General features: G+C 38.5%; 51 protein-coding genes, 2 pseudogenes, 1 riboswitch and 1 other annotated feature (2 of these 55 running past the window's edge). Of the genes and pseudogenes, 38 read left to right on the forward strand and 15 right to left on the reverse strand.

The window, feature by feature from the left end; all coding sequences use genetic code 11:
- From CEF18_RS01000 to CEF18_RS01010, 3 genes are all read left to right on the forward strand, one after another.
- On the forward strand, positions 1-304 hold the end of the coding sequence (locus tag CEF18_RS01000; protein ID WP_110934747.1) for an alpha-N-arabinofuranosidase. Its footprint begins 1187 nt before the window's first position; only the last 304 of its 1491 coding nucleotides appear in the window; its start codon lies beyond the left edge, outside the window; the stop codon is at positions 302-304.
- Between the two features lie 11 nt (positions 305-315).
- Positions 316-564: a hypothetical protein gene (locus CEF18_RS01005; protein ID WP_110934748.1), complete on the forward strand. Its 249-nt coding sequence runs from the start codon at positions 316-318 to the stop codon at positions 562-564.
- Positions 565-826: 262 nt separating this feature from the next.
- On the forward strand, positions 827-1192 hold the full coding sequence (locus CEF18_RS01010; protein WP_110934749.1) for a hypothetical protein: 366 nt from the start codon (positions 827-829) through the stop codon (positions 1190-1192).
- 184 nt (positions 1193-1376) lie between these two features.
- Here the strand turns inward: CEF18_RS01010 and CEF18_RS01015 are convergent.
- From CEF18_RS01015 to CEF18_RS01025, 3 genes and pseudogenes are all read right to left on the reverse strand, one after another.
- Positions 1377-1642: pseudogene (locus CEF18_RS01015) on the reverse strand (family 4 glycosyl hydrolase); the annotation flags it as partial.
- A 137-nt stretch (positions 1643-1779) separates the two neighbouring features.
- On the reverse strand, positions 1780-2685 hold the full coding sequence (locus tag CEF18_RS01020; protein WP_110934750.1) for an ROK family protein: 906 nt from the start codon (positions 2683-2685) through the stop codon (positions 1780-1782).
- 24 nt (positions 2686-2709) lie between these two features.
- Positions 2710-4173 carry a glycoside hydrolase family 1 protein gene (locus CEF18_RS01025; protein WP_110934751.1) on the reverse strand — a complete coding sequence of 488 codons (1464 nt, stop codon included), beginning with the start codon at positions 4171-4173 and terminating at the stop codon, positions 2710-2712.
- Positions 4174-4434: 261 nt separating this feature from the next.
- Between CEF18_RS01025 and CEF18_RS01030 the strand changes: the two genes are divergently transcribed.
- The 9 genes from CEF18_RS01030 (at position 4435) to CEF18_RS01070 (ending at position 16850) form a co-directional block, all read left to right on the forward strand.
- Complete coding sequence (locus CEF18_RS01030; protein ID WP_110934752.1) at positions 4435-5457, forward strand: LacI family DNA-binding transcriptional regulator; 1023 nt, start codon at positions 4435-4437, stop codon at positions 5455-5457.
- 651 nt (positions 5458-6108) lie between these two features.
- A complete protein-coding gene (locus CEF18_RS01035; protein ID WP_110934753.1) occupies positions 6109-7458 on the forward strand; it encodes an ABC transporter substrate-binding protein in 1350 nt (449 codons plus the stop codon).
- Positions 7459-7539: 81 nt separating this feature from the next.
- Positions 7540-8487: a carbohydrate ABC transporter permease gene (locus CEF18_RS01040; RefSeq protein ID WP_110934754.1), complete on the forward strand. Its 948-nt coding sequence runs from the start codon at positions 7540-7542 to the stop codon at positions 8485-8487.
- Positions 8484-9341, forward strand: a complete 858-nt coding sequence (locus tag CEF18_RS01045; RefSeq protein WP_110934755.1) for a carbohydrate ABC transporter permease — start codon at positions 8484-8486, stop codon at positions 9339-9341. Before CEF18_RS01040 ends, CEF18_RS01045 begins: the two co-directional genes overlap by 4 nt.
- 343 nt (positions 9342-9684) lie before the next feature.
- Positions 9685-11370 (forward strand): PucR family transcriptional regulator, encoded by a 1686-nt coding sequence (locus tag CEF18_RS01050; RefSeq protein ID WP_110934756.1) that lies wholly within the window; start codon positions 9685-9687, stop codon positions 11368-11370.
- 428 nt (positions 11371-11798) lie between these two features.
- Positions 11799-13010 carry a M24 family metallopeptidase gene (locus CEF18_RS01055; RefSeq protein ID WP_110934757.1) on the forward strand — a complete coding sequence of 404 codons (1212 nt, stop codon included), beginning with the start codon at positions 11799-11801 and terminating at the stop codon, positions 13008-13010.
- 22 nt (positions 13011-13032) lie between these two features.
- Positions 13033-14232: a cystathionine gamma-synthase family protein gene (locus tag CEF18_RS01060; protein ID WP_110934758.1), complete on the forward strand. Its 1200-nt coding sequence runs from the start codon at positions 13033-13035 to the stop codon at positions 14230-14232.
- Positions 14233-14257: 25 nt separating this feature from the next.
- Positions 14258-15310 (forward strand): homoserine dehydrogenase, encoded by a 1053-nt coding sequence (locus CEF18_RS01065; RefSeq protein ID WP_110934759.1) that lies wholly within the window; start codon positions 14258-14260, stop codon positions 15308-15310.
- 88 nt (positions 15311-15398) lie between these two features.
- On the forward strand, positions 15399-16850 hold the full coding sequence (locus CEF18_RS01070; RefSeq protein ID WP_110934760.1) for an aldehyde dehydrogenase family protein: 1452 nt from the start codon (positions 15399-15401) through the stop codon (positions 16848-16850).
- On the opposite strand, the gene CEF18_RS01075 is transcribed toward CEF18_RS01070, so the two are convergent.
- A complete protein-coding gene (locus CEF18_RS01075) occupies positions 16827-17726 on the reverse strand; it encodes a DMT family transporter (RefSeq protein WP_110934761.1) in 900 nt (299 codons plus the stop codon). The genes CEF18_RS01070 and CEF18_RS01075 overlap by 24 nt on opposite strands.
- 273 nt (positions 17727-17999) lie before the next feature.
- A complete protein-coding gene (locus tag CEF18_RS01080) occupies positions 18000-18857 on the reverse strand; it encodes a DegV family protein (protein WP_110934762.1) in 858 nt (285 codons plus the stop codon).
- Positions 18858-19203: 346 nt separating this feature from the next.
- Here CEF18_RS01080 and CEF18_RS01085 point away from each other — a divergent pair, with 346 nt between their 5' ends.
- From CEF18_RS01085 to CEF18_RS01115, 7 genes and pseudogenes are all read left to right on the forward strand, one after another.
- Positions 19204-19794: a Mur ligase family protein gene (locus tag CEF18_RS01085; protein WP_110934763.1), complete on the forward strand. Its 591-nt coding sequence runs from the start codon at positions 19204-19206 to the stop codon at positions 19792-19794.
- 121 nt (positions 19795-19915) lie between these two features.
- A pseudogene (locus tag CEF18_RS01090) lies at positions 19916-20212 on the forward strand (D-alanine--D-alanine ligase); the annotation flags it as partial.
- A 177-nt stretch (positions 20213-20389) separates the two neighbouring features.
- Positions 20390-21601: a PQQ-dependent sugar dehydrogenase gene (locus tag CEF18_RS01095; protein WP_110934764.1), complete on the forward strand. Its 1212-nt coding sequence runs from the start codon at positions 20390-20392 to the stop codon at positions 21599-21601.
- A gap of 330 nt (positions 21602-21931) precedes the next feature.
- A complete protein-coding gene (locus CEF18_RS01100) occupies positions 21932-22534 on the forward strand; it encodes a DedA family protein (RefSeq protein WP_110934765.1) in 603 nt (200 codons plus the stop codon).
- Positions 22535-22882: 348 nt separating this feature from the next.
- Positions 22883-23668: a DeoR/GlpR family DNA-binding transcription regulator gene (locus tag CEF18_RS01105; RefSeq protein WP_110934766.1), complete on the forward strand. Its 786-nt coding sequence runs from the start codon at positions 22883-22885 to the stop codon at positions 23666-23668.
- On the forward strand, positions 23646-24566 hold the full coding sequence (gene pfkB / locus CEF18_RS01110) for a 1-phosphofructokinase (protein ID WP_110934767.1): 921 nt from the start codon (positions 23646-23648) through the stop codon (positions 24564-24566). The genes CEF18_RS01105 and pfkB overlap by 23 nt, the downstream gene beginning before the upstream one ends.
- A gap of 5 nt (positions 24567-24571) precedes the next feature.
- Positions 24572-26443, forward strand: coding sequence for a PTS fructose transporter subunit IIABC (locus tag CEF18_RS01115; RefSeq protein ID WP_110934768.1), 1872 nt, complete (start codon positions 24572-24574; stop codon positions 26441-26443).
- Positions 26444-26662: 219 nt separating this feature from the next.
- Here CEF18_RS01115 and CEF18_RS01120 read toward each other — a convergent pair whose 3' ends face one another.
- Positions 26663-27442: an HAD family hydrolase gene (locus CEF18_RS01120; protein ID WP_110934769.1), complete on the reverse strand. Its 780-nt coding sequence runs from the start codon at positions 27440-27442 to the stop codon at positions 26663-26665.
- Positions 27443-27587: 145 nt separating this feature from the next.
- On the opposite strand from CEF18_RS01120, the gene CEF18_RS01125 reads away from it, so the two are divergent.
- Positions 27588-29258: an O-acetylhomoserine aminocarboxypropyltransferase/cysteine synthase family protein gene (locus CEF18_RS01125; RefSeq protein ID WP_110934770.1), complete on the forward strand. Its 1671-nt coding sequence runs from the start codon at positions 27588-27590 to the stop codon at positions 29256-29258.
- A 164-nt stretch (positions 29259-29422) separates the two neighbouring features.
- Positions 29423-30061, forward strand: coding sequence for a hypothetical protein (locus CEF18_RS01130; protein ID WP_110934771.1), 639 nt, complete (start codon positions 29423-29425; stop codon positions 30059-30061).
- Positions 30062-30160: 99 nt separating this feature from the next.
- Here CEF18_RS01130 and CEF18_RS01135 read toward each other — a convergent pair whose 3' ends face one another.
- Positions 30161-30940: a hypothetical protein gene (locus CEF18_RS01135; RefSeq protein ID WP_110934772.1), complete on the reverse strand. Its 780-nt coding sequence runs from the start codon at positions 30938-30940 to the stop codon at positions 30161-30163.
- Positions 30941-31387: 447 nt separating this feature from the next.
- Here CEF18_RS01135 and CEF18_RS01140 point away from each other — a divergent pair, with 447 nt between their 5' ends.
- The 5 genes from CEF18_RS01140 (at position 31388) to ytkD (ending at position 35609) form a co-directional block, all read left to right on the forward strand.
- The gene (locus CEF18_RS01140) at positions 31388-32719 is read left to right on the forward strand and encodes an arsenic transporter (protein WP_110934773.1); all 1332 of its coding nucleotides are present in this window, start codon (positions 31388-31390) and stop codon (positions 32717-32719) included.
- A gap of 127 nt (positions 32720-32846) precedes the next feature.
- Positions 32847-33638 carry a formate dehydrogenase accessory protein FdhE gene (locus CEF18_RS01145; protein ID WP_110934774.1) on the forward strand — a complete coding sequence of 264 codons (792 nt, stop codon included), beginning with the start codon at positions 32847-32849 and terminating at the stop codon, positions 33636-33638.
- A 24-nt stretch (positions 33639-33662) separates the two neighbouring features.
- Positions 33663-34271 (forward strand): molybdenum cofactor guanylyltransferase, encoded by a 609-nt coding sequence (gene mobA / locus CEF18_RS01150; protein ID WP_183041094.1) that lies wholly within the window; start codon positions 33663-33665, stop codon positions 34269-34271.
- A 221-nt stretch (positions 34272-34492) separates the two neighbouring features.
- Positions 34493-34702: a twin-arginine translocase TatA/TatE family subunit gene (locus CEF18_RS01155; RefSeq protein WP_110934776.1), complete on the forward strand. Its 210-nt coding sequence runs from the start codon at positions 34493-34495 to the stop codon at positions 34700-34702.
- A gap of 400 nt (positions 34703-35102) precedes the next feature.
- Entirely contained in the window at positions 35103-35609 is a 507-nt protein-coding gene (gene ytkD / locus CEF18_RS01160) for an RNA deprotection pyrophosphohydrolase (protein ID WP_110934777.1), read from the forward strand.
- A gap of 20 nt (positions 35610-35629) precedes the next feature.
- On the opposite strand, the gene CEF18_RS01165 is transcribed toward ytkD, so the two are convergent.
- The 3 genes from CEF18_RS01165 to CEF18_RS01175 are packed head-to-tail and all read right to left on the reverse strand — an operon-like array spanning position 35630 to position 38204.
- Positions 35630-36409, reverse strand: coding sequence for an ABC transporter permease (locus tag CEF18_RS01165; protein WP_110937547.1), 780 nt, complete (start codon positions 36407-36409; stop codon positions 35630-35632).
- A gap of 4 nt (positions 36410-36413) precedes the next feature.
- Positions 36414-37187 (reverse strand): ABC transporter ATP-binding protein, encoded by a 774-nt coding sequence (locus CEF18_RS01170; protein ID WP_110934778.1) that lies wholly within the window; start codon positions 37185-37187, stop codon positions 36414-36416.
- Between the two features lie 24 nt (positions 37188-37211).
- Positions 37212-38204 carry an ABC transporter substrate-binding protein gene (locus CEF18_RS01175; protein WP_110934779.1) on the reverse strand — a complete coding sequence of 331 codons (993 nt, stop codon included), beginning with the start codon at positions 38202-38204 and terminating at the stop codon, positions 37212-37214.
- A gap of 202 nt (positions 38205-38406) precedes the next feature.
- On the opposite strand from CEF18_RS01175, the gene CEF18_RS01180 reads away from it, so the two are divergent.
- Both CEF18_RS01180 and metK read left to right on the forward strand, forming a co-directional pair.
- Entirely contained in the window at positions 38407-38547 is a 141-nt protein-coding gene (locus CEF18_RS01180; protein ID WP_183041093.1) for a YrzI family small protein, read from the forward strand.
- A gap of 274 nt (positions 38548-38821) precedes the next feature.
- Positions 38822-38941, forward strand: a riboswitch (SAM riboswitch).
- 160 nt (positions 38942-39101) lie between these two features.
- Complete coding sequence (gene metK / locus CEF18_RS01185) at positions 39102-40313, forward strand: methionine adenosyltransferase (RefSeq protein WP_110937548.1); 1212 nt, start codon at positions 39102-39104, stop codon at positions 40311-40313.
- Positions 40314-40545: 232 nt separating this feature from the next.
- On the opposite strand, the gene CEF18_RS01190 is transcribed toward metK, so the two are convergent.
- Entirely contained in the window at positions 40546-41067 is a 522-nt protein-coding gene (locus tag CEF18_RS01190; RefSeq protein WP_223292204.1) for a gamma carbonic anhydrase, read from the reverse strand.
- 167 nt (positions 41068-41234) lie between these two features.
- On the opposite strand from CEF18_RS01190, the gene CEF18_RS01195 reads away from it, so the two are divergent.
- Together CEF18_RS01195 and CEF18_RS01200 are read left to right on the forward strand one after the other, a co-directional pair.
- Positions 41235-42026, forward strand: a complete 792-nt coding sequence (locus CEF18_RS01195; protein ID WP_110934781.1) for an alpha/beta hydrolase — start codon at positions 41235-41237, stop codon at positions 42024-42026.
- A 155-nt stretch (positions 42027-42181) separates the two neighbouring features.
- Positions 42182-43246, forward strand: a complete 1065-nt coding sequence (locus CEF18_RS01200) for a tetraprenyl-beta-curcumene synthase family protein (protein ID WP_110937550.1) — start codon at positions 42182-42184, stop codon at positions 43244-43246.
- Positions 43247-43409: 163 nt separating this feature from the next.
- Here CEF18_RS01200 and CEF18_RS01205 read toward each other — a convergent pair whose 3' ends face one another.
- Together CEF18_RS01205 and ltaE are read right to left on the reverse strand one after the other, a co-directional pair.
- Positions 43410-43988 carry a tRNA 5-(aminomethyl)-2-thiouridylate-methyltransferase MnmM gene (locus CEF18_RS01205; protein WP_110937551.1) on the reverse strand — a complete coding sequence of 193 codons (579 nt, stop codon included), beginning with the start codon at positions 43986-43988 and terminating at the stop codon, positions 43410-43412.
- A 33-nt stretch (positions 43989-44021) separates the two neighbouring features.
- Entirely contained in the window at positions 44022-45041 is a 1020-nt protein-coding gene (gene ltaE / locus CEF18_RS01210) for a low-specificity L-threonine aldolase (RefSeq protein WP_110934782.1), read from the reverse strand.
- A 568-nt stretch (positions 45042-45609) separates the two neighbouring features.
- Positions 45610-45830, forward strand: a binding site (T-box leader).
- Between the two features lie 92 nt (positions 45831-45922).
- Here ltaE and leuS point away from each other — a divergent pair.
- On the forward strand, positions 45923-48340 hold the full coding sequence (leuS, locus tag CEF18_RS01215; protein WP_110934783.1) for a leucine--tRNA ligase: 2418 nt from the start codon (positions 45923-45925) through the stop codon (positions 48338-48340).
- Positions 48341-48497: 157 nt separating this feature from the next.
- Here leuS and CEF18_RS01220 read toward each other — a convergent pair whose 3' ends face one another.
- Positions 48498-49763: a BaiN/RdsA family NAD(P)/FAD-dependent oxidoreductase gene (locus CEF18_RS01220; protein WP_110934784.1), complete on the reverse strand. Its 1266-nt coding sequence runs from the start codon at positions 49761-49763 to the stop codon at positions 48498-48500.
- 502 nt (positions 49764-50265) lie between these two features.
- On the opposite strand from CEF18_RS01220, the gene CEF18_RS01225 reads away from it, so the two are divergent.
- The 4 genes from CEF18_RS01225 (at position 50266) to CEF18_RS01240 (ending at position 54145) form a co-directional block, all read left to right on the forward strand.
- Positions 50266-50958, forward strand: coding sequence for a hypothetical protein (locus tag CEF18_RS01225; protein WP_110934785.1), 693 nt, complete (start codon positions 50266-50268; stop codon positions 50956-50958).
- Between the two features lie 229 nt (positions 50959-51187).
- Positions 51188-51985: a pyrroline-5-carboxylate reductase gene (gene proC, locus CEF18_RS01230; RefSeq protein ID WP_110934786.1), complete on the forward strand. Its 798-nt coding sequence runs from the start codon at positions 51188-51190 to the stop codon at positions 51983-51985.
- Between the two features lie 45 nt (positions 51986-52030).
- On the forward strand, positions 52031-52432 hold the full coding sequence (locus CEF18_RS01235; RefSeq protein WP_183041092.1) for a secondary thiamine-phosphate synthase enzyme YjbQ: 402 nt from the start codon (positions 52031-52033) through the stop codon (positions 52430-52432).
- An 87-nt stretch (positions 52433-52519) separates the two neighbouring features.
- Entirely contained in the window at positions 52520-54145 is a 1626-nt protein-coding gene (locus tag CEF18_RS01240) for a putative polysaccharide biosynthesis protein (RefSeq protein WP_110934788.1), read from the forward strand.
- Positions 54146-54180: 35 nt separating this feature from the next.
- Here CEF18_RS01240 and CEF18_RS01245 read toward each other — a convergent pair whose 3' ends face one another.
- The gene (locus CEF18_RS01245) at positions 54181-54492 is read right to left on the reverse strand and encodes a winged helix-turn-helix transcriptional regulator (RefSeq protein WP_110934789.1); all 312 of its coding nucleotides are present in this window, start codon (positions 54490-54492) and stop codon (positions 54181-54183) included.
- Positions 54493-54713: 221 nt separating this feature from the next.
- Between CEF18_RS01245 and wrbA the strand changes: the two genes are divergently transcribed.
- From wrbA to rodA, 3 genes are all read left to right on the forward strand, one after another.
- Entirely contained in the window at positions 54714-55334 is a 621-nt protein-coding gene (gene wrbA / locus CEF18_RS01250) for an NAD(P)H:quinone oxidoreductase (RefSeq protein ID WP_110934790.1), read from the forward strand.
- A 318-nt stretch (positions 55335-55652) separates the two neighbouring features.
- Positions 55653-56858, forward strand: a complete 1206-nt coding sequence (gene ftsW, locus CEF18_RS01255) for a putative lipid II flippase FtsW (protein WP_110934791.1) — start codon at positions 55653-55655, stop codon at positions 56856-56858.
- Positions 56859-56884: 26 nt separating this feature from the next.
- Positions 56885-57671: the 5' portion of a rod shape-determining protein RodA gene (gene rodA, locus CEF18_RS01260; protein ID WP_110934792.1), read on the forward strand. 398 nt of this gene lie beyond the right edge of the window; 787 of the gene's 1185 nt are visible here — the first part of the coding sequence; the start codon lies at positions 56885-56887; its stop codon lies beyond the right edge, outside the window.

A 57671-nucleotide genomic window follows, 5' to 3' on the forward strand; every position in this document is an offset into this window, starting at 1 on the left:
GAAAGAACTTCCACAAGTAAGCGTTTCTGCTTCCAAAGCAGCCAACGGAGAAGTCAATATTAGCTTGTGTAATATTGATACTAAGAACGATGCTCCGCTGTCATTACAGCTTCGAGGTTTAACAGAAGGAGAACCTAAGGTAACTGGACGAGTTCTAACGGCAGATAAAACAAATTCTCATAACACGTTTGATCAGCCTGAAAATGTTTCTCCAAAAGAACTTAAAAATATAAATGTTTCAGAGGGTGCTCTTTCTGTCACATTACCGCCGATGTCAGTTTCTGTTATTACGCTAAGTAATTAAGAGGTGGACCGATGCTAATTGCAAATAACGCCACACGAGTGTGTAAAAGCTGTGATAGAGATGTCACAGCAGACATAGAAATAGATGTGTCGGACGAAGATTCTGTATCAGAAGAAACGTATCAAAAAAGGCTTGGAATCTGCATGGAATGTCCTTCTTTACAATATGGAACGACATGCCAGCATTCGGGCAGTATTGTGTATCATAGGGCTATGTTAAAAGATAAAAAATGCCCTAAACCATTGGATGCACAATGGTAAAATAGATAACCAAAAAGAAGACGAATGTTTTAGTAGTCTTCTTTTTGGTTTTTAGCAAAAACTCGGTCAAGATCTGATTCAAGATTATTAAAACGAGACTTATTATTATAAATTTAAGTATCCTTTTCTTGTATAAGAGCATTAAATTGTAGAAGCGATTGAAATTATAACGCCCATTAAAGGTAGCTATTCTTTTATGTTGTTTATATTCTCGTATGTAAGGGAACACAATAAGTAAATAACCGATGAAAGGGTGTTTACGTTGAGTCATAAAATTCAAGCTTATTTTAAGACAGAGAATGATGCAGAAGCAGCTTCCGCTAAGCTTCAAAAAGTAAACGTTTCCAATGTTCTTATTGATAAAATTCCTGAGGGTTCAAAAGGAGTCATGTTATTGCCGATTACGAATTTAGGAGTAGGTGGAAGCGGTATGGGTACTGCTGCAGGACCACCTGGGATGCTCGCTAGACTAACAAACCTAAAGGATGTCGGGAAATCGGACAGAGAAAAAAGTGATGCCTTTTCTCATCTATTAGATTTCGAAGTTACAGATGAAGATTTTGAAGAAGCATTAGATGTGTTAAGTGAATCTGATGCATATCTAGATGAAAGCGTTACTGGAAAATAAACGGTGAAACAAAAAGCAACCACTTGTGGTTGCTTTTTGAAATGATAAGAATGTATAAGTTGACAGCTATCTTTACGCCACGCGTGTCAAGGGAAAACCACCCTCCTTTCGAGTAGCACCTACACGAAATTACGTAGGTGCTACTCGGGGTGGCGAAAGATCACGCTATTTTTAATAAAAGACGCTACGCGTTTTTCTTATATGTTAAATTTTTTGAGAGAAGCGCCTGCGTGCTTTCTTTGAAAAATTGAGGTAAATGTTCTTTGTGTGCTTCAAGCATTTCATCCAGAATTTTTTTGCGACTGTATCAGGTGGAACTAATGGATTAATCGCCATTGCTAATAATGCTTTTTTATAATCACCGCTTACTGCTGCTTCTGAAGCGGTTCGTTCAAAAGACTTAATTTGTTGTACTAAACCTCGCATGGAAACTGGAAGATCGCCAATTGTTGCAACTTTAAGCCCTTTTTCGTTACTCATAGTGAAACCTCCTTTGTAATATAAGATGGATTTCGATAATCACAGCTTACGACATCATAGCGTCAACAAATTAGTAAAGAGGATAGAGTCTATTTGTGGTGTAAACGTTAGTTAGTCACGACACCTTGATATTTAGATAAATGTTGAGCTAGCGCCCCGACAAGTCCAGCATCGTTTTTAAAGTGACATGTGTCTATTCGAGTATTAAACACTTGATCAATATAATGTAAATGCTGTTCAAGTTCTTTGATGAAGGTTGGACGTTCCGTGATACCCCCGCCGATAAGTATTTTTTCAGGATTTAAAACGGAAGTAATATTGTATATACCAATAGCTAGACTTTGATAAAAAGTTTCCACTATTTGCGTGGCCACGGACTCTTGTGCATCATAGGCTTGAAAAACTATTTCACCCGTTACTTCCTTTAATGGTACGTTGAAATAATCTGCATATTTTTTTCGCAATCCAAGAACAGAAGCCGAAGTGCTTAAAGACCCCTGTACCGGTATCGTCGTTTGGACTCCTTGGGTAATCATATAGCCGAATTCACCGCCTCTAAATGAGTGACCACGGTAAAGTTGGTTATTTAATATGAGTGCACCACCAATTCCTGTTCCTACAGTTATACAAATAAAATCAGTTAGTTTTTTACCCTTTCCTAACCATTGTTCTGCGAGAGCAACACAGTTCACATCGTTTTCTATAGAGACGGGGAGGTCGAATTTTTCCTCAATATTTTTTTGAAGGTAGAAATCATCGAAGGCGAGAATAGCCCCTCCTTTTTCTAAATAACCTTTATCAGGATCAATGAAGCCAGGAGCACTTATTGCAATACCTTTAATAGAAGATTGCCATTCGGTAATTATTTCTTGTAATCCCTTTAGAATGGTTTCCCCATCCGCGTCGTCTGAGGAAAAGTGGTCTTTTTTAATAATTGTTCCTTCTTCATCTAGAATTCCCCACTTTACGTGAGTCCCCCCTATGTCAAAGGAAAGATACTTATTTTTTGTCATATGGCACCTCCCTTAAAATAATTTCTATTTTAGCGATACAGACTGGTGAAACCCGAGAGATTCTCCGTTTGAGTGAATAACTTCCTTATACCAATAAAAACTATTCTTCTTAATTCTCCGCAAGTCTTTTTCGCTGCTTTCATCGCGGTTTACATATACAAAACCATACCGTTTTTGATAACCATTCAGCCAGCTTAAAAGGTCAGTGAAGGACCATGTGCAATACCCAATAATATCGACACCATCTGTGATTGCTTCCTGAATAGCAGCCAAATGATCTTTAATATAGTCAATTCGATAAGAGTCATCAATTTTATCATTCGGATCAAGTGTATCGAATTCTCCTAAACCGTTTTCTGAAATTAGAATAGGGAGATCGTATCGATTTTTAATACGACGCATGCCAATTCTTAAACCATTGGGGTCAATCACCCAATCCCAATTAGTAGTTTTGAGGTGAGGATTTTTTATTGTTTTGAAAAGACCCGGAACCCCTGATTCTGACGATGTACCTTTTTTTCCACTAGTATTCATAGCACCTTCACCAATTCCATCCAACGGGTTCTTTTCAACAGTTGTCGTTTGATAGTAATTAACACCCATAAAATCAGGTTTTCCGGCTTTGAGGATTTCTAAATCACCTTCTTCAATGGTAGGAGCCAAACCTTCTTTTTTCAAATAGTTGAAAATCGCTTCTGGGTACTTCCCCCAAGCATAAACATCCATGTACCAGTGATTGTTCATTTCCTCTGCATTTTCAGCTGCAACTATATTTTCGGGATGACTATTAAGCGGATAGACTGGACCGTAAGCAAAACTAGGTCCTATTTTTCCGCCATTACCATGTTCTCGAAATGACTGAATCACTGTTGCATTTGCTAAATTTGCGATGTGATTTGCTTCATACATGCGTTTAACGTCTTTCACACCAGGTGGGTGAATCCCGGAGCGATAACCTAATCCGATGAATATATTTTGCTCATTAAGAGTTACCCAGTACTTCACGCGGTCGCTGTATCTTTTAAATAGCTCAACACAATAATTGTTAAAGTCAGCGATAATCTCACGTGACTCCCAACCACCATACTTATCCATTAAAGCTTGCGGCAGGTCCCAGTGGTAGACAGTAATAATTGGCTCGATGTTATGAGAGAGAAGCTTTTCTATTAAGCTGTCATAAAAGGCAAGACCTGCTTCATTTAATTCCCCATTTCCTTGTGGAAATATACGAGACCATGCAACAGAAAAGCGATATGTCTTTAAACCCATTTCAGCCATTAATTCAACATCTTCTTCGTATCGGTTATAATGATCCACCGCAATATCCCCATTAGTACCTTTATACGTTGTACCTTCTATTTTTGTATAGATATCCCATACTGATGGACCTTTACCATCCTGGTCCCACGCTCCCTCAATTTGGTACGCCGCTGACGCAGATCCCCAAAGAAAGTTTCGTGGAAAAGGTTTAAGTTGTCTATGATACATAACAAATTCCCTCCTATTTGTGCTAGATTAGTTTCCCTTTTTATATTTACTTTTTCTCAGTCAAGGAGTAAACTAGAGTAACGAAAGCGGTTTCGAAAAAACGGAATTTTTGTAAACGCTTTTTTATTAGTCTAACATATAAATCCTGATTAGGAATATTTTTTTATAGGATTAGAAAATAAATTTAAACTTATTAAAATATCATATCAAAAAAGGAAGAATAATCGATAATTATAACATGAGAGAGAAGGAGCTAGGAAAATGAAGATGACTATTAAAGAAATTGCTAAGTTAGCGGGTGTTTCGCAAGCAACAGTTTCAAAAATTATTAATAATTATAGTGATGTTGGTGAAAAAACGAAAAAAAAAGTTTTAAACATCATGGATGAGCATGGATATCGTCCATCCTACTCAGCACAGTCATTAGCGAAAAATGTGACAAATGTTATCGGAGTAATTTATGCTGGTAAGATTAATGCTCAATTTAACCACCCGTATTTTGTTGAAGTAGTTAGTTCATTTAAAAAAACAATTGGCTTAAATGGGTACGACCTTTTATTTTTTTCAAATGAAAGATTTCATAAAGGGGATGAAAACTATCTTGCCCGTTGCGCTCACTATAATGTGGATGGTTGCATTATTATTGGGGGAGATGATGTTGAACCGTCCATTTATGATCTCGATCGTAGTACTATTCCCTGCATGGGAGTAGATATCGAGCTCAAGGGAGAAAGGTCAAGCTATATAATGACGGATAACAATAAAGTATCGAGTTTGACAGTGGAGCATTTTTATATGCAAGGTCATCGAGAAATAGCATTTATTGGCGGTAATGAAGGGTCTATGGTGACAGAGCAACGATTGCATGCCTTTAAAAATGCTATGACATCTTATGGAATACCTATAAGAGAAGAATGGATTTTGACTGGTGATTATTTTGAAGAAAGTGGCTATAAAGCGATGAAAAAATTGTTGGCATTCGATAAAGTACCTAGTGCTATTTTTGCTATTTCGGATCTAATGGCGATAGGTGCTTTGCAGGCTGTGAAAGATGAAGGCTTAAATGTAGAGGATTTTTCTATTATTGGTTGTGATGACATTATTGCATCACAATATGTCGATCCGCCCTTAACAACTGTGAGACAAAACAAAGAAAAACTAGGAAAGATTGCAGCTCTCATGCTAACGGACATTATTAAGGATAAACTGCAACCTTCTTTTGTTAAAGTTGAGCCAGAATTAATTATTAGAAAATCATGTAAAGCTAAAAAAATAAGTACTTAATTGCTTTTAGAGGAAACGGTTAACCTTCTTGTTTAGAAGGTAGTTTTTAAAATTCTTAGAGAAATATTGAATAAAGTGCTCGAATCCACTCTAGGCGGATGCTTTCCGCGGGCAATGCAACAGACTCCTCGGGAAATTCGTCCCTGTGGGGTCTTCAGCTATTGCTTTTCCCGAAGGGAGTCGCCGCCTTCGCTGCAGGTTTTTATTATTGAATCCATAACTACAACACTTAATTGGTGGTTTTTACTGATACTGAGATATTACGAGAGTTATAGCTTGATGAAAATAAACTTGTTGAGAACGTTCTCTTTATCAGGTAATAAAAGTAAAATAAATGATTGACATTAAAATAAGTTGGATGTAAACTAACATCAAGAAGTAAACGAAACCGGTTTAGTGAGTATGAAAGAGAATGATTATATTTTTTTGCTGAATGTGTAAGCGCTTTATATTTTTTAAGTATAATAGTTTTAAAGACTTTTGTTTCTAAACTATATAGGAGTATCAATGTCTTATTTACGAAACCGGTTTCGTAATAATTGGATGTGTCTTTTGTTCAGACGATGATTGATTATTTTTAGGAGGTGGAAACTTCTTACTTCATGTTTTCGTGTTATGAAAATGATTAATTAAACTTAGGGGGTAAAATGGATGAAAAAGTTAGGTTATATTACGATGTTGTCCTTGTTCACATTTTTAGGTGCTTGTTCTGATAATAGTGAAAATTCATCTTCTGATGGAAATGGTGATTCTAACACTAATTCAGGCAATGAAGATGCCACTGTCAATGAAGAAAATGAAGGGGAAGAAACCGTTGTAGGTGGAGAAAGCGCTGAAGTGGAATTGTCATTTTGGTTATTTGGCGCAACAGGTTATCCAGAATTAGCGAAAGAGTATATGGAGGAAAATCCAGAAATTTCAATCACATTTCAGGAAATAGAGATGGAGGATCATCACAATAACTTATTCACAGCTCTTTCTGCTGGAAGTGGTGCACCTGATATGGCGGCAGTAGAGGTATCTGAGATGGGAAGATATCAAGATGCACAGGATCGCTTCCACAACCTTTATGACCTGGGAGCAAAGGAAATAAAAGGTGATTATCTAGAATGGGTTTGGGAAATTGGCGAAAATGTAGACGGAGACTTTTTGTTTGGTATTCCAACAGATATTGGGCCGACGGTAATGTTCTATCGTTCAGATGTTTTTGAAGAAGCGGGACTGCCATCAGAACCTGAAGACGTTGAAGCATTAATTCAAACCTGGGATGATTTTGAAGAAGCAGCAGCTACTATTCTTGAGGAAACAGGCGTCCCAATGGTGGATAACCCTGAATTAATGTTTAATGCTTTGAGAGATCAGCAACCACAACAATATTTTGACGAAAATGATGAGTTAATTATCGAATCAACTTCAGATACAAAAGAGTCTTTCATGAAAAATGCCGATTTTATTGAAAAAGGATATGTTGGCTCGATGGAATTATGGTCCCCTGAATGGGGTGCTGGTATGGCAGAAGGAAACTATGCAACGCTACTTGCGCCAGCATGGATGCAAGGTCAAATCAAAGACAATGCTCCAGATGCAACGGAATGGAGAATTGCAACGCTTCCAGAAGGTGCCGGTAACTGGGGTGGATCGTGGATCACGATACCTGCAGAATCAGAACATGCAGAAGAAGCGTATGATTTCTTAACATGGCTGTTATCTCCAGAAGGACAGCTAAAAGCGTTTGAGAATATGGGACTGTTCCCGTCTGCTCCAGAGGTGTATGAAATGGAGGAGTTTGTAAACTACACGGATGATTATTTCGGAGGGCAGCATACGGCAGAAATTTTTGCTGAGGCTGCTTTACAAGTAGAGCACGTATACAAAGGGGAACATTATCCGGCTGTAAATCAGGAAATTCAGGATGGACTATATAATGTCCAAGAAGGTGTTGATAAAGAGGAAGAGTGGGCAGATATTTTAGAACGGGTAGATCAAAGGATTTCACGATAACTTTAGTAACGAGGATAGGTACGGTGCGACGTCCGTGCTGTATCTGCCCTTCATGATTTAGTGAAAGGAGGAGGTATTCATATGTCGTTGGAGTTAGAAAAATCAGTACCCCAAACACCTAAAAAACGAACTTTTTCACAGAAGAAGAAAAATATTGTATCAGGTTACTTATTTATCTCTCCATTCTACTTACTGTTCCTGATTTTCGGACTATTTCCGATAGGTTTCAGCTTTTATTTAGCTTTTTTCAGTTGGAATGGACTCGGAGCAATGGATTTTGTCGGTTTGAATAACTTTGTAATCATCTTTAATGATCCTCTGTTTTGGAAATCTGTTTATAACACGATTGTCATTGGAGTAATGGGAACCGCGCCGCAACTTATTGTTGGGATATTACTAGCTTTTGCTTTAAACTCTGTATTAATTAAAAGCAAATCCTTGTTCCGGGTGGCAATATTTTTACCTTATGTTACGTCAATCGTGGCTGTGGCTATTGTATTCAGTGTATTATTCAGCAATCAGGAATTTGGACTTGTGAATTCTATATTAAGTATTTTTGGAATAGAACCTATTACTTGGACCCGCTCAGAATGGGGGACGAAAGTTGCGATTTCAGCAATGGTATTTTGGAGATGGCTAGGATATAACACGATTATTTATCTTGCAGGGATGCAAGCAATCCCAAATGATTTATATGAGGCGTCAAAAATAGATGGAGCTACGCTAAGGCAACAAATTTGGCATATTACGATTCCTCTATTAAAGCCTTTTATTTTATTTACAGTATTCACTTCGACCATTGGAGCACTTCAACTTTTTGCAGAACCACATATTTTCCAGGGGCGTGGTGGTAGACCAGAAGGAATAACTGTCGTTGTATATCTTTATAGAGAAGCTTTTGATAGTAATTTCTTTGGAACGGCATCCGCTACAGCAATTGCATTGTTTTTCTTAATCATTATAATTTCCGCGCTAAATATGTACTTTACTAATCGATTGGGTAATTCGAGTAAGGTGGGATCTAAATGAAACAAAATAAAAACGAAGAAATAGGTATCAAGAAATTCTCACTGTCAAAATTACTTGTTTACACTATGTTAATCGGAATCTCTCTTGTTTCTTTGTTTCCGTTTTACTGGATGTTTGTTATGGCTACGAATTCAAATAACATGATCAATAAAACTCCACCGGTTGTCATTCCCGGTCCTTTTTTTAAAGAAAACTTCGAAAAAGTGCTAGATAGCATCCCTTTTTTTGGATCAATGCTAAATTCGCTAATTGTAGCATCTTCTGTAACGTTAGGAGTTATCGTTCTTTGTTCACTTGCAGGATTTGCTTTTGCTAAATTAGAGTTTCCAGGCAGGAATATTCTATTTCTGTTTATTTTAGGGACAATGATGATTCCGCCTCAGTTAGGGTTGATTCCTCAGTATTTTATCATCACAGAGTTAGGATGGTTAAGCCAATTAAAGGCAGTAATCATACCAGGACTTATGAATGCATTCGGAATATTTTGGATGAGACAATACATTGCAAGTGGGGTTCATGATGAGATAATTGAAGCGGCAAGGATTGACGGTTGTTCTAACTTTAGAATCTATTGGAACATTGTTATACCAATGGTTTTACCTGCTTTTGCAACACTTGGTATCATCGTTTTTATGACAATATGGGGAGACTACATGTGGCCTTTAGTTGTATTGCAAGACCAATCGATGCATACCATTCAAGTAGCTCTGCGATCGTTAATGGATGACCGGGTAAGAGATTACGGGATGATTTTATCCGGAACATTCTGGGCAACCGTGCCTTTAATTATCGTATTCCTTTTATTTAATCGTTTGTTTATAAAAAGTATTACTGATGGTGCAGTTAAAAGTTAATTGGAAGTTGAATTATATTAGAAACGTAAATTCTACTAAATAATCTCACCGGCATCATTGCTGGTGGGATTATTTTTTTCACGATAAATTCCCTCAATAAGAGGACAACATCCAAATGAATCAGCATAAACAATAAGATTGTCAAAAGTATACATTCGTGAGAAAATAAACTTAACAGAAAATTTAATTAATTTTCTTGCGAAACTTTTGAAGAAGTGAAAGGCGACGAATGTAAGGAAAGTTTAGTTTTAGCCATTAGCAAAATCCGAGTAGTACCAACCTATTCTACTTAATCAACAATTTATAATAAAAAAGTATTAGTTTAACAGGATGAGGTGATGGGATGGGTTTAGCGGCAAAAAAAGTTGTTGCACTCTCGATATTAAATGATTCTGTCATAAAAGTAGGAGAAGAGTATATAGATCAAAAATCGGTCGAGTGGATCTCCGTGATCGAAATGCCAGTAGAAAATTTTGTTCGAGAAAATGAATTTGTTCTTACTACTGGAATAGGATGTCATGGGGATCCAAAGTTATTGGAACAATTTGTGAAAGACGTCATTCAATCAGGTGCCTCTATGTTAGGAATTGCAACAGGAAGGTATGTTTTCGATTTCCCTGATCAGTTAATTACTTTGGCAAAGAACCATCAATTTCCGATTATCGATATTCCTTGGGATATTCGTTTTGGTGATATCATGCAGATGGTGTTGGAAGAAATAAATAAAGATAAAAAAACAGAACGGCAGCAATCGGAGGAAGTGAGACAAGAACTTATTAACGATGTGTTGCAAAGCAAAGGATTGGAAGAGATTGCGGACGGTATTTTTAAACATATTAAATTGCCGATTATTATTAATGACTACGTTAAAAAGATTAGAACCTCTAAGCATGTTGAGAAAGATATTATCTCGATTTTCACCCACGAAGAAATGATTCCCACTCAAGACCCAAGTATGTTTGAAGGAACATACGTAGATCACCCCCTTTATCCACATATGGAGGAGTATAAAGTTGGGGAACAAAGATGGTACCAACTTTTAATTGCCACAAATCACCGAAAACAAGGGTACCTTTGGTTTCGTTTAGAGAAAAAAGAGAATTTGACTTGGTTTGTTATGAACGTTTTGGAGCATTCATTAACAGCATGTGCCCTTTATTTTTTAAAAGAGAATGCAATAGAAATGACTGAAATCCGATTAAAGGATAATTTTTTGCTACAGTTGTCCAAGGATAAAAAGCCTAATGAACAAGATCTTAAATCAAAAGCACAGCTTTTAGGCTATGACTTAGATTTGACTTATTTGTGTATAGTGGGTGAAATTAGTTGGAAAGAGGAATATGCGGACTTCCCAAAATTAAAGAAGGATAGTCCAACCACTTCGTCGTTACAAAGTATAAACTATTACATTCAGAAGGAAGTCACAAATGCTGCAAATTTACTCGATAGAAAAACCATGGCTACGTTTGATGAAAATGAGGTCATTATCTATTTAGAAACAGATCACCATTTGCATACGGAAACTGCGAATCAGTTTTTGGATACGATTGATCGCCGGTTAAATGAATTGCTGACAGAAGTAGAGATGTCTTGGGGGATTGCCGCGCGGAAAAATAATAACAGTGGTTTTCATGAAAGTTACTATGAAGCTAAAACGGCCTTAGAGATTGGGCAACAGCAATTTGGGTGCGGAGAACGTATCTTTTTTAAAGACACAAGAATTAATCGACTATTAATAACTGTTTCAAGCGATAGCACGGTGAATCAGATAGTTCAAGATACAATAAAGCCGTTAATTGAGTACGATAAAAAACGAAAGACTGATTTGATTCAAACGTTTATGGCTTACAACAAATATAAGGGCAATGTAAGTCAAACGGCTAGGGCGCTTAACTTGCACCGTCAATCTCTTCTTTATCGTTTAAGAAATATTGAGTCTTTAACGCAATTATCGTTGGTCAATTCTGATGATGTTTTCCTTTTGGAATTAAGTATTCGTTTATGGATGTTTCGAAAAATTGAATATTGAATGATGATAGTTGTGGGCAGCCTTTGGGTTGCCTTTTTTTAATGCGGGAAAGTAAGTTTGCGGATGAATGAGTGGATGGAGCATTGATATGAAAGGGTCGAGCGTTGAGATGAACGCGCAGTGTACTCAAATGAATGGGAAAGGAGCGGAAATGAGTGCGTAATCGGAAAATGAATACGTCGTGCGTTGAAATGAACGCGTCGTCCTCTCAAATAAACGTGTCAACCCCTTAAATGACCGGGAAATCAGTATAAAAATGAGAGGATGACAAACAAAGAAACAAAATAGCAGAAAATCTCTCCTAAAGTTGTATAAAAGGCGGTGATAAAACTTCATACACATTGTACATTACATAATGAAGTGTATTGGAATAGACTGAGAGTAAGAAAAGTCCTAATATTCAGACTTACAAAAGAGAGGTGAATGGAATGCTACCTTTTGATATTTTAGAATATCAAAAACGTATGAATGAAACAAAGGTAAAGATGGAGAGTCGGGGTATTGATGTGCTACTCATAACCGATCCGGCCAATATGAATTATTTAACAGGGTATGATGCATGGTCGTTTTATGTTCATCAAATGGTAGTGATTATTATTGATGAGCCTCAGCCTATTTGGTTAGGAAGATTTCAGGATGCTAATGGTGCCAAAGCGACAACATGGATTTATGATCAGAATATTATTGCTTACCCTGATTATTATGTTCAATCCGATACGCATCATCCGATGGAGTTCTTCGGAGAAATCATTGAGCAAATCGGACATGGAAATCGAAGAATTGGTGTAGAGATGGATAGCTACTATTTTACGGCAAAAGCTTTTCTTAAATTAAAAGCTTCGTTAGCGAATGCAACTTTTGTTGATGGAGATCTTCTTGTAAATGAAGTGCGTATTATTAAATCTAATCAAGAAATAGAATATATGAAACGGGCAGCGGTTATTGCTGATCAAGCAATGTATAAAGGCGTAGATAGAATTCGTGCTGGTATAAGAGAGTGTGATGCCGCAGCAACAATCTACTACAATATGATCTCTGGTACCGATGCTTTCGGCGGCGATTATCCGTCAATCGTTCCTTTGATGCCATCCGGTAAAAATACGGGCATTCCACATCTCACTTGGACAGATAGAAAGTTTGAAGAAGGGGATTCAGTGATCGTGGAATTAGCAGGTTGTTACAAACGATATCATGTGCCTTTAGCACGAACGATCAATATTGGGAAACCATCTTCCCAGTTAGACGGAATCATTCCGATTGTGCAGGAAGGGATTCATGAAGTTTTGACAAAAGCAAAACCTGGAGTGACGTGTGGGGAATTAGAAGAAGTATGGCGAAATAGTATTGGGCAGTACGGTATAAAAAAAGAAGCGAGACTTGGTTACTCGGTCGGATTAGGGTATCCACCAGATTGGGGCGAGCATACGGCAAGTATTCGAAAAGGTGATCGAACCGTTTTACAGCCAAATATGACCTTTCACTTAATACCGGCGTTGTGGTTTGATCGATGTGGAGTAGAAATGAGTGAAACGTTCAGAGTAACGGATGAAGGCTGTGAAACGTTTACGACTTTTCCAAGGGAGTTGGTCATCCAGCATCCTTTTATGATCAGCCAACAGCAAGGTGAGGAAATCAGCTAATAAAAAAAGGGGGATATTTAAGATGAAAAACATAAAAAATGGAACTAAATCAATTTGGGCAGGGGAAAAAGATTATCTGGCTTTTGGAGCGACACAAGTACCGGTCGTTCATAGTGTATCGTTTGGTTATGATGACATGGATGAATGGTACGATGTAGCGCTTGGTAAAAAAGAAGGGCATATTTATGGAAGAAACACGAATCCAACAGTTCAGGCTTTCGAGGATAAGATCCGAATTTTAGAAGGTGCAGAAGCGGCAACAAGCTTCTCCACTGGAATGGCAGCGATTAGCAACACACTTGCTACTTTCCTGACACCTGGTGATAGAATTGTTTCGATCAAAGATTCTTATGGTGGAACGAATAAAATATTTACAGAATTTTTGCCAAGACAAAAAGTTGACGTAACGCTATGCGATACAGGTGATCATGAGGGAATGGAAAGAGAAATTGCTAAGGGGTGCGATATTGTTTATTTGGAGACACCAACCAATCCAACCGTGAAAATAACAGATATTGAAAGAATGGCGAAAGCAGGAAAAGCAGTAGGTGCAATCGTCGTTGTTGATAATACGTTTGCTACGCCAATTAACCAGAATCCTTTAGCTTTAGGAGCAGACTTGGTTATTCACAGTGCAACAAAGTTTCTGGGTGGGCATGCCGATGCTCTTGGCGGTTCTTTATGCGGATCAAAGGAATTAGTGGAACAAGTGTATCATTTCCGTGAAATTAATGGAGCAACTCTCGATCCTATGTCCGCTTATTTCTTGTTAAGAGGAATGAAGACACTTCAACTGAGAATCGCTCGTCAAAATGAAAATGCTATGAAAGTAGCAACCTATTTAAAAACGATCGATATTGTAGAGGATGTTTTTTATCCGGGACTTGAAGACCATCCGGGACATGACATCGCGAAGAAACAAATGAACGGATTTGGCGGGATGCTTAGTTTTGCAGTGAAAGGCGGAGTGGATACTGTTCGACATCTGCTACCTAAACTGACCTACGCAAATCGAGCAGCAAATTTAGGTTCGGTGGAAACAATTGTTGGGCCAGCCCGCACGACAAGTCATGTTGAATGCACGCCTGAAGAAAGAGCGGCAGTTGGGATTGCTGAAGGACTTATACGATATTCAGCAGGTATTGAAGACAGTGAGGATTTGCTTGCAGATTTAGAACAGGCTTTTCAAGCTCTTCCTAAACACATTCATGTTCAAGTCTAACGATTGAAGTGAAGGGGGATTTAAAATGACAGTAAATTTAGCGTTTATCGGTTTTGGAGGCGTTGGTCAGGCATTAGTGAAAATTCTTATGGAAAAGCGTGGCTCACTTATTTCGGAGCATGATTTGGATACTCGAATTGTAGCTGTGTCTGATGTCATGAAAGGTTCTGTCTACGATCCAAATGGGCTCGATCCCCAAGTGCTCCTGGATACTGTTGAAACTTGGAACCATGTTGAAAAATACCCGGAAAGTCCTACTACAATTAAAGGATGGGACAGTTTTAAGACAATAAAGGAATCAAATGCTGATGTGATTGTGGAGGTGGCATTTACAAATGTCACCACCGGTCAGCCGGCAATTGATCATTGTCGGACAGCTTTTGAATACGGAAAAAGCGTGGTGACGACAAACAAAGGTCCTGTAGCCTTAGCATACAAAGAACTAGCTGCTTTAGCTAAAGATAAACAACGGTTTTGGGGATTTGAAGGAACTGTGATGAGTGGTACCCCTGCATTACGCCTTCCATTTACCACTCTTGCCGGTAATGAAATTTCTGAGATTAAAGGAATTTTAAACGGAACTACTAACTTTATGTTGACGGAAATGGAAAAAGGACTTGAATATGAGGAGGCGTTAAAACTAGCGCAAACAAAAGGATATGCGGAAGCTGATCCGACAAGTGACGTAGAAGGTTATGATGCTCGATATAAAACAGTGATCCTGGCGAATGTTGTCTTAGATTATCCGCTTACCTCGGAAGACGTTGTTTGTTCGGGAATGACAAGTATTACCCGGGAAATGTTGCTTGAAGCGATCAAGCAGAAGAAAAGATGGCGACTAGTGTCTAGACTGAAGTCGAACAACGGAACAGTCGATGCAAGTGTTGGACTTGAATTGCTGGATGAGAATGACCCTTTAGCGACAGTAAGTGGTGCTCTTAATGCGATTGTTTACGAATGTGATTTGTCTGGTTCTATTTTATTAACGGGTGCAGGAGCTGGTTTAAAAGAAACAGGATTTTCATTACTCATTGACCTTATTCATTATCAAAAAGAGAGAAAATTACTGAATATTTGATAAATAGACGATGTTATCGATTAGTGCTGATTATAGTAAAATCAGTAAGCTTTAACATACCCAATAAATAAAAGGTGGTGTAATAAGAATGCAAACAAAAATAATGTCAGAAAAAATGTTTATAGCAGGAAAGTGGCAAGCCGGAAAAGAGACATTTGACGTAGTTAACCCGCAAAATAACGAAGTGATTGCGAAGGTGCCTTTAGCGAGTAAGGATGACATGATCTCTGCAATAGAGCAGGCTGATGTAGCGTTTCAACATCTCGCTTCCTGGCCCGTACATGAACGGATTAGAGTATTAACAAGTGCAGCAAATTACTTGCAGGAGCACCACGAATTGTTTGCAGAAACGATTTCACTTGAAGGAAGTAAAACAATAACGGAATCTCGCGGAGAAGTTTCACGGGCAATTCAAACGATAAGGATAAGTGCTGAGGAAGCAAGAAGATTAAAAGGGGAAACCATCAATTTTGATCAAAAGGAAGGCAGTGAAAATCGAGTAGGGTATTACTACCGCTTCCCGATTGGAGTTATTGGAGCAATCACGCCGTTCAATGATCCTTTAAATTTAGTCGCTCATAAAATAGGTCCGGCAATTGCTGCAGGAAATCCAATTGTTTTAAAACCGGCATCTGTGACACCATTAAGTGCGATTATGCTAGCAAAAGCATTTGATCAGGCAGGCATTCCAAAAGGATTTCTTTCGGTAATTACAGGAGCAGGCAGAGAAATAGGGGAAGTGTTGGTGACGCATCCGGCTGTAAAAATGGTTTCGTTTACGGGAGGACTAGAAGCAGGCAAGCATATTGCTCACCAAGCCGGTTTGAAAAAAATAAGTATGGAATTGGGATCAAACTCCCCGGTGATCATTTTAAATGATGCGTGCTTAACTGAAGCAGTTGCTTCAACAGTATCAGGAGCATTTTCTGCCGTAGGGCAAAATTGTATCGGTGTTCAACGAATTTATGTGGAAGAAGCCATTTATGATACATTTCTGCAAAAATTTATTGAGAGGACAAAAGAGCTTCAAGTGGGAGACAAAATGTCTGAGTGGACGGATATGGGTCCGCTTATTCAGGAAAAAGAGGCAATTCGAGTCGAGGAGTGGGTGCAAGAAGCATTGATGGAAGGCGCTACACTTGAAACTGGAGGCACAAGAGATGGTGCTTTTTATGACCCAACTGTACTAACAAATGTGTCTCATGATTCTAAAGTTTATTATGAAGAGATATTTGGTCCAGTTGTCATCATTGAATCGATTCAAAACATTCAAGAAGCTGTAAAGCGTGCGAATGAAGTTGAGTATGGCTTACAAGCAGGGATATTCACGAAAAATTTAGATGATGCCTTCTATACGGTTCAAAAACTTCATGTTGGCGGTGTCATGGTCAATGATAGCAGTGACTATCGGATCGACGAGATGCCTTTTGGTGGAGTAAAAGGTTCTGGATTAGGTCGAGAAGGTGTGAAATTCTCTATGGAGGAAATGACAGAGCCAAAGGTTGTTTGTTTTAAGTTAGGTAACACGTGGGGGATGTGATCCCTTGCGTGTTTTTACTGTTAGTAAGACAGAAACCAGTACAAGAACAACACCTAATGTTTGCCATAGACTGAGAATATCCCGGAATACAGCTACGCCAATAAAAATGGCAACTACAGGTTCAACGGTTGATAGAATCGCAGCACGGCTTGATTCCACATAAGTGAGACCAAAAGTGTACAATGCATAAGCACCGACTGTGGCAAAAATAGCTAACCCAATACCATTAAAGATTACTGCCGGTTCTGAAAAGAGCTGGGTCTTATTCCACAACTGACGTGTAGGAAGTAAGAATAAAGCTCCAAAAAACATCGAGTAAGCAGTAATGGTCAACGTGTTATATCTCCCACTAACGTACTTGCCAAAGATACTGTAAAGGGCATAGAAAAAACCGGAGGCAATCCCAAATAAAATTGTCGATATTCCTACAGATGATTGACCGAAAGGGAAAAGTCCAACGGCTAAACTGCAACCTGCGAGCATGACGATTAATGCAGATATTTTATTTAATGAAAAAGGTTCGCCGAAAGTAAACCGTGAAATCAGCGTCACAAACACTGGTCCGGTATATAAAAGCACAACAGCTAATGATAAATTTGCTTCATCCATAACTGTAAAAAAGAAAAAGTTAAAAAATGCAATACTTATGATTCCTGTTCCAACGAAGAATGGAAGATCGCGAAATTGTATGTACAGAAGAGAACGTTTCGTGAAAAATAAAAAGAAAAAGATAATTATTGCCGAGAAGATGAGGCGAATGCCGACGACTTCCCATGGTGTAAATTCAAATGTATATAAGTTTTGGACAAATAATCCAGTAACCCCCCAAAGTGCTGCACCGAGAATGACCATTAAATATGCGAGTCGCGGACTCATAAGTTTCCCTCCTTACAACAGTTAGTTTACTAGATCAAAACTTAGCTTAACAGATAAATTCAAAAAAAGCATGAATAGACTTATTAGTCTGTCCATGCTATAAATAATAGCTTTGTTATCATAAAATTTTCGTCTTTTTGTAGAAGAAACCTGAAAAAAAAGGTGGGCGACTCCCACGGAAAAAGTAATGGCTGAGGAGTTGGCCGCGGAAATCGTCACACCTAGAGCGAATTCGAGTACGGCCCTGTTCAAACTAAGAACCCATACTTTATTTTATTTCTCCTCGTTAGACCAAATTAAAACAGTCGTTCCTTCTCCGGCATGAACAGCGATGGAAGAGCTGATTTCTCCAACAAAGGTATCCAATTTTGGAAATTGAATATTAATCATTTCCTTTATTTCGTTTGCCCGGTGAAGATCGTTACCGTGCATAATCTGAACTTGTTCAATACGATTTTTTTCTAAAGCTTGTTGGAGTAATTCTAGCATTCGGTTCGTTGCCTTTTTCTCAGAACGAACCTTTTGAAATAATTCAAATTCACCGTTTTTAGTAATACGAATGATCGGCTTGATTTTTAGAATGTTGCCGATTAGGAACTGAGTCCCGGACATGCGGCCACCTTTATAAAATTGATCGAGACTTCCTAGTAGAATATAGTTTTCAGATCGCTTTGATTCTGCTTGAAGTGTTTCTCTTATTTCCTTTGCAGACTGTTCTTTTTCAGCTAGTTTCATTCCCTTATAAATAAGAGTTGTAATCGCGTAAGACATCGAAAAAGAGTCTACTATTTGTACGTCAAATCCAGCCATGTCTCTACCAGAAGCAGAACTATCAAGAGTTCCACTTAATTTACTTGAAATATGAATGGCGACAGCAGATTCGTATTCCTCGCTTAATTTTTCATATAATTCAGCAAATCTGCCGGCAGCAGGCTGAGAGGTTTTTGGAATTTCCTTATTTGTACGAATACGCTCATATAATTCATCAGTTGATAAATCGATTCCATCATCAAATGCTTCTCCATCGAATATAATGGCTAATGGCAAAACGTACACGTCAGGATGGTCGAGTAGATCCTTCGTTATATATGCAGTACTGTCGGTTACCCAAGCAATTTTCTTTTTAGTCATTACTATATCCTACTTTCTTATAATAGAGTCAGTATATAATGAGACGAAGAGTTTATTAATTAGGTTTTAAGGCTATTCAGCGTGAGTTCTTACAAAATGTTTAATTTCTTATATTATACTAGCTATTTTAATTAATACCAAGTACTAATTACAGGTCCTAATATATTCCTTTTTTGTTACTTTCGTAAACTCCGGTTTTCTATAGTAATGATCGATAAAGCGAAGGGTGTTGCCGATGGATCTGTCTATAGCTGATTCAAGCCAAGCATTTCAAACTAAAACAACAATCTATAAGAAAATACCCTTTATTAAATATAAAACAAGAAGATTGTTGTTTTATATTTAATTGGTCACATCTGAAAGCTATAATACAAAGCTTGGTGTAACGAGAACTATTAATGAGCAATTGAAGCCGTATCATGATATTTTTATTGCTGAAATGGGTGCGAAGCAAGAAGGCGACATTCAGGAAATCTGTGAACTTGTCAATCAGAAGAATGGTATTCTGACAGCAATTGGCGAGCAACATTTAGAAACATTTAAGACATTAGATACGATCAAGAAAACAAAGCATGAGATAGTAGAAACACTACCTGAAAAAGATGGTGTGGCAATATTGAATAAAGATGATGAAAACATCATGTCTCATAAGGCAAAAAACCCTTGTCGAAGGGTATATTACGAAGTGAACGAGGAAGATGTGGATCTTCGTGCTACCAATATTGCCTTCAGTCCGAAAGGTACTTCATTTACAGTACGACTTGTTAATGGGGAAGAGGAGCAGTTCAGGACAAGACTACTAGGAAAACATAATGTTTATAATATTTTAGCAGCTTTGGCAATTGGGTTAGAAATGGGTATGTCGTTAAAACAAATGATCCAGCCTGTTAAAAAAATTGAGCCTGTTAAACATCGATTGGAATACGATCATCGATGATCGTTTTAATTCTTTTGTACAGCAGTTTGCTTTAAAGATCGTTGTGGAAAAAATGGTTACGAATATGACAGAAATCAATTGTTCTGTACTTGGGGACTATGAGTAAGCGGAAGCTTCGGTTTGTGAGCAAGTATTAGGAAGCGATGAGTTTTTATCTTACGAGGATAAGTATACCGGAAGCGGCAGTTCTAAAGATGGAGACGCAAGCAAGGGGATGCAGTCTACGAATCGTATTATTCCAGCTGAAATCAGTGCTGATCAAACAAATGAGGTTCAGACTTTGGCTAAACAGGCGTTCCAATTGTTAGGATGTAGCGGAGTTTCCCGGATTGATCTTATTATTGATAAGGATGAAGACCGTGTCTATATTAATGAGATCAATACAATACCTGGTTTTCCCTTGACACGCATGGCGTAAAGATAGCTGTCAACTTATAAATTCTTAACTTTAAATATAGGGGATTGGAAAAGTTATGATAACTTTTTCAGTCTTTTTTTAGGTCAGAAAGTATAGATTCGGACCATGTTTTCTTCATTCGTTTTAATGGTTACTTTATATGGGTATTGGAAAGTACAAAGGGAGGCGGTTGTTCTTATGATGTTTTATTTAAAAAAAGATCAGAACGTTATTGATGTATTTCGATTTTTGCTGCCATGTATATCAATACTAGTTTTGGCTGGGTGTAACACGGAAGATCCCGATGATGAAGTGAAGGCACCTACTCTTAATGAGGAAACATCTAGTGAATCAAGCAATGTGCAAACGAACGGAGAAAATAATGAAGGTACTAACTCAGAAAAAGAAGATCAAATAAAGAGTTCTCTAAGGGAAGCTGGTACAGATGATTGGGAGGTTGAAACACTTGCTGAAGATCTAGAAGTACCTTGGGCAATGGAGATTCACGAAGGAACAATTTATATGACAGACCGTGAAGGACATATTTTAGAATGGAAAGATGGATTAATCGAAGAATTTGAACTTCAAACTTCATCAGAAATTGCTAGTGAAGGAGAAGGGGGTTTACTTGGTTTTGTGCTAACAGCAGACTTTGAGGATTCTTCTGAAGGCTATGCTTATTACACATTTGAAGGAGAGAGTGGGACCTTACAAAATCGTGTTATATCGATAACAAAAGAGAATGATGAATGGGTGGAGACAGATATTTTATTAGATGATATCCCCGGATCAGTCATTCATAATGGTGGAAGGATTGCAGTAGGTCCTGATGATTTATTATACGTGACAACAGGAGATTCAGATGAACCGAGTCTTGCGCAAGATGAAAATAGTTTAGCTGGTAAAATCTTAAGAATGACTTTCGATGGGGATGTTCCTGAAGATAATCCAATTGATAATTCCTATGTATATAGCTTTGGTCATCGAAATCCACAAGGATTGTCGTGGAACGATGAGGGGGAACTATACAGTTCAGAACATGGATCAACTGCGAAAGATGAAATTAACCTTATTAAACCCATGACTAATTATGGATGGCCAGTAATAAAGGGAGAAAATTCTGAAGAGGGACTGCAAACTCCTTTGATTCACTCGGGAGAAGAAACATGGGCTCCATCTGGCATAGCTTTTTGGGAGGATAACTTACTAGTAGCTACGCTTCGCGGAGAAAGTCTTTATTTCTTTGATCAAACTGAGAATCAAATGAAGGTTGTTTTTGAAGGAGAGGGAAGATTAAGGGATGTTAAAGTCGAAGAGAAAAAGATATACCTCTTAACGAATAATACAGATGGAAGAGGAACACCGAGAAACAATGATGACCGGTTACTTCGTTTGACTTTAAAAGAATAAGGAAAGGTTTAGAGCGTGTGGCAAATGCTAATATAGCTGACACACGCTCTAGACCTTTCCATTTATAACCAGTTATAAATTAAGTTTAAAAGGATTAGTTTTCAAAAAAAAGGGAATTAAAAACGATATATTAAAATTTTAGCTCTTAAAGAGTTTGCTCAAAAAGGTATGCACAATGGCTACACACGCAGCTCGCCTGTTATAAGAATACCACTCAGATAAGGCCTAAGACAATGCAGCTGCTGCGCTCATTGCTTAGAGGATGTTTATAAAGGAAAAAAACTACCTTTTTGGACATCCTCTTAAAAACAAATATGAGGAGATTATAAAATGTTAAATTTTATTCTGGATGTTTTACGAGAATTGGGATGGATTGGACTTCTTATCGGTATTGCAATAGAAGCATTGTCATTCCCATTTCCAGCAGCTATCTTTGTACTTATTTATGGTTATTTATTAGACCCAGGGTGGGGAGAAATCCTCTTTTTCTCCATACTTACTTCTTTGTTTTATGTATTAGTTAGCTTTATTCCTTACTTTTTAAGTATCAGGTATGATAAATTTGTCCGGAGAAAGATTCCTCAGCAAAAGCTTTTGTTTGCTCAGAAATGGATTGATCGCTATGGAGATTGGATGATTGCGGTCGGTCGGTTTATAGGAATGGGTTATATTACGTATATTGCGGGACTTGGCAAGATGAGTAAGATCAAGTTTGCTGGGTTAACTTTTATCGGATTTTATCCACTATCAGTTCTTATGTTCTATCTAGGAACCCTGGGTAATGTTGTGGTAATGGTTGAACGTTTTCAACAAATGCAATGGTTCGTCTATTCCACTCTTGGAGCAATAATCTTACTGTATATTGTGTTTAGAATATATCGGAAAAAGAAGTATGATCAGTCCAATCAAACATCGGCTAAAATATCCTCATAGTGGAAGGGAATTTTCTTATATTTTTGTTTGTTTTCATTAGAATAGAGTTACTAGAAGCCCACTCCAGATGGACTCTTTTCACGAGCAATGGTTCAGCTAGAAATAGTATAATGATAAAAGGATTGAATAGAGTGTATTTGGAAGAAAATAGATACATGAATAATTAGCAAGGGCACTGAAAAAGTTGATTTTTTTTCAGTGTCTTTTAATTTGTTTGAAACTAAAGAGTGATAAACTTTTGAATGAGTTTGATTGTTTTTAAAAATTTTTTATTGATATTGAGTATTTGTGGTTGATTTTGATTGTTTATGCGTGTATTATAAAATTTATAAGAAGGTGTGATCAATAATGCTTACATTTGAACGATATGAGATAATCCTTCAGCTCTTAGAAGAAAAAAAAGTGGCAAAGCTCGCTGCCCTTGTCGAAGCAACAGGTGCATCAGAATCTACTATTCGAAGAGATTTGACTATACTTGAAAATGAACAAAAATTAAAGCGTATTCATGGGGGAGCTTCACTCAAAAAACGAAAAGTAGAAGAGCCTTCCATGACCGAAAAAGTTCAATATTTTGCAGAAGAAAAACGTGAAATCGGGAAAAAGGCGGCTAATTTCATTAAAAGTGGTGACTCTATCTATATCGATGCAGGTACATCAACACAAGCGATTCTTCCATACATTGAGACGAAAGAAATTGTTATCGTGACAAATGGTTTTAACATTATTGAAGAAGCCATTAAAAGAAATTTTAAAACATATGTCATTGGTGGTTATGTTAAATCTGGTACTCATGCATTTGTTGGTAAAGGTGCCGTAGAAACGATTCAGCAATTCCGTTTTGACAAGGCTTTTATAGGAACAAATGGAATTGATTTGGATTTCGGGTATTCTACCCCTGATCCTGAAGAGGCTCAAATAAAACAGCTTGCTATTGAACAATCTAACGAAGCTTTCGTACTAGCAGATCCCTCTAAATTTGGTGAAGTTAGTTTTGCAAAGTTCGCCAGGTTAGAACAAGCTTCAATCATTACTTCTGCCATTACTTCTGCGGATGAGAATGCCGAATATTTAGAACGACTCGCAAAAGAAACGACAGTGGAGGTGGTAAACAATGATCTACACCGTAACGATTAATCCTTCTGTGGATTATTTAGTTGAACTTAACGACCTGTCGATTGGTAAAACGAATCGAGCAGTAGCGCAACGGACCGTGCCAGGCGGCAAAGGGATTAACGTATCTAGAGTACTTAAAACATTTGATACCGAAACCAAGGCGTTAGGATTTATTGGCGGATTTACGGGAGAATTTATTCAGGACGAACTGAGAAAAGAAAAGGTTACTACTGATTTTATAGAAACTGTAGGTCAAACCAGAATAAATGTAAAACTTCAGATGGATGCGGAAACTGAAATTAATGGACAAGCGCCGGAAATAACAGAAAAGCATATAACAAAACTTTTAGAAAAATTAGATTCCTTAAAAGAGGGCGATATTCTTGTCCTTTCCGGAAGTGTTCCATCAGTTTTACCAAGTGATATTTATAAAAGAATGATTGCACGAGTTCAAGAGAAAAAGGTTGTTACTTTTCTAGATACTAGTGGAGCTCCTTTAAAAGAAGCTATTCAAGCATCACCTTTTTTAATCAAACCTAATCAAGCTGAATTGGAAGATTTGTATGGAGAAAAAATTACAAATTTAACCGATGCAATTAGATTAGCTAAAAGAGCTGTGGAAGAAGGCGTGCAAGCAGTTCTCGTTTCCTTGGCAGGTGAAGGCGCTGTTTTCGTAGGTAAGGACTTTATCTACACAGCAAATGTCCCTAAAGGTACGGTAAGAAATTCTGTAGGCGCAGGTGACTCTATGGTTGCTAGTTTTATCTATTATTATTTGCAAACTTCGTCTTTGAGAGAAGCTTTTAAATACAGTGTTGCTGGGGGAAGTGCTACAGCATTTTCAGAAGGATTTTGTACGTTAGATAAAATTGAGGAACTTGTGCTAGAAATAAGTGTTAGTACTAGAGAGGAAGGGTGAATAAAATGAAAATAACGGAATTGTTGAAAAAAGAAACGATGATTCTTAATCTTACAGCAACAACAAAAGATGCCGTCATTGAGGAATTAGCTGATAAACTTGATGGCGCCGGGAATCTTCGAGATAAGCAGGCGTTTATAAAGGAAATACATCACCGGGAAGAACAAAGTTCAACTGGGATTGGCGAGGGTGTTGCGATCCCTCATGCTAAAAGTAAAGAGGTAATTGAGCCCGCAATTGTATTTGGCAGATCTCAATCAGGGATTGATTATGATGCACTTGATGGTGAGAACAGTCACTTATTTTTCATGATTGCAGCAAGTGCAGGAGCTAACGACGTTCACCTTCAAGCGTTGTCCCGCCTCTCGACATTACTAATGGATGAAGATTTCCGCAGACTTTTGATGGAAGCGCGTTCAGAAAAAGATATTCTAGATGCCGTAGATTTAAAAGAAAAAGAGAAATTAGATTCTGAAGATGAAGAAGAATCAGCTCCAGCAACGACAAGTGGAGAAAGACCTTATATCGTTGGTGTTACTGGTTGTCCAACAGGGATTGCACATACGTATATGGCAGCAGATGGTTTGAAAGCGAAAGCGAAAGAGCTCGGTTTTGATATTAAAGTAGAAACAAACGGTTCTGACGGTGTAAGAAACGGCTTGACCGATGATGATATTAAACGTGCAACAGCTGTTATCATTGCAGCAGATACACATGTGGAGAAAGAAAGATTTGCAGGTAAAAGACTAATTGAGGCACCTGTTACAGCCGGTATTCGTCGTCCTGCCGAGTTGTTAAATGAAGCCGTAAGCGGAGATGTACCTGTTTATAAAGGAACAGGTAAAGGTGGCGAAAGCTCCTCAAGTGGAGGAGGAGGTCAGCGTTCAGCATTTTATCGTCATTTAATGAACGGTGTTTCCAATATGTTACCATTTGTAGTCGGTGGCGGTATCCTTATTGCTATTTCGTTTTTCTTTGAAGATCCAGTAGAAGGTACGATTACTCCTTTTGGAGAAATGCTTTCTTACATTGGTGGAGCTAATGCTTTCTTCTTAATGATTCCTGTTCTTGCAGGTTTTATTGCTAGGAGTATCGCTGACCGCCCAGGTTTTGCAGCGGGTATGGTCGGTGGTTTAATGGCGGCAAATGGCGATGCAGGATTCTTAGGCGGTATTATTGCAGGTTTCCTAGCTGGATATCTCGTCATCGGATTAAGACGTTTGTTCTCTTTTATTCCAAAATCATTAGAAGGAATTAAAACAATCTTACTATTACCATTATTCGGAATTACAATTACTGGAATTATTATGTTCTATGCAGTTACACCGTTGGCTGCCATTCAAAATGGCTTAGTCGACTGGCTTTCAGGTTTAGGCACAGGAAATATCGTATTACTTGGAATTTTATTAGGTGGAATGATGGCAGTCGATATGGGTGGACCAATTAACAAAGCAGCATTTACATTTGGTCTTGCTATGATTGACGCTGGAAACTTAGCTCCACATGCTGCAATCATGGCAGGTGGTATGGTTCCACCGATTGGAATTGCTTTAGCAACGACTTTCTTTAAGAATAAATTTACAGACCAAGAAAAAGATGCTGGGAAAACAAACTATGTGTTAGGGGCTTCTTTCATCACAGAAGGGGCAATACCATTCGCAGCGTCAGATCCATTCCGGGTTATTCCGGCTATCATAGCGGGTTCAGCATTAGCTGGTGGTTTAGCCATGTTATTCGGGGCAGAAACAGAAGCACCACACGGAGGGCTATTCGTTATTTTATTAGTTAACAATTGGCCGATGTATCTTCTCGCTATTATAGCAGGAGCAGCATTAACAGCAGTGCTTTTAGGCGCATTCAAAAAGAAAACAGTATAATGTTTAAAAAAGGGTGTGTCACCGGTCAATTTGACCGGCGGCACACCCTTTTTAAACAGATAAGAATTTATAAAATTAGCAGCTACCTTCATGCCGCAAGTATCAAGGGAACCCCACCCTTCCTTTCGAGTAGCACCTACACACACTTCGTAGGTGCTACTCGGGGCGGCGGAAGCTGACGCTGTATTTAACAAAAGACGCTACGCGTTTTTTCTTATATTAAGCCTTCAACAATGAAAATAATTCATGTAACGTTTTTATTTCATATGCAGGCTTTACGTCGGTAGCCTCTTTTTCGAAACGATTCAACCAAACAGAGGGGATTCCCGTTCGATTTGCACCTAGTATATCTGTCATTAAATTATCGCCTACCATCAGAACTTCTTCGGGTTTTAAATCCATTACATTTAATGCATACTCAAAAATACTTTTATCTGGTTTTCCTTTTCCAAAAGCACCGGAAATAATAACCTGATCAAAATAAGGAACGAGTTCAGGGGTAATCTCTAATTTTATGTTCTGTAATTGAGGAGAACCATTGGTTAACATTAGAAGCTTGTAGTCTTTTGTTAATTTTTCTAATGTTTCAATCGCATCCTCAAACAGAAATGGAAATTTTTTGCGCTCTTTTGGAAAGCGGTGAGCAAGATCTATTCCTAATGATTTATCATCAATTCCGACTGCTTTAAGACCATTTATCCAAGCATTTTTTTGATAATCAGGTGCCATTTCAGCCATCTTTTCAAAATCTTTTCCTTCGTCAGTAAATTCTCCCCATAGTCCTTCAAATGGATTAATGCCAATAAGTTTTGTAAACTCATATGTATCAAAACCGGCATAAAGTGTTCGGGCTTCTTTTCGAACAGCTTCCTCTAAAGTCAAAGCATCTACATCGAAGTCTTTCACAGCATATTCACACGTTGCTTCAAAAGCCTTTTTAACACTTTTTTCATCCCATAATAATGTATCATCCAAATCGAAAAATATAGCTTTAATCATGTTGTCCTCCTATATTGAAACAAATGTCTTAAAGATAGCGTACAGAATTGCACGACATCTGTAAATCATTATTACTAATAAAAAAGGAATTTCTGTTTTTTTGTTGAATATTACGAGGGATACTTATTAAGAGAGGATGGTAACAATGACTGAAAAGTTTAACCAGTTAGGCACTAGTACAAAGTTATTACATGCGGGACAAATTCCGGACCCAACTACCGGTGCGAGGGCTCTTCCTATTTACCAGACAACTTCCTATGTTTTTAATGATGCAGATCATGCTGAAAAATTATTTTCCTTGCAAGAGCCTGGGAATATTTATAGTCGAATTATGAATCCTACTGTTGATGCATTCGAAAAAAGAATGGCAATACTTGAGGACGGAGTTGGGGCTTTAGCAACTTCATCTGGTATGGCTGGAATTACCATGACGATACTTAATATTGCCGGTGCAGGTGACCACATTGTATCAGCGGCTAATTTATATGGTGGAACCTATAATTTATTTAAGGTAACATTGCCAAAGTACGGGATACATGTAACTTTTGTAGATTCAACTAATCCAGAAGAAGTCAAACGAGCAATTACTACAAATACAAAAGCCGTTTTTGCAGAAACGGTAGGAAATCCAAGTCTTAATGTACTGGATTTTGAAGCAATTTCAGATGTTGCCCATGAGGCTAATATTCCCTTAATTGTAGATAATACATTTGCGCCACCGCCACTTTGTAAGCCTCTTCAGCATGGGGCAGACATCGTCATCCATTCTGCAACAAAGTGGATAGGAGGGCATGGCACAACCATTGGTGGAGTGGTCATTGATGGCGGAAGATTTGATTGGAATAAGGAAAAGTTTCCTGAGTTCCATGAACCTGATGAAAGCTATGGAGGTCTTGTATATGCAAGGGATCTAGGAGATATGGCTTTCATTATGAAGTTACGTGTGCAACTCATGCGTGACATAGGTGCATGCCTTAGCCCTTTCAATGCGTTTCAGCTGATGCAAGGTCTCGAAACATTGTCATTAAGATTAAAAAAACATCAAGAAAACGCGTTAGCTTTAGCACGGAAATTACAAGAGCATCCTGCTGTTAAATGGGTCAGTTATCCTGGGTTGGAAGATCATACTGCTCATCAACAAGCAAAAAAGTATTTAAACGATGGATATGGTGCGATTGTTAATTTTGGCATCGATGGCGGATTGAATGCTGGAAGAGAACTCATTAGTAATGTGAAGCTTTGGTCACACGTTGCAAATGTAGGTGATGCTAAAAGCTTGATTATTCATCCAGCGAGTACAACTCACCTTCAACTTTCAAGCGAAGACCTAAAGACAACTGGAGTGACAGAGGATCTTGTTCGTCTATCCGTAGGTTTAGAAGATTTGGAAGATATCTATGAGGATTTGAACCAAGCTCTATTTCAAGCAACTGGACACCAGCCTGCACTTGACCAGGACGATACTCAGAAAATGTTGGCGCAAGCAAAAAATTCAGCAATTGAACATACGGACGAAGGTCCACGACGAAAAGTAATTCTAGTTATTTCGGATAACAATACAACTGAAGAGATGAAGCCATGGGAACGACTTAGGTACCGAATCATTACGCTCAACGTATCAGAAGAAAAACATGCACTTTCAGAATACATGACACCACAAAGTGTAAAGATAGATTATGTTTACTTAATGTCGGATCAACTCGATTCTGTTGAACTGACCGATATATTAAAAGGAACAGACCCTGTAGCTGTGCTCGCTAGTGAAAAGGTTGCCTCCACATATAGACAGACTGAAAAGTCATTTCTGATTTTGTAATACCAAGAAAGAGTTGCCTTTTTGACGTAATGAGTGTGCCTCCGCATCTTAATCGTAATATGTTGTGGGCGCAGTCATTGTCAGGTAATTTTCACACTTTATTGGGTCACTCTTCACTGGGTGTCCCTTTTTTTGTATAATAGGTAACAAGGGAAGGGATACACATGTTTAAAAAGATGATAATCAGTATGATGATAATGTCTATTTGTCTTACAGGAGGATTGTTTTTTCTTTTGGAACATTCAGAAGGGGTGATTTCTGATTTACAGAATAATAAGGTAAACGGGGATCTAGTAAAGTCATTTGAGAATAAAGATTACTTCTATCACTTATCTGAGGAAGAGATTAACGAGGCAATCGATAGAGGCACGAATAGCTTGGAACTTATAGAGAATTATTTATTACCGTCGCAATCACAGGAAAATAATGCAGATGTTGCGTTTGCGTACATAGAGACCCCATATCTTACAGTCATGAAGGAATCTCGAGCTGTGTTTGATCATTATGGCAGAAAACCGGTAGCTGAGGAGATGACGGAGCGTATTTCAGATAGTTATCTTCCTATTCATGTTCGATTTAGTGAAAATAAAGGATTGGAGTACCACGTTTCTTTCCTGCAAAAGGATGAAGAAATCGAACCCATTACTACAGAAATCCAAGGAAGCGGAATGATGGAGACAATCTTTATTCATACGGATGATTTGGATTTCGCTTCTTCTGCAACTGTTCGTGTTGAACAAGAAATGAATCCTGGTAATGAAGTAGAGTTTGAAATTAACTTTAATAACTTTATTCCTAAATAAAGAAAAGGAATTCTCAAGTTTTTTTGAGAATTCCTTTTTGTTTCCTCTCGAACGAAGGGGGTCGAATAAGCTCGTCTTCGCTCTTTAGAGTTTTTCAGTTTAGTTGTCATCTTCAATTAATTGAGGATTTTCTTCAAAAATTTTGCCGAGGATTTGCTGCTCAAAATCATTAAAATATTTATTATTGTTGTCTTCGGTATTGCCTTCAGGAGCTATTTCTGATTCAATTGAATCCCAAATAAAAGGTTTCAGGTATTGTAATTCCAATTGTCGATGGTAAAGTTCTTCATCGGTTTTTTTTAATTCTTCTAAAAGGATATCATTAGGCTCATTGCTGTCTTCTTCAAGATATTCTTCTTGATTTAAAAATTCTATAAAGTCATCAAAAGAATATGTAAAAGAATAATTTTCTTCCGCATGTTCTTTCCAACCTATCAATTCGAGGGATATCAATTTTGCTTCTGTTTCGATATTCTCAGATCCAATAGTACTTTCCTCCTGTTTCAAGTAATAGGTTTGGGCGAGTTTCGATTGATTTAGTAGGGATTCTTGCGTAAGGTTGCTTGACTCTGAAGTGAAATTAGATTCACTTATTGACTCTTTAGCATACCTTCGTAATGTGTCTTGTCCTTCTCCTTCAATCGTATTATCAGTTACCTGTCCTGTATCATCCCCCTGATTAATGTTCCCCTCCGGAGTTGAGGAAGTGCTTCCTTGTTCAGATGTTTCTTGGTTCTCCTCATTTCCTGATTGAGACACTTCTGGTCCTGTGTCTGAAATACTGTTTGGACCCTGTCCTTCCAGATAAAACATGGCAATGGAAAGAGCAATCAGGATCACCGTTCCAATTGCTAAAATAATAACCTTATTCTTGTGCATATATTCACCTCATTATTTCTGTTTATCATCTCTATTATAAAATAAGCTTCATAAGAAGTGATGGCGATAAGTTTGAATAATTGCCTGTTAACAATCAACCCTTCTTAAAAGAAAAAATAAAGTGATTTCATTATACCATGATGATTATATGTATACCTCAACTATAGAAGAAAATACATACTTACAGGCATAAAGGCTTATGTAGTTATCATTAGAAACTACTTTTATGATCATGATTTAGAGTGATTTCCTCATGTGAATATATTTCGAACTACCTTTCATCGAACTATAGTATTTTTTTAGTTAATTAATTAAAAATACAAGGAGACCCTTTAATTTGTACTAGTAGTAAAATCAAAAATACTTTTGTATATAAACAGTTGATTATATAAAGGGTTGCTAATATAATGAACAGGGATAAGCTTAATAAAGGGAGACGTGGACATTATGACAGCTATTATTCTTGCTTCTGCAATATTTATATTCACCCTCGTATTGGTTATATGGCAGCCTAAAGGGCTTTCCATAGGGTGGTCAGCGTCAATAGGCGCGATTCTTGCCCTCTTAGCAGGTGTTGTTTCTTTTCAGGATGTCGGGGAAGTGACGGGGATTGTATGGAACGCTACGCTTACATTTATCGCCATTATTATCATTTCCCTTATTCTCGATGAAATCGGATTTTTTGAATGGGCCGCCTTGCACATGGCACGAGTTGCGAAAGGTAACGGCATAAAGATGTTCATATTCGTTTCGCTTCTTGGAGCAGTGGTTGCTGCTTTTTTTGCAAACGATGGAGCAGCTTTAATATTAACACCGATCGTTTTAGCAATGGTAAGAGCATTGAAATTCAAAGATGCGATGATATTACCGTTTATCATGGCAAGTGGTTTTATTGCAGATACTACCTCACTTCCGTTAATAGTAAGTAATCTAGTGAATATCGTTTCTGCTGATTTTTTTGAAATTGGATTTGTGGAATACGCGTCCTACATGATTGTACCGAACTTTTTTGCATTAGGAGCAAGTATTCTTGTACTTTATCTTTATTTTCGTAAGAGCATTCCAAAGAACTATGACATGACAATGCTAAGAGAACCTAAAGAGGCTATTAAAGATCCTAAAATGTTCAAGTTATCATGGTACGTATTAGGTTTATTGCTAACTGGATATTTTATTAGTGAGTTTATCAATATAACAGGTCCGATCTCTGGAGAGTCAACGACTTTTCCAGTATCGTTAGTTGCCGGTACGATAGCCATTTTCTTTTTACTTATGGCGAGAAAAAGCCCCGCTGTAAATACAAAAGTCGTTATGAAAGGTGCACCTTGGGCGATTGTTGTCTTTTCGATTGGCATGTATGTCGTTGTTTATGGACTTAGAAACGTCGGGTTAACAGATGTGTTAGCAGTTGTATTAGAAGGAGCGGCAGGTCAAGGAATGTTCATCGGAACCATTTCGATGGGATTCATTGCGGCTATTCTTTCTTCAATCATGAATAACATGCCTACAGTGATGATTAACGCTCTAGCGATACAAGACGCCAACATTACGGGTTCCATGAAAGATGCATTTATTTATGCAAATATCATAGGATCAGACCTAGGTCCAAAAATTACCCCAATTGGCTCGTTAGCTACACTGCTATGGCTTCATGTTTTGGCTTTAAAAGGAGTAAAGATTTCTTGGGGATACTATTTTAAAGTCGGAATTATCCTGACTATCCCTACACTGTTTATTACGCTAACCGGATTGTATTTGTGGATGATTGTGATGATGTAAAAAGAAAGGCTCTGATAAAGTAAAATTTACTTTTTTCAGGGCCTTTAGATATTATAATAAGAAGAGAGAGAAGATTTTAATACTTCCAGATTTTGCGTAATAGTGCTTCTCTTATAGGAGGTGTTTGATGAATCCGAATGTTGTATCTGAAGAATACATGGAATTACAAAAACAGTTATCCGTTCATCAGAAACAACTTTGCAATTCGATAGTTTTGAGCATGGACTTCACTATTAGACGAGAAGATTTAAATGCAGGACTGCCGGTACTATCACAACTTAAATATACGCCAGTTCCAGCTGGTCTGTATTTGATGGCAGTAAAAAAAGTCGAAACTGTTTTAATTTCTCATCAATATGAGTTGAAAGAGGAATTAAACCGCTTAACAACGAATCTAACAGAGGAAGATGTTTACTCGTGGATTAAACATGCAATCACCTTTAACACGGAATATTTCCAAGGATTAGCTGAAAAAAAACAACTGTCTCCATGGCTTCCTCAATTTTTAGCTGAACATGCGCTACGCCCATTTATGCAAGGGGTTGCTGTATTGTCTCAGTCCTTCATCAATGAATTTGACGTAATGGGCACATGCCCTTGTTGTGGGGAACCACATCGTTTAGCGAAGCTGGCTAGCAATGAACAGAAATATTTATGTTGCTCACGTTGTGAAACGCAATGGAAGCAACATAAGGTATCTTGTGTTCACTGTGGAGATGACAGAAAGGGAAACCTTTTTTATATAAGTATTTTAGAAGATAACCGAGCAAAAATCGAAGTATGCCGTACTTGCAATAATTACTTGAAACTTATTACAATGATAGATCAAACAGAAGTAAAATCTGCTGCCCTTCTCGATCTTGAAACGCTACATTTAGATTTTGTCGCTCAAGAAGAAGGTTTTGGCAAAGACATATAATGGTTATGGCAAGGTGGTATGTTTATGGAAATTGCGGGAATAATTTTGGCTGGTGGAAAGTCAAGCAGAATGGGAACGAATAAAGCTTTGCTGACAGTTAATGGTGAACAGACGATAGTGAGGCTATTGGAGCGACTATTAAACATCGTAGATGAAGTCATTCTTGTGACAAATGACAAGGAAACATATGAATTTCTAGATGTGCAGATGGTAACAGACAATGAAAAGGACAGGGGACCACTTGCGGGACTTGAGGCTGGATTAGCAGCCTCAAAGCACTCCTGGAATTTAATTGTCGCTTGCGATCTTCCTTTTTTTGAGGAGAAGATTGTTGAGGTACTGCTTCATAGCTTGAAACAAACTGCGTGTGATGCTGTCATTCCTCTAATTAATGGGAGAGCACAACCGTTAATGGCTTTGTATCATCGACGTGTCTTACCGACTATTGAACAAAGTTTGAAAGAGAATAAATTGCGTTTACGAGACGTGTTTACTCAGATAAATTCAAGGTTTGTCACTGAAGAAGAATTCCTTAAAGCTGGTTATTCCGAAAAAGAAATTGAAAAGTTGTTTTTTAATATGAATAATCCTGAAGATTATACCTGGGTTAAAAGCCAAAAGAGTAAGCCTTGAGGAACTAGAAATAAAAAATTATGAGATTCAGTTTAGATAGAGCGGGATAAATAAACGGATATTTTCTATATGAGGATGTTCAAAAAGAGGGTTTTTTTGCCTTTTTAAACATCCTCTAAGCAACGCGGCGTGTGTAGCCATTGCACAAACCTTTTTGAACAAACTCTATATGGAAATTTAGCACTGAAGAATGTATAATGAAAAATAAGAGGTGAAGTTATATGGCAAACATAGGCATGCCGGGTTTAATACTTATTTTGGTTGTCGCTCTCGTTATTTTTGGTCCAAGCAAGCTTCCTGAGATTGGAAGAGCTGCAGGAGAAACACTAAGAGAATTCAAGAAATCTACAAGGGAACTAACAAAAGACGTTACAGATCCTATTGATGATATGAAGAAGGAAGCTCGAAAAGTAACTAATGATGATAAATAAGTATAAAATTCTAAAAGAGGCCAGGAATGGTCTCTTTTGTTTTTGCCTCTTAGAGGAGTAGATACTAGTAGAAATAGAGTGAAGTCTTATTAAATCAATTTCGAATGACGTGTTTTAATGGGTGTGAAGAGGGGAAAGATATAATAGGACAAGTTGGACAGGATCTTATTTACTTAAGGTTGTTTTCTTATACATTGTTGCCTCAGTTCGAACGGAAAGAGCTCGAATATGCTGTACTGGTGGACGCATTCCACAGGCACGTTTCAGCTTCCACAGACCAAAAATTTTCTGCGTGGTTCTTCAACTGGTACATAAAATTACAAAGCGGTATATTAGACAAAATTCGATGTGTTGACTAAACTTAACATAAGAGTAAGTAAGGTTTTGTTGGAGGGGAAAGATGTTGACCAATCACATATCATTTCAAGATTATTATAACAATACAGTAAATTTTTCCACTGCCAATCATCCTTTTTCCGGAGACCCAAAGCATGTTTGGGTTGTTGCCAGATATAAAGGCAGCTGGCTTCTAACGATTCATCCTTCTCGGGGACTTGAATTCCCAGGTGGAAAAGTAGAACCGGGAGAGGATGCCGAGACTGCAGCTAAGCGGGAGGTATTTGAAGAGACTGGTGGAGTAGTGGAAGATTTGTATTATATTGGACAGTACAAAGTGCTTGGGAAAAGTGAAACTGTCATTAAAAATGTTTATTTTGCGAGTGTTAAAGAACTTATTTCCAAAAAAAATTATTTCGAGACGAAGGGCCCTAAACTACTTAAGCAAATTCCAGGTAATGTCCGTCATAATCATCAGTACAGTTTTATTATGAAGGATGATGTTCTTGAGTTAAGTCTTGGTGAAGTAAATAACCGCTTTTTACATGAGAATCATACGTTAGAACAGTAAAACTCATCGTCACTTAGATTTTAATGGTGACGGATGAGTTTCTTTTCTATGAGTTCAACCCCTTGATACATACACGTAGCCAGTATAGCAATAATGACGAGTGATAACATTACCAATGTGAAATTGAAAACCTGGAAGCCATAAATGATCATGTAGCCTAATCCTTGCTGCGAAACTAGAAATTCACCTACTATTACGCCAACCCAGGAAAGGCCAACATTTACTTTCAAGGTAGAAATCATCGTTGGATAACAGGCAGGGAAAATTACTGTCGAAAAGGATTGAAATTTTGTTGCCCCAAAGCTTTGAATGACTTTTAAGTAGTTATCATCTACTCCTTTAAAAGCACTATAAATAACCATCGTGGTAATAATGACTGAGATTAAAGCCCCCATGAAAATAATCGACGTAAATCCAGGCCCCAGTCCTACGATTAAGATAGGTCCCAGTGCTACCTTAGGCATGGAATTCAAGATCACTAAATAGGGATCTAACACCCTCGAAAGAAACGGTGACCACCAAAGAAGAGCAGCGATAATGATACCGACACCTGTGCCTAAAATGAACCCTAACACGGTTTCAAACAGGGTGACAGATGTATGGAAAAATAAGCTGCCATCTTGAATCCGATCCAAAAACAAGGCCCAGACACGGGACGGCGAACTGAAAAGAAGAGGATCCAGCCAGCGTAAAGCAGTTGTTACTTCCCAGGCAAGGAAAAATGAAACTAGAATAGTTAATTGCGATAGTTTTATCCATCCTCTTTTCTTTTTTTCTTTCTTTTTATATTCTTGGAGCATTTCTTTACGATGATTCTTCACTGGATTCCATCTCCTTCCAGATTTTTTGGAATAAGGAGTTAAACGTGTCACTTGTTCGTACTTTAAAGGGGAGTTCCTGCGAAAGCTGTTTTGGAATAATAAATTCATTTTGAATTCTTCCTGGTCTACCAGCTAATAAAATAATTCGATCACTCATCGCAATAGCCTCTCCAATATCATGTGTAACAAGAATAGCTGTTTTTTTATGGGCACGAATGGTCGAAAAAACAAGATCCTCTAATTTTAGTTTTGATTGATAGTCTAAAGCGGAGAAAGGTTCATCTAATAGAAGAAGCTCCGGATCAGTAGACAACATGCGGACTAATGCCACACGTTGTCTCATGCCCCCGGAGAGCTCATAAGGATAGTTTTTTAGTTTATCTAATAAACCGAGCTGTTCCAGCAATTTGATGGGGCGTTCTTTTTCTTCTTTAGATGTTTTATCTAATATTTTTAGTCCAAGTAATATATTTTCTTCAATGGATAACCAGGGAAACAAGTAGTCTTGCTGAAGCATATACCCCGTTTCAGGAGTAGGTTTTTCTATTGGGACTCCATCCAAGATGATTTGACCTTTCGTTGGAAGGATTAATCCGGAAACAAGAGAGAGGAGAGTTGTTTTACCACAGCCACTAGGACCAATAAAAGAAATAAACTCTCCTTTTTCAATCGTTAAATTAATATTTTCAATGGCAGTTGTCATTGTTTCCAAGGAAAAGAATGTTTTTTCTACATCCTGCAATTCTAATATAGCCATGATATTCTCCTCTCTTAACTTGCATTATTCTGACATGATCTGGTCAGCGAATTCTCGATTCACCAATTCATCATAAGGTACTTCTTCCGGTAATTCGCCAGCTTCATCCATAATTGACTGAAGGTTGTTCCATCCTTCTTCGTTCACTAATGGAGAAGGTGCATAGGATCCTTGTTCGTTGTAATTGATGAATACTTGTTCAATGATTTCTAAAGAAGTATCTTCAAAAAATGGTTCGATAGATTCGGCAACAGTAGAAGGATCTTCCTCATTGATCCATTGTTGAGCTTTGTAAATAGCTCGAGTAAATTTCTCCATAGTTTCCGGGTCTTCATCGATAAAACTTTGCTTTGCCATATAAACAGTATATGGAACCTCACCAGATTCGGTACCAAACGATTCAATAATATGGCCAACTCCTTCTTCTTGAAGAAGTGTCGCTTGAGGCTCAAATAGTTGCACATAATCACCTGTTCCGGAAGCGAAGGCGGAGGTGATGTTCGCGAAGTCGATGTTTTGAATGAGTTCAAGATCGTTATGCGGATCGATATCATGCTGTTTCAGCACGTATTCTCCAACCATTTGCGGCATGCCGCCTTTTCTTTGACCTAGGAATGTACTTCCTTTTAAATCTTCCCATTCAAAGTCTTCAACGGGTTCACGAGAGACAAGAAACGTACCGTCTGTTCGGGTCAGTTGAGCAAAGTTAATCGGTGGGTCATTTGCTTCTTGGGCATAGACATAGATCGATGTTTCCGCTCCTACTAGTGCGACATCGGCACCATCAGACAGCAATGCTGTCATGGTTGTATCTCCACCCCATGTGGTTGTTAGTTCAACATCTAATCCTTCCTCTTCGAAAAACCCTTCAGAAATTGCTACGTATTGAGGTGCATAGAAAATGGACCGTGTAACCTCTGCCAATTTTACTTCTCTTAACTCTTCTTCCTGATCACAAGCTGTAAGTATAGCTACCGGTAAACACAATAGTAACAATAATTTTTTTAAACGAGACATGATGCTCCTCCTTCATAAATCTATAGTTATTTGATTAGATAACGTATGTGTGAATGGGCGGATGTGTGCGAAGGAATGAGAAAAAGATCAGACTGGGGTAGGAGACAGAAACAGACTAGAGATCGTTTAGAGAAAGCGGCATTTTCGATAAACTTAAATCAGCCGGAAAAAGATGGAAGTTTATGCGAGAGGAGACAAGAAAATGACTATTCACCTTCTTTTTATTACCATTACTGTTTCAAGACGTCGACGAGATGATCAGACGGAATCGCAAGTTGATATGAACAGTGGAGAGGAAAGATTAAGAGAGGAAAAAGCCAAGCATGGTAAGTTTTTCTTATAAATTATCTTTATATTAAGCAAATGAACAGGTGGGGGGGCAAATGAGGGTGTTGCTCCCTAAAGTAATCGTAATTAGCTCTGGATAGAGGGCATTGTTACTTAAATATGTAGAAAAGTGGATTATTTATCCAACCAATGCTCTTCCTCATACTTACTAGCAATAACAGCCTTTTCTCCTTGTCCAGAGTTGTTCAGCACTACCTAATTTACGTGATAAATCGACATTTGCAGTTGACAGACGATTAAATTTACGGTATTATTTTTGCGAACGGATACTCTTATCCTGAGTAGGCGGAGGGACAGGCCCGACGAAGCCCAGCAACCATCACCACTGTAAAAGGTGAACGGTGCTAACCTGCAGGACATATCTAACCGTATGTCTTGGTCGATAAGAGGTTAAAGGCGGATGGAACGTAACCTTTTCCTCTATTGGAAAGGGTTTTTTTATATTTTTTTGAGATCATTGGATTGGACCATTCTGCTGGGAGAACGAGTACCGTAGATGATGAAGCACATCCTAAAAATAGGATGGATGATACCAAGGAGGTACGTATTGTGGTAGGGAAAACGCGTTTATTTACATCAGAATCAGTAACAGAAGGGCATCCGGATAAGATTTGTGATCAAATTTCGGATTCTATTTTAGATGAAATTATGAAGAAGGATCCAAATGCTCGAGTAGCTTGTGAGACTTCTGTGAACACTGGATTAGTGTTAGTAGCAGGAGAAATTTCTACATCTACGTATGTGGATATACCAAAAGTAGTCCGAGAAACGATTAAAGGAATTGGTTATACAAAAGCCAAATATGGTTTTGATTTTGAAACGTGTGCTGTATTGACGTCGATTGATGAACAATCAGCTGATATCGCTTTAGGTGTGGATAAATCATACGAAGCTCGAGAAGGGCAAATGTCCGACGAAGAAATTGAAGAAATTGGAGCTGGAGACCAAGGATTAATGTTTGGTTATGCAGATAATCAAACACCAGAGTTAATGCCATTACCAATTTCTTTATCACATAAGCTTGCGCGTCGTTTAGCAGAAGTACGTAAGGAAAAAATCATTGATTACTTACGTCCTGACGGTAAAGTTCAAGTAACGGTGGAATACGGTGAGGACCAAAATCCAATTCGGGTTGATACGATTGTCATTTCTACTCAACATCATCCTGAAATTGAGTTAGCTCAAATCAAAAAAGATTTGAAGAAGGAAGTTATCGATTTTATTGTTCCTGAGGAATTATTAGATGAAAATACAAAATACTTTATTAACCCAACTGGTCGATTTGTCATTGGTGGGCCTCAAGGTGATGCAGGACTTACAGGACGTAAAATCATTGTAGATACTTATGGCGGATATGCTCGTCACGGTGGAGGAGCATTCTCTGGAAAAGACGCTACGAAAGTCGATCGTTCCGGTGCTTATGCAGCTAGATATGTAGCGAAAAACATCGTTGCCTCTGGTTTAGCGGATCGTTGTGAAGTCCAAGTAGCTTATGCAATCGGAGTTGCACAGCCAGTTTCCATTGCTATTGAAACGTTTGATACTGGAAAAGTAAGCGAAGATGTTTTAGTGGAAGTCGTAAGGAAGAATTTTGACCTGCGCCCTGCTGGAATTATAAAAATGTTGGACTTACGTCGCCCGATTTACAAGCAAACGGCAGCATATGGTCATTTCGGTAGAACCGATATTGAGTTACCGTGGGAACAAACAGATAAAGCCAACTTGCTAAGTGAACAAGCTTTAGAGTTAGCTGGTCAATAATAGAATAGGAAAAAGGGTGACTTAATAGGTAATAAACACCTATAGAGTCACCCTTTTTTGCTAGATAATTTATAAAGTTGACAGCTATCTTTACGCCACGCTTGTCAAGGGAAAACCACCTCCTTTCGAGTAGCACCTACACACACTTCATAGGTGCTACTCGGGGGTGGCTAAAAGATCACGCTGTATTTATTAAAAGACGCTACGCGTTTTTCTTAACCGCTTATATTCACTATACATTCTTCTCGAGTGATTTGTAATACTGCCCTTTTTCTACATAACCTTCGCGAATTCGCTTCATCTCAGCGATATCCTCGCTTGTTAAATTTCGGACAACTTTCGCTGGACGTCCAAGTGCTAATGTTCTTGGCGGAATTTTTTTACCCGGCGGCACAAGGCTGCCGGCGCCGATAAAAGCATCCTCCCCAATTTCCGCATTATCTAAAATAATCGAGCCCATGCCTATTAAGGCATTCTTTTCAATCACGCAGCTATGCAATACGCACTGGTGGCCAATCGTTACGCCTTCTTTTAATATTAATGGGTTGTTAGGGCTTTGGTGAAGTGTACTATTGTCTTGAACATTTACTCCCTTTTCTATAATTGTTGGAGCAACATCACCACGAATGACAGTGTTAAACCAAATGCTTGCCTTCTCATGGATTGTTACGTCCCCGGTAATCACAACATTGTCAGCTATGTAGGCACTCTCATTAATGACAGGCCACTGTTCTTTATACGGATATATAGCCAATATAGGTCACTCTCCTTATTTGAAGTTTATACTGCTAGTGTATCAAACGTAGGCTCGTGAAAGGAATAATTCTGAGATTTTCACTGGACTACTGCCACCCTATTACTTGACTATCAAACAGATCAGAGGGGAAAATACAGGGAAGTAAAGTTTATGGAGGGATCGAGATGTGGAAATGGGAGTTCCAAGGTGATCAAGTGAAAGGTGTGTTTGTAATTGTTCATGGTGCAGGGGAGTATCATGCACGTTACAAGTGGATCATTAGCCAATTGAATCACGCGGGGTATCACGTTTTAATGGGAGATCTGCCAGGACAAGGTGTAACTCAAGGACCTAGAGGACACATCAAGAATTTTCATGAATACATAGAAACAGTAAATACATGGTTAAAGAAAGCAAGAGAATATGATCTACCAGTCATACTTTTAGGGCACAGCATGGGAGGATTAATTTCAACGAGGGTGCTGATGGAAATGCCAGCAGCAAATTTGCCAAGTCTTGTAATTCTATCTTCTCCTTGTTTTGGTTTATACAATAAAACTCCGTTCAGTAAAAAACTCGTAGCAAATCTTTTACATCGGGTCATACCGACTTATCGAGTTCCAGCAGGACTTAAGAAAGGGACAGGCACAAGAGATGAAGTCATGCGAAAAAGAGACGCTGAAGATGATCGTTTAGTTAAAAGAGTAAGCTTACGTTGGTACACAGAATTAGAAAAATCGATGAAGTTAGTCCACGAACAGAAAGAAAGTTTTCCACAGGTTCCTCTTTTAGTCATGCAAGGAGGAGATGATCGGATCGTCAATAAATTCGAAGTGGAAAAATGGTTCAACAACATAAATACAAATGATAAATATTATAAGGAATGGAAAGGACTTTATCATGAGGTGCTTAATGAACCGGAAAGAGATCGTGTGCTAGCACATATGCTTGGATTTGTGACGATTCATAGACAATAAGCTGACAGCTATCTTTACGCCACACGCATCAAGGGAAGTTCGCCCTTGATGCTTAAATGATGGTGGCTTTAAAGATCACGATGTATGTAATAAAAGACGGCTATGCTGTTTTTCTAGTAGGATCTAAAATGATAAGAATTGACGGAGGAAAAGGAATGAATTTACCGAAGAAATCTTGGACGATGATGTATAAAATTTACAAGCACGTCATTCCTACAGTGCACGAGTTTATAACTGAGTGGCGTGAGCTAGCCGAGAAAATCCCAAACGAGGAGTTACGCTCGCAAGCGCTAATTAGTATTGACTCAAAAACGTTCCATTGCGAAGGTGGAGCAGTGTACGCACTGTTAAGTGGGGAAAACTTTCGCGAGGCCGTGCGATTTATCGTTGCGTACCAAACAATCAGTGATTATCTTGATAATCTTTGCGATCGGAGTACTTCGCAAAATCCGAATGATTTTCAGGCTCTACATTGGTCTATGCCGGATGCACTAACTCCTGATGCTCCAACGAGAGATTATTATCGTTTTCGTGAAGAAAAAGACGATGGAGGTTATCTAAAAACGCTTGTAAATACTTGTCAGGAATGTATCAAACGATTTCCTTCCTACTCTGCTGTTCATAGCGAGAATGTATCCTTATCAGAGATGTATAGTGATTTGCAAGTACATAAGCATGTAAAAGAACCCGACCGTGTTCCTCGACTGACGGCTTGGTTTCAAGGGTATCGCTCTAGGATGCCTGATATGGAATGGTTTGAGTTTTCAGCCTGTACGGGATCTACTCTAGGTATTTTTTGTCTGACTGCCTATGCTGCTGGCAAAGATGCAATGACTAAAGAAGAAGCAAATATTATTAAAAATGGTTACTTTCCGTGGGTACAAGGCCTCCATATATTAATGGATTATTTTATTGATCGAGAAGAGGATAAAGAAGGAGGCGATTTAAATTTTTGTTTTTACTATGAAACCGAAGAGGAAATGCTTCGCAGAATGGAACATTTTTTCCATGAGGCAGAGAAATCTTTGAAAAGTCTTCCTGATAGAGCCTTTCATCGTCTTATAAACAATGGTCTCCTTGCAATCTATCTTGCTGATGCAAAAGTGAAGCAGGACCCACAATTAAGAAAACAAGGTAACCGACTTATCCGAAGCGGCGGCGCCTCAACAGTGTTTTTTTATTTAAATGGGTGGGTGTACAGACAAGTAAGCAAAACATAAAAGTTTCTACGGGTTCTCACGGATTCTGCACAACCATCTTCAGACCCCAAGGGCGAGTTTCCCGAGGAGACTGAAAAAGGTGCCCGCACAGAGAGCATCCGCTAGTAGCAAATACGAGTACTTCCCTGGTTAAATTAAACGAATGATCTCGTCAAAACCTGCCCTATCGTTTCTCTATAGCAATAATAAATGGCGGATTGTTTCGTTGATTGGTAAATTGGTATTCTAGCACATGGTACTCATCTTGGCGAAGACCTCTTACAAAAGGTAATAGCGCTTCTTTTTCTCGTTTTCCTCCTTCATGTCCGTGATAAACAACGAGAACGATCATTCCTTCAGGAAGGAGGTTTTCCATTAAGTGATGAAGAGCGATGATTGTAGACTCTGCTGCAGTGACCACGTTTTTATCCGTGTCTGGACCGGGGAGGTAACCCAAATTAAAGATAGCTCCGCTAATGTTTTTATGATGGTTCTGTTCTAAGTGAGCGGTCAAATGATCATGACTATCATGAATTAGTTTGACCTGTTTTTCCACTCCTTCGTTTTCGAGCCTTGCTTGCGTAGACTTTATCGCTTTTTCTTGGATATCAAAGCTGTATACTTTTCCGTTTTCGCCAACGAGTTTAGCCAAAAACAACGTATCATGACCATTTCCCGCTGTAGCGTCAACCACGATAGCACCTTTCGAAACTGTTTTCATTAACAGTTCGCGTGCAAAAGGAAGGACTCCAGATAGTTTCATCCTCGTTTCTCGTCTCATTATTTGTCCTCTTTTCTAGCTAATCTCTTTTAATACTTCTATTACTTTTTCAATGTCCTTTTTCGAAACATCTAAATTCGTTGTGAATCGAAGTGACTCTGCCTTGTACTGAATAATTTTCACATTCTTTTGTGCTAATAGTTCGACCCACTCTTGAGCGGTTCTTGAAGATTGATCTGTTTCCGCAATGACGATGTTCGTTTCAACAGGGTGATTAACGGATAAGTCTGTATATGTGTTAATGGCCTCTGCTAACAGCACAGCATTCTGATGGTCCTCTGCTAATCGGTCAATATTAGAGCGTAAAGCCAGTAATCCGGCTGAAGCTAAAATACCTGCTTGACGTAAACCACCACCGAGCATCTTTCGTTTCTTCCGTGCTTTATGAATGAAAGATTGGTCCCCCGCGAGAATAGAGCCTACAGGTGCTCCAAGGCCTTTCGATAAACAGAATTGAACGGTATCCACATGTTGGGTAATTTCCTTTACAGCAACCCCACTAGCAACAGCTGCATTGAAAATTCTAGCTCCATCCATATGTACGGGAACTCCAACCTCTTTGGCAAAGTGGTGAACTTCTTTTAGATATTCGATTGGAAGAACCGCTCCGCCTCCACGGTTGTGCGTATTTTCGAGCCATATTAATCCCGTTTCCGGATGATGAACATCATCAGATCGAATGGCCGCCTTTAGATCTTTGATGGCTATTTGGCCACGATCGTGAGGTAATGTCCTGGATTGGACGCCGGCAAAAGCAGAAATAGCGGCACCTTCATAGATGAATACATGAGCATCTGTATCCATAATGACTTCTTGACCTAGCTGCGTATGTGCTAATACCGCTGCTTGATTTCCCTGTGTTCCACTAGTGACAAAAAGAGCGGCCTCTTTTCCGGTTATTTCTGCAGCATAAGCCTCTAATTCATTGACCGTAGGATCTTCTCCATATACATCATCGCCAACTTCTGCACGCGACATCATATCTCTCATTATTTGGCTGGGTTTTGTTAACGTATCACTTCGTAAATCAATCATTGTTTCACACACCTTTTATTTGTTTTTTATAGAAGGACACCAAAGAAAGCCTCTGTCCGGAAAGACATCGAGACCCTCTGTGCAAAAGGAAAAATTCTTTAAAAACTGAGGATTTTATAAAATTATCTTTCAATCTTAACAAAGCAAATACGGCTTTGTCTTTTATATTATCCTATCACAATACGTTTTAAGGAAGAGGAGAAAAGTTTAGTTTGTAAAAGAGAAAACATTTTTTATAAGACCAGAATTTATTAAAACATCGATTTTTTGGAGATTGTTATATTCGTCAAATAGAGATGCTCGAATCCGCTCTAGGGGGAAGCTTTCCGCGGGTTTTGGAATGTCCATTAAATTTTATATAATTGTAGTGTTATTCGCTATTCCATTCATCACGATGAAAATATTTAATCGCAAATTCCATATATTGAGTTTGTCAGAGATGAAGTAAAAAATCAGTATCTTAATTGTATAGTTTTGCCATGTATTGGTGATAAATAAGAGAAAGCTTTCTTGACACAGAGCGTTTGCATGCATACAATAGCAATTAATGAAGAGAATCTATGATGATCGAAAAATGTTGATAAGGATTAGTAATGATTGATCTGTGTTTCAGAGAGTTAACGGCTGGTGAAAGTTAACCATGGATCTTCATGAACTCACCTTGGAGTTGCAAAGGGGAAGACATTACCTTTTGTCGTATCGCCGACGTTACTGGCTTGGAGTGAGTGCATCAGATGCACTAACGTGGGTGGTACCGCGGGAAGGATAAGTCAACCTCTCGTCCCTAGTAAAGCTAGGGATGGGAGGTTTTTTTACTGTTTTACACTGCAGTGATAAATCGATAGGATAAAATATTTTTAGTTTTAAGGGAGGTTGTTGAGTTGGCTTTTAACCATCAACAAATAGAAGGTAAATGGCAGCAATATTGGGAAGAAAATAAAACATTTAAAACAGAAGATGATATGTCGAAAAAGAAATTTTATGCTTTGGACATGTTTCCATATCCATCAGGAGCTGGACTTCACGTTGGACATCCAGAAGGGTATACGGCAACAGACATCGTTTCACGTATGAAGAGAATGCAAGGATATAATGTCCTTCATCCAATGGGATGGGATGCTTTCGGCTTGCCTGCAGAACAATATGCTCTAGATACAGGGAAGCATCCGAAAGAATTTACGGAACAAAATATCAACACCTTCCGGCGACAAATTAAGGCACTTGGTTTTTCCTATGATTGGGAAAGAGAAATCAATACAACGGATGAATCTTATTATAAATGGACGCAATGGATCTTTTTACAGCTTTATAAAAAAGGATTAGCGTACGTAGACGAAGTAGCTGTTAATTGGTGCCCGGCACTGGGAACTGTGCTTGCGAATGAAGAGATTATTGATGGCAAGAGTGAACGGGGAGGGCACCCTGTTGAACGTCGTCCGATGAAGCAGTGGATGCTTAAGATTACGGAGTACGCTGACCGCTTGCTTGAGGATCTGGAAGATCTTGATTGGACGGAGAGTATCAAAGATATGCAACGAAATTGGATTGGTCGTTCAGAAGGTGCTGACGTACATTTTACACTTACTAGCACTGGCAAAACGATAACCGTCTTCACGACACGCCCTGATACTCTCTTTGGAGCTACTTATCTTGTACTGGCTCCTGAACATAAGTTTGTGGAGGAAGTAACAACCGATGCTCAGCGAGATAAAGTGAAAGCTTATCAAAAGAAAGTAGCCACGAAAAGTGATCTTGAAAGAACAGAATTAGCCAAAGAAAAAACAGGTGTTTTCACAGGCGGTTACGCCACACATCCAGTAACGGGAGGAAACGTACCTGTATGGATTGCCGACTATGTTCTTGTTAACTACGGAACAGGGGCGATTATGGCTGTACCAGGACATGATGAGCGCGACTATGAATTTGCGAAAACATTCGATCTTCTAATTGAAGAAGTGGTTGCTGGTGGCGATATTTCCAAAGAAGCATATGCAGGAGATGGTCCTCACATAAATTCGAAATTTCTTAATGGACTGGAAAATGAAGAGGCTATTTCGAAAATGTGTGACTGGCTGGAAAAAAGCGAAAAAGGAGAACGAAAAGTAACGTATCGCCTTCGTGACTGGTTATTTAGTCGTCAACGTTACTGGGGAGAACCGATTCCGATGATTCATTGGGAAGACGGATCGATGGAGCCTGTTCCTGAAGAGGAACTCCCATTAACCCTTCCAGAGATGGAAGAATTCAAACCATCGGGTACAGGAGAATCTCCTCTAGCTAATAATGAGGAATGGCTTTCAGTAACCGATCCTAAAACAGGGATGAAAGGTCGCAGAGAAACGAACACGATGCCGCAGTGGGCAGGAAGCTGCTGGTATTACCTTCGCTATATTGATCCGAACAATGATGAACAGCTTGCCGATCCGGCAAAATTAAAACATTGGTTGCCGGTTGATACGTACATTGGCGGAGCGGAGCACGCGGTACTTCACTTGCTTTACGCTCGTTTCTGGCATAAGGTTCTCTATGATATTGGTGTAGTTCACACGAAAGAGCCGTTCCAAAAATTATATAACCAGGGAATGATTCTTGGTGAAAATAACGAAAAAATGAGTAAATCCAAAGGGAATGTGGTTAACCCGGATGATATCGTGGAGTCGCATGGTGCTGACACGCTTCGCATGTATGAAATGTTTATGGGACCACTGGATGCTTCGATTGCTTGGAACGATAACGGTCTTGATGGAGCACGTCGATTCTTAGACAGAGTCTGGCGTTTAATGATCAATGGGGAGGATAACTTGAATCCATCTATCGTAGATGCGCAAGGTACGGTTGAGATGACAAGAGTTTATCACCAAACTGTGAAAAAAGTGACAGATGATTTTGAATCACTTCGTTTTAACACAGGTATTTCTCAAATGATGGTATTTGTGAATGAAGCGTATAAACAGGATAAACTTTCAAAGAGTCATCTTGAAGGTTTTGTGAAACTACTTTCTCCGGTAGCGCCTCATGTGTGTGAAGAACTCTGGACGCGTCTTGGTCATATGTCTTCATTAGCATACAGTACATGGCCTGTGTATGATGAATCGTTGCTTGTTGAAAACGAAGTCGAAATTGTTGTCCAAGTGAATGGTAAAGTTCGCTCCAAGCTGAAAATAGCCAAGGATGCAACTCGGGAATTAATGGAAGCAGAAGCGGTAAAAATCGATAAAATTCAAGACGAAATTAACGGTAAACAAGTACGAAAAGTTATTGCTGTACCTGGAAAACTCGTTAATATTGTAGCAACGTGATAAAAACCTAACTAAAACCCCCAATGGTGCAATTGCACCATTGGGGGTTTTAAATGTAAATAACTGGGGGGATAATCCCCCCAGTATTTGGGATCTGTCGCCAGCTCCATTTTTATCACGATTATCTTCGCATTATATTTATTAGGAAGTAATCGGGTTATAAACTCCATGCTGCCGACTGTCCAGCTGTGTAACCTGTGGAAAAGGCAACAGTAATATTATATCCACCTGTGTATCCGTGAAGGTCTAGCACTTCTCCGCAAAAAAATAATCCTTCCATTAACTTGGACTCCATTCTTTTTGGATGAATTTCTTTCACACTAACTCCACCGCCAGTAACAAATGCTTTCTCAATCGATAACGTACCTGTAGCGGTTAAATAAAATCCTTTCATCCGGCTGACTAATAAACGAAGTTTTTCGTGAGGGATAGAAACAAAAACGTCTGAAGGATCAATGGCTGCCTGGCTCAAAAGGATTGGGGCTAATCTTTCCGGAACAAAGCCCGAGATACTATTTTTGATAGCCTTTTTAGATTGTTCGCCAAGTTGTCCAAGTAATCGTTGAAAAACCTCTTCCAGGCTTTCTTCAGGAAACAAATCCAATTGTAGGGGAACATGGCTTCCTTTGTATTTCTTTTTTGCCTTCACGACATATTGACTGCATCGAAGTCCAATAGGACCTGAGATTCCGAAATGTGTGAAGATCATATCTCCTTCGTGCGTTTTAATTATTTTTCCTTTTTCCGGATCAAGCACACTCAGTTCGACATTACGTAAAGAAAGTCCCTGCAATGTTTTATTTTTTATGATTGCATCGCTGCAAGTAATGGGAACTTCGGTCGGATAAAGGTCTGTGATGGTATGTCCGGCTGCTTTGGCCCATGGATAGCCATCTCCCGTAGAACCAGTGTGAGGTACGGACATTCCACCAACAGCTACAATGATTTTTTTCGCTTCAAGCGTCTCTCCATCTACTAGTTTAATTCCAGTAACTTTTTTCGCTTCCTGATCAAATAGAAGCTCAGAAACTTCTGTACTTTTTCGAATATCAACGTTTAAAGTTTGAATGCGGTTCAATAAAACTCGAACAACTTCCACAGCTTTATCATTTACTGGAAACATCCGGCCTCGATCTTCTTCTTTCAGTTTAATGCCGAGTCCTTCAAAGAAAGTGATGATATCTTCATTATTAAATACGGAGAAGGGACTGTACATAAAGCGACCATTACCGGGAATATGCCGAATCAGTTCTTCAGCTTCGGCACGGTTAGTAACATTACAACGCCCTCCGCCAGAAATAGCAAGTTTTCTTCCAAGTTTTTTCCCTTTGTCTACGAGCATTACTGAGGCACCGTTCTCAGCAGCAGCTACAGCTGCCATTAGTCCAGATGGACCACCGCCTATTACAATTACATCTGTCATTCTCAACACCCTTTATAGTATGAGGATCGCTTCATCCAAGCGTTTAAATAAAAAACTTGCGTAGCAACTCATTTATTCGTTCTAGTTGATTCTACTCGGACAAGGGAGTTTAATTCAAGTTTCTAAGAAAAACGGCATACCGTATTTTGTTAAATACAGCGTCAGCTTCCGCCTCCATTCGAGTAGCACCTACGTAATGCGTGTAGGTGCTACTCGAATGGAGGGTGGGTTTCCCTTGATACGCGCGGCGTGAAGGTAGCTGCTAATTTTATAAATTCAAATCTTGTAAAAAATAAATAAACAATAAATAGCACATAAATAACAGTAAATACTCTTGAATATGTCCAAATATGCTCATTTATATGGATGAGAAGACGTCACGTTTAAAATTGTACAATATTTTTCGAGAAACTCTATTTTAATTCTATTTTGGATGTGATACACTTCATGAGGAAGAAAGAATGACACTTAATTTTAAAATTACTGAGAGGAGGAGATGCAAATGTTTCAAAGCTTGAAAAGTAAGCTAGAAGCAAAGCGAGCAGTTTGGTCAGAGGGTACTCAGCAACGGATCGCAAAACATGCAGAAAAAGAAAGAAATGAAGCACTATTTCAAATGAAAAAAAATGAGAGAGTGCAAACTTTACTAAATACGGAGGTTGAGAAGTACCTGAGAACGGTGCATCCTACTTTTTTACTCAAGCCAGAAGTTCACCGAGCTCTTTTAAACATGTTGCATGCTCGCTCTGAAGGTACTGTTAGTATAAGCATGACAATGACAAGCGAAATGAGAAAAGCTTACTCTTTTTATCACAATGAGCTCAAGATATTTATTAGCTTGTTGGAAAGAAAAGGATTCGCCCTAGCAGGATATGAAGACACATTCTTAACGACTTTGTTGACGAAACTAAGAGAAAATAATTATCGTTCGTGTCTGGAATTGTACGGAGATTTCGTTCCAGAAGGTTCAACGTTAACCGAAGCTTTTGATCTATATTTTGAAGTTGTCGAGAAGGAATTCAAGTATAACAGTGGAAGTGTTGATTTCTTTGCGATCTACTTGAATCACAAGAACATCGTTGATTTTACGTGGACGAAAAGTCGTTTAAAGCGAAAGCTTAAGCAATATGAAAAAGATAATAAACAGGAGTTTAAACTTAAGCAATTAGAAAGAAAGTTGAAGGATATTAGCTAATAACTGGAAGACACTCTATAATGGGTGTCTTTTTTTTACAAATATTATATAAGTTGACAGCTATCTTTACGCCACGCGTGTCAAGGGAAACCCACCCTTGACACTTAAATGATGGTGGCTAAAAGATCACGCTGTATTTAATAAAAGACGCTTTGCGTTTTTTTTATGCTCTTTTTACTTCGGAATCTTATCGTGTTACATTTAATGTGTACATAAAGGAGTGTTGAATATGACAAGATCAAAGTTACTCATGGTCGGTGCTGGCAGGATGGCTGAAGCTATTCTTTCGGGAATTGTCAAAAATAAAAAGAATAGTTTTGAGATAATAACAGTAACCAATTCCACGGATAAAAAGAAACTGGAGCAGCTGAAACATAAATATTCCATCCAAGCTTCCGGAGATTGGGAGAGTCAATTGGCTTCTCATGATATTATTTTACTTGCTACACCACCTCATACACATGAAGACATTCTAAAGAAATTAGCCTCTAAAATCGATGGACAATTAATAATAACGGTAGCTGCCGGAATCGATCCGAGTTTTATGGAAGAACGTCTTCCTAGAGGAACTCCGGTATGTTGGATCATGCCAAATACGGCTGCACAAGTAGGTCAATCAATGTCGACGTATTCTTGTGGGAAATACGTGGATAAATCGCATAGAAAGATTCTCTCTGAAATATTGTCTTCCATTGGAGTTTCGGAAGAATTTTCAGAACAGCATGTTCATGACTTAACGGCTATCACTGGAAGTTCACCAGCTTTTGTATATGCATTTGTGGAAGCTTTGGAGGAATCGGCTATAGGATACGGTGTTTCGTCCGAGCAAGCGAGAAAACTTGTGGTCAATATGTTCAAGGGATCGATAGCGATGTTGGAGGAAGGTCATGATCTGAAAGATCTTATACAACAGGTTGCTTCTCCAGGTGGATCAACTGCGGAAGGGTTGGAAGTATTAAAAAAACTAGATTTTTCTGCAATCATCAAGCAGGCAATTACTGCAACAAATAATCATGCACGGGGATAAGGAAGGCGGATTTGATTACCGTTCTGCCGAGAAGGAGGAATAATGATGTTAAAAAAGATCTCTTTATCTACTCAATCGAGAGATGAAATGAAAGATGTGACAATGGAAGTAAAACAAGTTGTCAAGGAAAGTGGTATTCAACAAGGTGTCGTCTATGTATACTGTGCTCATACAACAGCTGGAATAACTATTAATGAAAATGCCGATCTAGATGTGAAATCAGATATGCTTATGCGATGGGATGAGGTTTATCCGTGGAATCACGCTAAGTATCAGCATGCAGAAGGAAATACCGCTTCACATCTTAAAGCGAGTACGGTTGGTGCTTCCCAAACGATTATTCTTGAAAAGGGTGAACTTATTCTAGGAACGTGGCAAGGGATTTATTTTTGTGAATTCGACGGTCCAAGAAATAGAAACATGTTCGTGAAAGTAATGGAGGGATGATGGGAGGGTTTTCATACCTCTTACTTAAAATATATGATAAAATGCTATCAGTGTATTTGAATTTATCATAGTGGGAGTTTACTAAAGATGTCTGATAAGCAATTAATTCGTGGGACCATGATTTTAACAGCAAGTATTTTTTTGACAAAGATGCTCGGACTTATTTATATCTTTCCTTTCCAGGCACTTGTAGGCCCTACAGGACTGGCTTTATATGGATATGGGTATACCCCTTACACGGTACTTCTGAGTCTTGCCACTCTTGGGGTACCTCTTGCGGTTTCTAAATTTGTATCCAAGTACAATGCTTTAGGCGATTATCGTACAGGACAACGCTTATTAAAATCTGGTCTGATTGTTATGACGGTTACAGGATTTATTGCATTTCTCCTATTATTTTTTCTGGCTAATCCCATAGCAAATCATATTTTAGATCCAAATGACTTAAAGGGAAATTCGATTGCGGACGCAGTGTTTACGATCCGAATGGTGAGTGTAGCGTTAATCATTGTTCCATTTATGGCGATTATTAGAGGTTATTTTCAAGGTCACCAATCCATGGGACCGACAGCTATTTCTCAAGTAGTCGAACAAATCATCAGGATTATTTTTATCCTTGTACTTGCTTATTTTATTCTAGAAGTTTTCGATGGCAGGATGGCTACCGCAGTTGGTTTTGCGACCTTTGGAGCGTTTGTTGGGGCGTTGGGGGGACTTGCTGTACTTCTTTTTTATTGGAAAAAACGAGCGCCAAGTCTGCAAAAGCAGATAGATGAAAGCACAATTGATCATCAAATCCCTTTACGTAAAATGTATAAAGAGTTATTTGCGTATGCACTGCCAATCTCGTTTGTTGGCTTAGCGATACCATTATACCAGACGGTGGATTTGATGACGTTTGTTCCAGCTATGAGAGAGTTAGGATTTACACAAGATGTTGCTGAAAAATATTACGGGACCTTCTCGCAAGCGTCTCATAAACTTATTTTAATCCCTGTTTCCGTTGCAACAGCGATGTCTCTTACTATTTTACCTACCGTAACAAATGCTTTTATAAACAATGAAACAGATAGGCTGCAACGAACGATTACACAAACCTATCAAATTATTTTATTTTTGTCGATCCCGTCTGCTGTCGGTTTAATGGTTTTATCAGAACCAGTATATGCTGCTTTATACCCCGGGACTCCAAACGACTTGGCGGTCGGATCAGAAATATTACGAGTTTACGCACCAGTTGCCATAGCATTTTCTATTTTTGCTGTTACAGGGGCATTATTACAAGGAATTAACCAACAGAAATATGCAGTACTCGGTTTGGTTCTAGGGATTGTTTTTAAGTTTGTCTTTAATGGTATTTTCATTTCCCTGTTTGCGGCTACTGGAGCAGTATTGGCGACGGCTATTGGTTATTTGCTCGCAATTTCAGTAAATGTGTGGGCTATTGGAAAATTTGCGGAGTTTAATTATTCCTATGTGTTAAAACGATTTATGCTTATTTTAATTTTCTCCGTCATTATGGGAGCGGTAGTTGCCTTCTTGAATTACGGATTTCAACAACTATTTCCGTTAGAGACTTGGTTAAACGCCTTGTTAGTTCTTCTGATAACTGTAGGATCAGGTGCTGCCGTATATTTCAATTTAAGTATACGATCAGGAGTGGCTGGTCAAATTCTAGGAGACAGATTTACGATTTTAAAAAATAAGAAATAAAAAAATGCTTCAAGCGTATTTGCTTGAAGCATTTTTTAGTTCATCCATTGTTCTGCCCAGGTTTGCACTTGATCCATCGTGGATTCAAGGGCTCGCCCTTTTTCTGTGAGTTGGTACTCAATTCGAACAGGTGTTTCCGGGTACACACTGCGTGCAACCAAACCGGCCTCTTCAAGTTCTTTTAACCGATCAACGAGCATTTTATCGCTCATACTAGGTATTATTGCAGATATATCACGAAAGCGTTTTGAGCCTTGTAGTAGAACACGAATGATTAATCCATTCCATCGTTTTCCTAATAGCTGAAACGCGGATTCAAACTTTGGACACATTTTAGTTTGTTCCATCATCTCACTCCTTGTCTAGAAGATCTTCAGCATAGTATATCATAGTTCACTTGACTTTAGTAAGTACATGGGTTAATGAACTAACTAAATCATAGTTATGCAAGATTAATTCATTAATTTAAAATAATAAGTAGTTTAAGTTTTTAAAAATAAAGGAAAAGCAAATATGACAGATCAGTTTTCAAACGTTTAATTATTATTTTAAAGGAGCAGGATAGAAAATGACAAAAGTATTAATTCCTTTTTACAGCACATACGGACATATTCACACGATGGCAAAAGCAGTAGCTGAAGGCGCGGCAGAAGTGGAAGGCGCAGAAGTGAAAGTTGTGAGAGTAGAAGAATTTGAAGCTGTTAAGCAAGCAATGTCAGCTCAAGATGCTTATGTGCAAGCGCAGAAAGCACAGGAAGATATTCCTGTAGCAACGCATGACGACTTAAGATGGGCGGATGGCGTAGTATGGGGAATTCCAACACGTTACGGTTCGATGCCTGCTCAAATGAAACAATACTTAGACTCTGCAGGTGCTTTATGGATGAATGGAGAACTTGAAGGAAAAGCAACAGGGATTTTTACAAGCACAGGCTCTATTCACGGAGGGCAAGAAACAACGGCCATCACTTCACTAATACCGTTATTGCACTTTGGATTTATTTATGTAGGTCTTCCTTATGGGCAAAATCCTGAGCAATTAACTACAGACGGTATTGGCGGCTCTCCATACTCTGCATCAACTGTTGCTGGGGCAGACGGTAGTGCACAGCCGGACGAAAGAGATCTAACGATGGCTAGACGCCTTGGTAAAAGAGTTGCAACGGTAGCTAAAGCATTAAAAGAATAATGAAAGAACTGTCATAAAAAAACGTAACTTATTTTAGACGAGGAAGAACCAAAAGGAGTTTTTCACCTTTTGGTTCTTCCTTATTTTAATGCTTTTTAGGAAACTGGAAACAAAATAATAAAATATATCGTATGATATCGTATTTTACATAGATAAAGGTATATAATTATCGTATAAATTAGAAGGATAGATTCTTTTGTATTTAAGAAAAGACGCTACGCGTTTTTCTTAAAGGAAGGAAGTCTCTTTTAGACTTGAAGACTCTCTGCTATAATGTAAGAATTAGTATGGGCGATGCTCATCGTGGAGGTGAACGCCTTGGAAGATGAAAATTCCAGAAAGCTTTTTATAGATTGGTATATTATTGCAAGTATTCTCACGCTCGGACTTTTTGGATTAGTGATGGTGTATAGTGCTAGTTTTGTGCAAGGGTATCAAATGTCTGAAGACAATATATCGTATTTTTTTGATCGTCAGCTACTGTGGTTAATCATTTCTATAATATTTTTTACAATTTTTATGTTTTTTCCTTATAAACATTACCGGAAACTTTCACCATGGATTGTGATAATAGCGATATTTTCGTTAATATTAGTAATGATTCCAGGTGTTGGAATAGATGTTAACGGAGCGCAGCGGTGGATTTCGGTGGCTGGATTTCGGATTCAACCGTCGGAATTTGTCAAATTAGGCTCTATTATTTATTTAGCTTATGTTTATTCACGTAAACAAGCTTATATAAATAAATTTTTAACGGGGGTACTTCCGCCTTTAGTGGTCGTCATTGTCTTTTTCGGCCTGATCATGCTGCAGCCGGATTTAGGTACAGCAACCACCATTGTACTCGTAGCTGGTTTATTAGCATTTTGCTCCGGAGCCAGAATGCTACATTTGATTTCTCTTGGTTCTCTTGCATCTTGGGCGCTATTTCATTATGCGCAGTCCGAAGAATACAGGATGAATCGATTAATTGGTTACAGGGATCCATTTGAACTAGAGCAAACAGAAGGGTTTCAGTTAGTGCAATCCTATATTGCCATTGCGCACGGTGGACTTTCCGGAACGGGATTAGGGCAAAGTGTACAAAAGTTATTCTATTTACCGGAAGCTCATACAGATTTTATATTAGCAATTGTGAGTGAAGAGTTAGGAGCCACTGGAATCTTGTTTGTCTTTACATTTATGTTTTTTATCATCGGGCGTGGTGTGTTAATTGGTGCACGATGCAAGGATACCTTTGGCAGTTTGTTAGCGTTTGGTATCGTATTTCAGTTGGCTATTCAAATGATTTTCAATGCTTGTGCGGTTAGCGGACTTCTTCCAATTACAGGAATTCCATTTCCGTTTCTCAGTTATGGAGGATCGTCGTTATTGGTGACATTTGTTTCGATGGGAATACTAGCAAATATATCAAGGAAGACGGAAAAGGATCGGCAAGAAGAACCACTTGACAGAGATGAGATTCTTGCTGGGGAAGTTACTAGTGATGTGACACGAATGGCATCATCACATAGAAGTAGATAATTTGGAAAGTTTTAGAGGGTGAATAGATGCAAGAGCGAAAGAGTGCGTTTCAACAATTAGATTATTCATTATTGTTTTTTTTGTTTGTGTTAATGTGTTTCAGTTTAGTAGCAATATACAGTGCCAGTACTTCGACTGTAGAGCAATATGGTATGGCTCCAACGCATTATGTTAGACTTCAAATTATTTGGTTTGGGATTGGCGTCATTTTAATGCTTGGCGCGATGTTGGTAGATTATGATTTATTTAAAAATTTCTCAATTCCTTTGTATATACTAGGTTTGGGATTGTTATTAGTTGTTCATTTTTTTGGTGATGAGATTAATGGCGCCCAGCGGTGGATTACCGCACCTGGTTTACCCAGATTTCAACCATCCGAATTCGTTAAAATATTTGTAATTATAGCTTTAGCACATTTGATTTACACGATAACTAAAGTACCAAAAGAAAAATCTTTCAAGAATGATCTCCTTGTCGTCGGAAAAATTCTTGCAGTGGGTCTTCCGCCTTTTGCATTGATTTTAGTACAACCTGATTTAGGAACTGCATTAGTTATTGCAGCAATTATTTTTATTATGATTTTAATGGCCGGTGTTACTTTTAGAATGTTAGGGTTAATGGCAGCTTTAGGAACTGGATTTATTGGTTCTATGGTATGGATGCACAATAATCACTTTGCTTTCTTCTCAACATATCTCATTGAGCCCCATCAACTTAGTCGAATCTATTCATGGCTAGATCCTGGTGCCAATATAGGAGCAGCTGGGTACCAACTGTATCACGCGATGCAAGGTATTGGTGCTGGACAATTAT

This window comes from Salipaludibacillus neizhouensis (genome assembly GCF_002886185.1).
GTDB classification, from domain to species: domain Bacteria; phylum Bacillota; class Bacilli; order Bacillales; family Salisediminibacteriaceae; genus Salipaludibacillus; species Salipaludibacillus neizhouensis.

What these genes read in the sequence shown, in the direction of transcription:
- CEF18_RS01120 (WP_110934769.1), bottom strand. Translation starts at nt 27,442, where the DNA reads ATGATTAAAGCTATATTTTTCGATTTGGATGATACATTATTATGGGAT.
- CEF18_RS01100 (WP_110934765.1), top strand. Translation starts at nt 21,932, where the DNA reads ATGTTAAATTTTATTCTGGATGTTTTACGAGAATTGGGATGGATTGGA.
- CEF18_RS01140 (WP_110934773.1), top strand. Translation starts at nt 31,388, where the DNA reads ATGACAGCTATTATTCTTGCTTCTGCAATATTTATATTCACCCTCGTA.
- pfkB (WP_110934767.1), top strand. Translation starts at nt 23,646, where the DNA reads ATGATCTACACCGTAACGATTAATCCTTCTGTGGATTATTTAGTTGAA.
- CEF18_RS01170 (WP_110934778.1), bottom strand. Translation starts at nt 37,187, where the DNA reads ATGGCTATATTAGAATTGCAGGATGTAGAAAAAACATTCTTTTCCTTG.
- proC (WP_110934786.1), top strand. Translation starts at nt 51,188, where the DNA reads ATGACAAGATCAAAGTTACTCATGGTCGGTGCTGGCAGGATGGCTGAA.
- CEF18_RS01065 (WP_110934759.1), top strand. Translation starts at nt 14,258, where the DNA reads ATGACAGTAAATTTAGCGTTTATCGGTTTTGGAGGCGTTGGTCAGGCA.
- CEF18_RS01225 (WP_110934785.1), top strand. Translation starts at nt 50,266, where the DNA reads ATGTTTCAAAGCTTGAAAAGTAAGCTAGAAGCAAAGCGAGCAGTTTGG.
- CEF18_RS01245 (WP_110934789.1), bottom strand. Translation starts at nt 54,492, where the DNA reads ATGGAACAAACTAAAATGTGTCCAAAGTTTGAATCCGCGTTTCAGCTA.
- CEF18_RS01180 (WP_183041093.1), top strand. Translation starts at nt 38,407, where the DNA reads ATGACTATTCACCTTCTTTTTATTACCATTACTGTTTCAAGACGTCGA.
- CEF18_RS01195 (WP_110934781.1), top strand. Translation starts at nt 41,235, where the DNA reads ATGTGGAAATGGGAGTTCCAAGGTGATCAAGTGAAAGGTGTGTTTGTA.
- CEF18_RS01155 (WP_110934776.1), top strand. Translation starts at nt 34,493, where the DNA reads ATGGCAAACATAGGCATGCCGGGTTTAATACTTATTTTGGTTGTCGCT.
- CEF18_RS01025 (WP_110934751.1), bottom strand. Translation starts at nt 4,173, where the DNA reads ATGTATCATAGACAACTTAAACCTTTTCCACGAAACTTTCTTTGGGGA.
- CEF18_RS01135 (WP_110934772.1), bottom strand. Translation starts at nt 30,940, where the DNA reads ATGCACAAGAATAAGGTTATTATTTTAGCAATTGGAACGGTGATCCTG.
- CEF18_RS01045 (WP_110934755.1), top strand. Translation starts at nt 8,484, where the DNA reads ATGAAACAAAATAAAAACGAAGAAATAGGTATCAAGAAATTCTCACTG.
- CEF18_RS01115 (WP_110934768.1), top strand. Translation starts at nt 24,572, where the DNA reads ATGAAAATAACGGAATTGTTGAAAAAAGAAACGATGATTCTTAATCTT.
- CEF18_RS01200 (WP_110937550.1), top strand. Translation starts at nt 42,182, where the DNA reads ATGAATTTACCGAAGAAATCTTGGACGATGATGTATAAAATTTACAAG.
- CEF18_RS01165 (WP_110937547.1), bottom strand. Translation starts at nt 36,409, where the DNA reads ATGCTCCAAGAATATAAAAAGAAAGAAAAAAAGAAAAGAGGATGGATA.
- CEF18_RS01070 (WP_110934760.1), top strand. Translation starts at nt 15,399, where the DNA reads ATGCAAACAAAAATAATGTCAGAAAAAATGTTTATAGCAGGAAAGTGG.
- CEF18_RS01205 (WP_110937551.1), bottom strand. Translation starts at nt 43,988, where the DNA reads ATGAAACTATCTGGAGTCCTTCCTTTTGCACGCGAACTGTTAATGAAA.
- CEF18_RS01030 (WP_110934752.1), top strand. Translation starts at nt 4,435, where the DNA reads ATGAAGATGACTATTAAAGAAATTGCTAAGTTAGCGGGTGTTTCGCAA.
- CEF18_RS01105 (WP_110934766.1), top strand. Translation starts at nt 22,883, where the DNA reads ATGCTTACATTTGAACGATATGAGATAATCCTTCAGCTCTTAGAAGAA.
- CEF18_RS01095 (WP_110934764.1), top strand. Translation starts at nt 20,390, where the DNA reads ATGATGTTTTATTTAAAAAAAGATCAGAACGTTATTGATGTATTTCGA.
- CEF18_RS01050 (WP_110934756.1), top strand. Translation starts at nt 9,685, where the DNA reads ATGGGTTTAGCGGCAAAAAAAGTTGTTGCACTCTCGATATTAAATGAT.
- ltaE (WP_110934782.1), bottom strand. Translation starts at nt 45,041, where the DNA reads ATGATTGATTTACGAAGTGATACGTTAACAAAACCCAGCCAAATAATG.
- CEF18_RS01075 (WP_110934761.1), bottom strand. Translation starts at nt 17,726, where the DNA reads ATGAGTCCGCGACTCGCATATTTAATGGTCATTCTCGGTGCAGCACTT.
- CEF18_RS01175 (WP_110934779.1), bottom strand. Translation starts at nt 38,204, where the DNA reads ATGTCTCGTTTAAAAAAATTATTGTTACTATTGTGTTTACCGGTAGCT.
- CEF18_RS01220 (WP_110934784.1), bottom strand. Translation starts at nt 49,763, where the DNA reads ATGACAGATGTAATTGTAATAGGCGGTGGTCCATCTGGACTAATGGCA.
- CEF18_RS01080 (WP_110934762.1), bottom strand. Translation starts at nt 18,857, where the DNA reads ATGACTAAAAAGAAAATTGCTTGGGTAACCGACAGTACTGCATATATA.
- CEF18_RS01125 (WP_110934770.1), top strand. Translation starts at nt 27,588, where the DNA reads ATGACTGAAAAGTTTAACCAGTTAGGCACTAGTACAAAGTTATTACAT.
- CEF18_RS01130 (WP_110934771.1), top strand. Translation starts at nt 29,423, where the DNA reads ATGTTTAAAAAGATGATAATCAGTATGATGATAATGTCTATTTGTCTT.
- ytkD (WP_110934777.1), top strand. Translation starts at nt 35,103, where the DNA reads ATGTTGACCAATCACATATCATTTCAAGATTATTATAACAATACAGTA.
- CEF18_RS01040 (WP_110934754.1), top strand. Translation starts at nt 7,540, where the DNA reads ATGTCGTTGGAGTTAGAAAAATCAGTACCCCAAACACCTAAAAAACGA.
- mobA (WP_183041094.1), top strand. Translation starts at nt 33,663, where the DNA reads ATGGAAATTGCGGGAATAATTTTGGCTGGTGGAAAGTCAAGCAGAATG.
- CEF18_RS01060 (WP_110934758.1), top strand. Translation starts at nt 13,033, where the DNA reads ATGAAAAACATAAAAAATGGAACTAAATCAATTTGGGCAGGGGAAAAA.
- wrbA (WP_110934790.1), top strand. Translation starts at nt 54,714, where the DNA reads ATGACAAAAGTATTAATTCCTTTTTACAGCACATACGGACATATTCAC.
- CEF18_RS01055 (WP_110934757.1), top strand. Translation starts at nt 11,799, where the DNA reads ATGCTACCTTTTGATATTTTAGAATATCAAAAACGTATGAATGAAACA.
- CEF18_RS01145 (WP_110934774.1), top strand. Translation starts at nt 32,847, where the DNA reads ATGAATCCGAATGTTGTATCTGAAGAATACATGGAATTACAAAAACAG.
- CEF18_RS01020 (WP_110934750.1), bottom strand. Translation starts at nt 2,685, where the DNA reads ATGACAAAAAATAAGTATCTTTCCTTTGACATAGGGGGGACTCACGTA.
- CEF18_RS01235 (WP_183041092.1), top strand. Translation starts at nt 52,031, where the DNA reads ATGTTAAAAAAGATCTCTTTATCTACTCAATCGAGAGATGAAATGAAA.
- CEF18_RS01240 (WP_110934788.1), top strand. Translation starts at nt 52,520, where the DNA reads ATGTCTGATAAGCAATTAATTCGTGGGACCATGATTTTAACAGCAAGT.
- CEF18_RS01005 (WP_110934748.1), top strand. Translation starts at nt 316, where the DNA reads ATGCTAATTGCAAATAACGCCACACGAGTGTGTAAAAGCTGTGATAGA.
- CEF18_RS01035 (WP_110934753.1), top strand. Translation starts at nt 6,109, where the DNA reads ATGAAAAAGTTAGGTTATATTACGATGTTGTCCTTGTTCACATTTTTA.